At 42.0% G+C, this 57,671-nt stretch carries 45 protein-coding genes and 6 tRNA genes (1 of these 51 running past the window's edge); 16 read left to right on the plus strand and 35 right to left on the minus strand.

Annotation, left to right across the window (positions count from 1 at the left end):
- Positions 1–385: 385 nt before the first annotated feature.
- The 3 genes from R8O11_RS07065 (at position 386) to R8O11_RS07075 (ending at position 3,939) form a co-directional block, all read left to right on the plus strand.
- A complete protein-coding gene (locus tag R8O11_RS07065) occupies positions 386–1,372 on the plus strand; it encodes an ABC transporter substrate-binding protein (RefSeq protein WP_238967159.1) in 987 nt (328 codons plus the stop codon).
- Positions 1,373–1,505: 133 nt separating this feature from the next.
- Positions 1,506–2,711 (plus strand): GGDEF domain-containing protein, encoded by a 1,206-nt coding sequence (locus R8O11_RS07070; protein ID WP_318194035.1) that lies wholly within the window; start codon positions 1,506–1,508, stop codon positions 2,709–2,711.
- Between the two features lie 235 nt (positions 2,712–2,946).
- Positions 2,947–3,939 carry an LLM class flavin-dependent oxidoreductase gene (locus R8O11_RS07075; RefSeq protein WP_318194036.1) on the plus strand — a complete coding sequence of 331 codons (993 nt, stop codon included), beginning with the start codon at positions 2,947–2,949 and terminating at the stop codon, positions 3,937–3,939.
- Positions 3,940–3,944: 5 nt separating this feature from the next.
- On the opposite strand, the gene R8O11_RS07080 is transcribed toward R8O11_RS07075, so the two are convergent.
- A tRNA-Cys gene (locus R8O11_RS07080) sits at positions 3,945–4,018 on the minus strand.
- Between the two features lie 36 nt (positions 4,019–4,054).
- A tRNA-Leu gene (locus tag R8O11_RS07085) sits at positions 4,055–4,141 on the minus strand.
- A 301-nt stretch (positions 4,142–4,442) separates the two neighbouring features.
- Between R8O11_RS07085 and R8O11_RS07090 the strand changes: the two genes are divergently transcribed.
- Positions 4,443–5,372: a CHAD domain-containing protein gene (locus R8O11_RS07090; RefSeq protein WP_064376958.1), complete on the plus strand. Its 930-nt coding sequence runs from the start codon at positions 4,443–4,445 to the stop codon at positions 5,370–5,372.
- Positions 5,373–5,441: 69 nt separating this feature from the next.
- Positions 5,442–6,230, plus strand: a complete 789-nt coding sequence (locus R8O11_RS07095) for a lipase family protein (RefSeq protein WP_005375991.1) — start codon at positions 5,442–5,444, stop codon at positions 6,228–6,230.
- 74 nt (positions 6,231–6,304) lie between these two features.
- On the opposite strand, the gene R8O11_RS07100 is transcribed toward R8O11_RS07095, so the two are convergent.
- The 4 genes from R8O11_RS07100 to R8O11_RS07115 form a co-directional block, all read right to left on the minus strand.
- Positions 6,305–6,559, minus strand: a complete 255-nt coding sequence (locus R8O11_RS07100) for a hypothetical protein (protein WP_005375990.1) — start codon at positions 6,557–6,559, stop codon at positions 6,305–6,307.
- 130 nt (positions 6,560–6,689) lie between these two features.
- Entirely contained in the window at positions 6,690–8,213 is a 1,524-nt protein-coding gene (amyS, locus tag R8O11_RS07105) for an alpha-amylase (protein ID WP_115386660.1), read from the minus strand.
- 306 nt (positions 8,214–8,519) lie between these two features.
- Positions 8,520–8,593: transfer RNA gene (locus R8O11_RS07110), tRNA-Cys, on the minus strand.
- A 36-nt stretch (positions 8,594–8,629) separates the two neighbouring features.
- Positions 8,630–8,716: transfer RNA gene (locus tag R8O11_RS07115), tRNA-Leu, on the minus strand.
- Between the two features lie 550 nt (positions 8,717–9,266).
- On the opposite strand from R8O11_RS07115, the gene R8O11_RS07120 reads away from it, so the two are divergent.
- The 4 genes from R8O11_RS07120 (at position 9,267) to R8O11_RS07135 (ending at position 13,677) form a co-directional block, all read left to right on the plus strand.
- Positions 9,267–10,898: a methyl-accepting chemotaxis protein gene (locus R8O11_RS07120; protein ID WP_053303666.1), complete on the plus strand. Its 1,632-nt coding sequence runs from the start codon at positions 9,267–9,269 to the stop codon at positions 10,896–10,898.
- A 201-nt stretch (positions 10,899–11,099) separates the two neighbouring features.
- Positions 11,100–12,329: an alanine racemase gene (gene alr / locus R8O11_RS07125; protein ID WP_318194037.1), complete on the plus strand. Its 1,230-nt coding sequence runs from the start codon at positions 11,100–11,102 to the stop codon at positions 12,327–12,329.
- Between the two features lie 311 nt (positions 12,330–12,640).
- Positions 12,641–13,372 carry an AzlC family ABC transporter permease gene (locus R8O11_RS07130; protein WP_318194038.1) on the plus strand — a complete coding sequence of 244 codons (732 nt, stop codon included), beginning with the start codon at positions 12,641–12,643 and terminating at the stop codon, positions 13,370–13,372.
- Positions 13,369–13,677: an AzlD family protein gene (locus R8O11_RS07135; RefSeq protein ID WP_017820198.1), complete on the plus strand. Its 309-nt coding sequence runs from the start codon at positions 13,369–13,371 to the stop codon at positions 13,675–13,677. Before R8O11_RS07130 ends, R8O11_RS07135 begins: the two co-directional genes overlap by 4 nt.
- Before the next feature lie 142 nt (positions 13,678–13,819).
- On the opposite strand, the gene dld is transcribed toward R8O11_RS07135, so the two are convergent.
- The 6 genes from dld to R8O11_RS07165 all read right to left on the minus strand — a co-directional run bounded on the left by dld (position 13,820) and on the right by R8O11_RS07165 (position 20,568).
- Positions 13,820–15,526 carry a D-lactate dehydrogenase gene (gene dld / locus R8O11_RS07140; protein WP_054578961.1) on the minus strand — a complete coding sequence of 569 codons (1,707 nt, stop codon included), beginning with the start codon at positions 15,524–15,526 and terminating at the stop codon, positions 13,820–13,822.
- Positions 15,527–15,910: 384 nt separating this feature from the next.
- Positions 15,911–16,813 (minus strand): LysR family transcriptional regulator, encoded by a 903-nt coding sequence (locus tag R8O11_RS07145; RefSeq protein WP_318111150.1) that lies wholly within the window; start codon positions 16,811–16,813, stop codon positions 15,911–15,913.
- Positions 16,814–17,052: 239 nt separating this feature from the next.
- Positions 17,053–17,128: transfer RNA gene (locus tag R8O11_RS07150), tRNA-Gly, on the minus strand.
- Between the two features lie 37 nt (positions 17,129–17,165).
- Positions 17,166–17,239 (minus strand) — tRNA-Cys (locus R8O11_RS07155).
- 203 nt (positions 17,240–17,442) lie between these two features.
- Entirely contained in the window at positions 17,443–18,897 is a 1,455-nt protein-coding gene (gene viaA / locus R8O11_RS07160) for an ATPase RavA stimulator ViaA (protein WP_213866315.1), read from the minus strand.
- 9 nt (positions 18,898–18,906) lie between these two features.
- Positions 18,907–20,568, minus strand: a complete 1,662-nt coding sequence (locus R8O11_RS07165; RefSeq protein WP_213886024.1) for an ATPase RavA domain-containing protein — start codon at positions 20,566–20,568, stop codon at positions 18,907–18,909.
- Between the two features lie 269 nt (positions 20,569–20,837).
- Here R8O11_RS07165 and R8O11_RS07170 point away from each other — a divergent pair, with 269 nt between their 5' ends.
- From R8O11_RS07170 to R8O11_RS07190, 5 genes are all read left to right on the plus strand, one after another.
- Positions 20,838–21,353 (plus strand): NUDIX hydrolase, encoded by a 516-nt coding sequence (locus R8O11_RS07170; RefSeq protein WP_017820203.1) that lies wholly within the window; start codon positions 20,838–20,840, stop codon positions 21,351–21,353.
- A gap of 22 nt (positions 21,354–21,375) precedes the next feature.
- The gene (gene ltaE / locus R8O11_RS07175) at positions 21,376–22,380 is read left to right on the plus strand and encodes a low-specificity L-threonine aldolase (protein ID WP_318194039.1); all 1,005 of its coding nucleotides are present in this window, start codon (positions 21,376–21,378) and stop codon (positions 22,378–22,380) included.
- 78 nt (positions 22,381–22,458) lie between these two features.
- Positions 22,459–22,779, plus strand: coding sequence for a cytochrome c (locus tag R8O11_RS07180; RefSeq protein WP_318194040.1), 321 nt, complete (start codon positions 22,459–22,461; stop codon positions 22,777–22,779).
- Between the two features lie 212 nt (positions 22,780–22,991).
- A complete protein-coding gene (yfcC, locus tag R8O11_RS07185; RefSeq protein ID WP_205391155.1) occupies positions 22,992–24,524 on the plus strand; it encodes a putative basic amino acid antiporter YfcC in 1,533 nt (510 codons plus the stop codon).
- Positions 24,525–24,634: 110 nt separating this feature from the next.
- Complete coding sequence (locus R8O11_RS07190; RefSeq protein WP_053303674.1) at positions 24,635–25,630, plus strand: succinylglutamate desuccinylase/aspartoacylase family protein; 996 nt, start codon at positions 24,635–24,637, stop codon at positions 25,628–25,630.
- A 206-nt stretch (positions 25,631–25,836) separates the two neighbouring features.
- Here R8O11_RS07190 and R8O11_RS07195 read toward each other — a convergent pair whose 3' ends face one another.
- The gene (locus R8O11_RS07195; protein WP_025767720.1) at positions 25,837–26,370 is read right to left on the minus strand and encodes a lipocalin family protein; all 534 of its coding nucleotides are present in this window, start codon (positions 26,368–26,370) and stop codon (positions 25,837–25,839) included.
- A gap of 307 nt (positions 26,371–26,677) precedes the next feature.
- Between R8O11_RS07195 and R8O11_RS07200 the strand changes: the two genes are divergently transcribed.
- Positions 26,678–27,058, plus strand: a complete 381-nt coding sequence (locus tag R8O11_RS07200) for a cystatin domain-containing protein (protein ID WP_205391153.1) — start codon at positions 26,678–26,680, stop codon at positions 27,056–27,058.
- A 59-nt stretch (positions 27,059–27,117) separates the two neighbouring features.
- On the opposite strand, the gene R8O11_RS07205 is transcribed toward R8O11_RS07200, so the two are convergent.
- The 22 genes from R8O11_RS07205 to tagH form a co-directional block, all read right to left on the minus strand.
- Positions 27,118–30,174, minus strand: coding sequence for an AAA family ATPase (locus tag R8O11_RS07205; RefSeq protein ID WP_033907017.1), 3,057 nt, complete (start codon positions 30,172–30,174; stop codon positions 27,118–27,120).
- Between the two features lie 9 nt (positions 30,175–30,183).
- Positions 30,184–31,317, minus strand: coding sequence for an exonuclease SbcCD subunit D (locus R8O11_RS07210; protein WP_033907016.1), 1,134 nt, complete (start codon positions 31,315–31,317; stop codon positions 30,184–30,186).
- Positions 31,318–31,678: 361 nt separating this feature from the next.
- Positions 31,679–32,518 carry a hypothetical protein gene (locus R8O11_RS07215; protein ID WP_025767716.1) on the minus strand — a complete coding sequence of 280 codons (840 nt, stop codon included), beginning with the start codon at positions 32,516–32,518 and terminating at the stop codon, positions 31,679–31,681.
- Positions 32,519–32,809, minus strand: coding sequence for a PAAR domain-containing protein (locus R8O11_RS07220; protein WP_005375969.1), 291 nt, complete (start codon positions 32,807–32,809; stop codon positions 32,519–32,521).
- Positions 32,810–32,820: 11 nt separating this feature from the next.
- Positions 32,821–34,656 carry a type VI secretion system tip protein TssI/VgrG gene (gene tssI, locus R8O11_RS07225; protein WP_017820211.1) on the minus strand — a complete coding sequence of 612 codons (1,836 nt, stop codon included), beginning with the start codon at positions 34,654–34,656 and terminating at the stop codon, positions 32,821–32,823.
- Between the two features lie 49 nt (positions 34,657–34,705).
- A complete protein-coding gene (locus tag R8O11_RS07230; RefSeq protein ID WP_005375967.1) occupies positions 34,706–35,185 on the minus strand; it encodes an Hcp family type VI secretion system effector in 480 nt (159 codons plus the stop codon).
- A gap of 208 nt (positions 35,186–35,393) precedes the next feature.
- Complete coding sequence (tssH, locus tag R8O11_RS07235; RefSeq protein WP_017820212.1) at positions 35,394–37,961, minus strand: type VI secretion system ATPase TssH; 2,568 nt, start codon at positions 37,959–37,961, stop codon at positions 35,394–35,396.
- 10 nt (positions 37,962–37,971) lie between these two features.
- Positions 37,972–38,937: a type VI secretion system baseplate subunit TssG gene (gene tssG / locus R8O11_RS07240; protein WP_005375963.1), complete on the minus strand. Its 966-nt coding sequence runs from the start codon at positions 38,935–38,937 to the stop codon at positions 37,972–37,974.
- A complete protein-coding gene (tssF, locus tag R8O11_RS07245) occupies positions 38,934–40,757 on the minus strand; it encodes a type VI secretion system baseplate subunit TssF (RefSeq protein WP_017820213.1) in 1,824 nt (607 codons plus the stop codon). The genes tssG and tssF overlap by 4 nt, the downstream gene beginning before the upstream one ends.
- Positions 40,754–41,218: a type VI secretion system baseplate subunit TssE gene (gene tssE, locus R8O11_RS07250; RefSeq protein WP_017635621.1), complete on the minus strand. Its 465-nt coding sequence runs from the start codon at positions 41,216–41,218 to the stop codon at positions 40,754–40,756. The genes tssF and tssE overlap by 4 nt, the downstream gene beginning before the upstream one ends.
- A 7-nt stretch (positions 41,219–41,225) precedes the next feature.
- Positions 41,226–42,020 carry a type VI secretion system accessory protein TagJ gene (locus R8O11_RS07255; RefSeq protein WP_005375952.1) on the minus strand — a complete coding sequence of 265 codons (795 nt, stop codon included), beginning with the start codon at positions 42,018–42,020 and terminating at the stop codon, positions 41,226–41,228.
- A 10-nt stretch (positions 42,021–42,030) separates the two neighbouring features.
- Positions 42,031–43,542, minus strand: a complete 1,512-nt coding sequence (tssC, locus tag R8O11_RS07260; RefSeq protein ID WP_318194041.1) for a type VI secretion system contractile sheath large subunit — start codon at positions 43,540–43,542, stop codon at positions 42,031–42,033.
- A gap of 52 nt (positions 43,543–43,594) precedes the next feature.
- Positions 43,595–45,088 carry a type VI secretion system contractile sheath large subunit gene (gene tssC / locus R8O11_RS07265; protein WP_005375950.1) on the minus strand — a complete coding sequence of 498 codons (1,494 nt, stop codon included), beginning with the start codon at positions 45,086–45,088 and terminating at the stop codon, positions 43,595–43,597.
- On the minus strand, positions 45,088–45,618 hold the full coding sequence (tssB, locus tag R8O11_RS07270) for a type VI secretion system contractile sheath small subunit (protein ID WP_005387524.1): 531 nt from the start codon (positions 45,616–45,618) through the stop codon (positions 45,088–45,090). Before tssB ends, tssC (R8O11_RS07265) begins: the two co-directional genes overlap by 1 nt.
- A gap of 15 nt (positions 45,619–45,633) precedes the next feature.
- Positions 45,634–46,749, minus strand: a complete 1,116-nt coding sequence (tssA, locus tag R8O11_RS07275) for a type VI secretion system protein TssA (RefSeq protein WP_005387526.1) — start codon at positions 46,747–46,749, stop codon at positions 45,634–45,636.
- Positions 46,742–47,536, minus strand: a complete 795-nt coding sequence (locus R8O11_RS07280; RefSeq protein ID WP_033907014.1) for a PP2C family protein-serine/threonine phosphatase — start codon at positions 47,534–47,536, stop codon at positions 46,742–46,744. The genes tssA and R8O11_RS07280 overlap by 8 nt, the downstream gene beginning before the upstream one ends.
- A gap of 9 nt (positions 47,537–47,545) precedes the next feature.
- Positions 47,546–48,241: a type VI secretion system-associated protein TagF gene (gene tagF, locus R8O11_RS07285; RefSeq protein ID WP_318194042.1), complete on the minus strand. Its 696-nt coding sequence runs from the start codon at positions 48,239–48,241 to the stop codon at positions 47,546–47,548.
- On the minus strand, positions 48,223–51,741 hold the full coding sequence (tssM, locus tag R8O11_RS07290) for a type VI secretion system membrane subunit TssM (RefSeq protein ID WP_033907012.1): 3,519 nt from the start codon (positions 51,739–51,741) through the stop codon (positions 48,223–48,225). Before tssM ends, tagF begins: the two co-directional genes overlap by 19 nt.
- A 16-nt stretch (positions 51,742–51,757) precedes the next feature.
- On the minus strand, positions 51,758–53,050 hold the full coding sequence (gene tssL, locus R8O11_RS07295) for a type VI secretion system protein TssL, long form (protein WP_033907010.1): 1,293 nt from the start codon (positions 53,048–53,050) through the stop codon (positions 51,758–51,760).
- Between the two features lie 11 nt (positions 53,051–53,061).
- Positions 53,062–54,387, minus strand: coding sequence for a type VI secretion system baseplate subunit TssK (gene tssK, locus R8O11_RS07300; RefSeq protein WP_081107487.1), 1,326 nt, complete (start codon positions 54,385–54,387; stop codon positions 53,062–53,064).
- A 21-nt stretch (positions 54,388–54,408) separates the two neighbouring features.
- The gene (gene tssJ, locus R8O11_RS07305) at positions 54,409–54,864 is read right to left on the minus strand and encodes a type VI secretion system lipoprotein TssJ (protein ID WP_033907006.1); all 456 of its coding nucleotides are present in this window, start codon (positions 54,862–54,864) and stop codon (positions 54,409–54,411) included.
- Between the two features lie 11 nt (positions 54,865–54,875).
- On the minus strand, positions 54,876–56,069 hold the full coding sequence (gene tagH / locus R8O11_RS07310) for a type VI secretion system-associated FHA domain protein TagH (RefSeq protein WP_005375931.1): 1,194 nt from the start codon (positions 56,067–56,069) through the stop codon (positions 54,876–54,878).
- A gap of 312 nt (positions 56,070–56,381) precedes the next feature.
- Here tagH and R8O11_RS07315 point away from each other — a divergent pair, with 312 nt between their 5' ends.
- Positions 56,382–57,671 carry the 5' portion of a serine/threonine-protein kinase gene (locus R8O11_RS07315; RefSeq protein ID WP_033907005.1) on the plus strand. It continues 861 nt past the right edge of the window, so the window shows 1,290 of its 2,151 coding nt (coding positions 1–1,290); the start codon lies at positions 56,382–56,384; its stop codon lies off the right edge, out of view.

Here is a 57,671-nt window from a genome sequence, read left to right on the forward strand (position 1 = left end):
AACTGTGACTGAAGCATAGGAGTTCCCTCCAATCGTTGCCTACTTTAAGTATAACAACAGTTAAAGGGAACATAGCCTATCAAAAAGCCGATCACGCAATGTATGAGATAAAGAAAAATGGCAAAAATGGAGTACAATTTTTCAACTTAAAAAGTTGATATCTCTCCATAAATCATCATGTTATGAAATCAGTCATTTGCTACAACTTGAACTAACTAAAGATAAATTCTTTATATCTAAGCCAGTTACCGAAATTACCCCTAGGTACTCATAAATTTGGCACGATACAAATAAATCCCCTCCTCTCCTAGCATCAACCCAATAAGCAACTACACTCATTTAACTGATAGATTAATTACTACTATTATGAAGGGAGTTGTTTTTGATGGATACAAAACAGATTTCTACAGTTATCATAATTTTAGTTCTTTCTGCATTAGTAGTTGCTTATTTAAAGTTAACAACGGTATCAAATGCTATCCACAAACCTACAACAATCGGTATATCTAAGACGCCTCTGTCAGCCCCTTTTATCATTGCAGAGCACATAGGTGCGTTTGAAGAAAACGATTTAAACGTCGAACTTATCATGTGCTTTGGAGGGGTCGAATGTTCAAACCTACTTCTAGAAAACCATGTTAATTACGCCACTTTTTCTGAAAGCGTACTGATGTTTAAAAGCTTTGAATACAAAGATTTAGCATTAATCACTTCTTTTGCATCTTCTACGAATGATATTAAGCTGCTAACTAAAAAGCGGTCTGGCATAGAAAGTATAGATAAATTACCAGGAAAAAAGGTTGGTGTAATAAAAAAGAGCGCTAGCGAATATTACTTAGACTTGTTGCTACAGGTAAATGACATTGATTTAGAAAAAGTAGAAAAAATATCATCAACAACGCAGGTTATTATAAATCATTTAATGCAAGGAAACGTCGATGCAATATCTACTTGGGAGCCATACGGATTTATGGCCAAGAATAGAATAAATGAAGAAGTAAAGAACATAGGAATTATTGGCGTGTATAAACTTTACTTTTTGCTTGTATCAAAAGAAATACACATTGAAAAATCAGATCAAGAAGTAATGAAAATAATAAAGTCACTTCATCACTCAATTAACTGGATGGATAAAAACCCTCATTTAACAATGAAAATACTATCAAAAAAACTTAACACAACAGTTGAAGAAATATCTTGGAGTTGGGATGATTATAACTTTCGATTAAATTTAACGAATTCTTTATTATTTACATTACAATCAGAAGCTAATTGGGCATTAAAACAAAACTATGTAGAAGGACAGATTCCAAATTACAGAAAAATATTTAAAGAAAACTATATCAATTCATATTTTGATGGTCTAGATTAAAATGCATCGTTCGTTAAACCACTATTTAGCATCACTATTCAGTCTAAGCGTAATACTATGTATCAGCGTTATAGTATACATAAGCTTCATAAAAATAGAAGATTATAAAGCCAAGAAACAATTAAACCAAATAATGGACATACAAATATCATTAGAGTCATTAAGTAGTTATCTTTGGGCTTACACTCAAAATAGGGGAAAAAACAATTTCACACAATTCATGATTTCTCATAACAAATTAAACGAATTATTATCTCAAAATGAAGATGTTTTATACCTTACTAAAGACCTAAAAAAAATGAATCTCGAACTGTATTTTTTAGTTCAATACGAAAATAATCATTTACTAGACAAAGATCGCCATTATGATTCAGTCGTAAATTATAATAAATCAAATCCTGTCATACAATCCAGAATAAACATTGTATCCCAGGATATGAATAATGAAATAATATATATTTATAAAAAAATACTTAATAATAAGTCTACAAAACTACAAAATTTAAATTATTACACTCAAGCAGGTATTATTTTTATCTCTCTGGTTGTTATGCTATTATGCTTTTATATAAAAATAAAGTTCAAGAGAAGCTTTCAAAGGTTTATAAATGGAATAAAACAATTAAGCAGGTCAAATTTTGACTATAAAATCCCTTCAGAAAATCAATTCACGGAATTTGAAAATCTGTCTTGTTACTTCAATAAAATGGCGGCATTGTTAAACCACACAACAATATCAAAATCAAAACTTAAAGAAGAAGTAGAGAATCAAACTTCAGTTCTAAATCGTCAAAAAGAAAGTTTGGTATTTTTGTCTGAGCACGACTCCTTAACTAATATCTACAATCGTCGAGCAATAGAAAAACATTTGATCCAGCTTACGCGTTATTTCAGAGGCAGTGAGAATAGTTTTAGTTTGTTTTTTATAGATTTAAATTTATTTAAGGATATTAACGATAGCCATGGCCATGAGGCAGGCGATGCAGTGTTAAAATCTGTAGCTAGTAGATTATCAAGTATTATCGACGAATCAGACATGGTAGGCCGCTTTGGTGGAGATGAATTTATTATTATTCATCGTTCACACACAACAGGTACGTCTCTGTCTGCATGTGCACTACGCTATATCCAAGAAATAGAAAAAGTAATTCATTTTAAAGGTAAAGAGTTATGCGTCGGAGCTAGCATTGGTATTGCACTCTATCCTGAGCATGGGTCGAATGTACATGAATTATTAACAGCGGCAGACAAGTCTATGTATCAGTCAAAACGTTCTAAAGCTAGCTCGTTCACTATTGTCGACAACAGCAGTTCGCTGTTAAAGAGGCCTATGTTTTAATCTAAAGTAGCTGTGGAAACGTTCTACATGCGAATATTCAACGACATCGACCACTGTGGCCACTTACAGTAATAAAGCCGCTTTTATCACATAGCAAAAGCTAAACTCGTAAGCTAAACGCTCTCCAGGCATTGAAGAAAAATAATCCATTGTGAATGGTTAATCCTCCCCTTTTAAACGTCAACTTTCACCACCATATGATAGTTAAGATTCATTAACAGGCTATAACTATCCTATGTCTTTTCCTCGTTTATCTGTTCTGGATTTGGCACCCGTGTCCGACGGAACAAACTTCACCGAAACGTTCGAGCGCTCCGTTGAATTAGCTCAATCAATCGAGTCCTGGGGCTATCATCGGTTTTGGATGGCTGAACACCATAACATGCCCGACATCGCCAGTGCCGCAACCAGTGTATTACTCAGTCATATTGGAGCGCACACGAACTCGATCCGTTTAGGATCTGGTGGAATCATGTTACCTAACCATGCACCACTAGTTATTGCAGAGCAATTCGGAACGTTAGAGGCATTATACCCTGGTCGTATTGACCTCGGATTAGGACGCGCACCAGGCACCGACTACCAAACAATGCATGCATTAAGGCGGGAACCAGAGCATATGGATCCTGACTTTGAAGAGCTGTTGGAGGAACTTAATTTCTTTCTTGGTCCCGTATCTCGAAATCAACCAGTCGCGGCTTATCCAGGTAACAACACATCTCTGCCGATTTGGCTTCTGGGGTCGAGTACATACAGCGCACGTTTAGCAGCTAAGAGAGGCTTACCTTTCGCATTTGCTGCACACTTTGCTCCAGATGCAATGTCTCGTGCTCTAAACTTTTATCGAGATGAGTTTGTCCCATCCGAGCATTTAGCTCAACCCTATGTGATGATTTGTGCCAACGTTATCGTAGCGGATACTCAGTCACATGCATATTTTCTCGCGACAACAGAGAAGCAAAAATTCTTAAAAATGATTCGCGGCAATCGCGAAAAACTTCGCGCACCAGTGAAAAGTATGGCACCACTATGGTCAGCACAGGAAAAGCTTCACGTTGAAACTCAATTACGTGAATCTATCCATGGTGATCAAACATATGTAAGACAGAAAATTGAGAAACTTTTGGAACGCACTGGGGCAGATGAAATTATGGTAAACACGATGGTGTTTGAACAATCTGAGAAGTTGAGATCCTACAGGTTACTATCGGAACTCATGGACAAGTAAAAGAATGGAGGCGCCTCCCGGAGTCGAACCGAGGTCCACGGATTTGCAATCCGCTGCATAGCCACTCTGCCAAGGCGCCTTTCTGATTTTATATCTCTGTCACCAAAGATTTTGATGGTGCCCCGGGCCGGACTTGAACCGGCACAGCGCGAACGCCGAGGGATTTTAAATCCCTTGTGTCTACCAATTCCACCACCAGGGCAACGCAATCATGCGATGGGTTAGACACCATCTGTCTCTGCGGCCTTTGCCGTGAGAACGAGGCGTACTTTAACGGATTAATTTATCTGGTCAACAAAAAATTAGTCTCTTTTATTCAAATGGTTAAAAAGCCAACTCAAACGAACAAAGGGCGATCATTTTGCTCACAAGAACATCAGCATGCTTTGCTCTCGTTTACTTTGCTTCATCACTTCATGTCAATGAGGAATCGACAAGTCACACAAATTGGCAGTATGGGTATAAACTTAACTCGTACTGCAGGGGACAAATAAGCGCTCATCATGTTTCGAAAGTCATCATTTCAATTACCGCTACATACTGATTCCGAACTCGACTTCGTAGTGTCCCACTTCTTACTTACTGAATTTGATTATGCACGCTCTCTGGAACAGGGGATCGTCCATGACTTGGACCCTGAATATACACACCAGTATCGCGTCACACTAAGGCGCATACGCTCACTATGCTCACTACTTCGCGAACTGATCCCTCCTTTTGAACAGCGTATTTTGAAACCTCATTTAAGAATAATGATGAAGAAAACAAATAAGCTGCGTGATTTGGACGTATTTATCTTGGACAAAAACCAATACATTGAAATGCTCCCAAATCACAAATCGTCTCTTGAGCAGCTTTTTGGCTTTATCGAAGCCGAACGTGCTTACGAACAGGCAAGAGTTACGCGTTGGCTAGCTACAAAAGAATACACAACGCACTGCACTTTGGTCAGGAATAGTCTGCTGCGAAGTACGCAACACGAACGAGTGGATAGCAACGTACCTGCGTTACTCTTCGCAAGCCAAAAAATCTCCGATCAATTTAAAAAAGTTGATAAAGCACGACGCAAGATCTCGGACAAAAGTCGTGACAGCGTGATTCATTCGATGCGGATAAAGTGCAAAGCGCTGCGTTATCTGTTAGAAGGATTTTCCACGCTCTATCCTTCCCAACAGCACAAAAACAACGTGAAACAACTAAAACTATTGCAAGACAAGCTCGGTGACTTTAACGACACTTCAAGTCAAATTGAATTTTTCGCACAACTCAAAGAAACAGCAAATCTTGATAAACAAGATCGTAAGGCTTTGAAAAAGCTAATTAACGTGCTTAGCGAACATCATGCACTCTCTCGCCAAACCATCTTGACGCATTTAAGCCAGTTTGAGTCTTTCATTCGCGATACCAATACACAGAATCTCTACCGACCCTAAATCAAGGTTCACGTATTTTTAATATTCATTAATTACAGTCAAACGTTAGGCTCCACTAAGAAAGTTAACGTGAAACCATTAAAACGATACCAATACGAGCGCTATGCGGTGCTTTGTAATCTCGCCTACCCTCGCGTCTTCAGGCAAACTCAATACGGGTTCGATCCTAATGGGCAACGAGTCATTAGAAATGAACACGGTAAGATTATGATTCGCGTGCTCTGGAGTAAAAAACAGAGTGAAGTGGTCGTAGTGATTAAAGGCTCACACAGTATCAGTGATTGGTTGTTGAACTTCGCGATGTGGACGAGAAGCTGTCGAAGGTTGGGACTAAACTATCGCATTCACGCGGGTTTCTATCATCTGTTGTTCCAAGAAAGTTTACCGAGCCGAAATGAAGATCGGTTAGGGTTGACCGTGATCGAACGCCTCGAAGGTATCGTTGTACCACTTATTCTCAGGGGGAAAAGAATCACTATTACTGGCCACTCTTCAGGTGGCGCGATTGGCAGTGTTTTTGCTGACTATATTGAGAAAAAATACCCAAAAAGCATTAAACGCGTGGTCACTTTCGGACAGCCCGCTGTCGGGGATTGGACGTTTAAGAAACGCTACCGTTTGGGGCACAAAACATACAGGATTTGTTGCGACATCGACATCGTGACCTTTATGCCGCCCGTACCTTTTTTGTATTGGCATGTAGGCAAAATGCTATGGTTATATAACGGGAGAATATACGAGAACACCCCAACGCTCATACGGCTTGGGCGCTCCTTATTTAGTTGGCTAATGCGACCGTTCTCTTATCACTTTATGAGTAAATACATTCGCGACAAAGACTTTTTTGATGAACGCTGAGTTAAACATCCGAAAGGTATGACGTACAGACACGAAAAAGCCGGACTTCGCCGGCTTTACGATTAAGTGGTGATCTACAGAGAGGCAATTTCTTTTTCAAGTTGATATTTGTTATCTGTGACAATTCGCTCTAACACTTCAACACGTCGCTTCAAGTCACCAATTTGCTTGTTAAGGTTATCTTGTTCTTCTCGGCTCATCGTATTACGTTCAGATATCTCCAACGCTCTTACTTCTTTACGATGGTTCAAGATTAACTTTATTATCCCGCCCCCAAATATGGCACCGAACACAATAGCCACAACCAATACATCAGCAATAGATTCCATTCTTTATCTTCCTCTAGATTATGCTCAAATATAAGTTACTCATTTGTTGAATGAATATCAAATAACACATTGATTCATTGAAAAGTTTTATCAAGAATTGCCTACTCTGTATCAAAATCACAGGAATGGATTATTCAACGCCAACCCAAACCGAGACAGATCCGCCGTTTACTGGGAACTCAGCCCAACCATTCGCATCAGTCCAAACTTCTTCAGTTCGGATACCCAACTTGTCTACGTAGCGAGCACTTGGTTTACCCGTATACATCCACTTCGAGCCACCAGGTCCATCACTCATGATCACGGCCATTGAATGTGGATGATTTGCATCACCTTCTCGAGTCCAACCAATTACGTCCCAGTGGTCGAGATAAGAATGTTGTTTGCCATAGGCATAATCTTTACGCAGTGTTACTAGCTCTTTAATGTAAGGCACTTTGACCATATTGATGTCATGCCCTTTATCACTGTACTGCGCGCCGTAGTAATCTGCATAAAACACGGATGGATAACCTTCTTCACGCAATAAGATAAACGCGTAAGCGAGCGGCTTGAACCACCAATCAACGGTTGATTCCAACGCCTGCAAAGGCTGAGTGTCATGGTTTTCTACTAAGGTAACCGCTTTGACTGGATTGTCCTTCATCAGCGTACCATCCATGATTTGACGCATATCGTAGCTACCACCCGATTTAGACGCATTATAAAAGTTCATATGTAACGGTGCATCAAACAAAGACATGCTGCCAGAGGTTTTGGTGATAAAGTTATGCAGCTGATTCACATCGTAGTTCCAGTACTCTCCGACCGTGAATAGTTCTTTCCCTGTTTTCCAACGTAGGTGATCAATCCATTCTTGCAGGTATTGATATTTGATGTGCTTCACCGCGTCCATTCTAAACCCATCAACACCAGTCATGTTGATATACCACTCACCCCAGTCTTTAAGTTCTTTCTTAACTTCAGGGTGATCCATGTCTAGATCAGCGTACATAAGGTAATCGTAGTTGCCTTTTTCCGAGCTCACTTCCCAATCCCATGCCTTACCCTCACCTTTGAATTTGAAGATAGCTTTTTCTTCGCCAGCATCGTCCCAGTCCACGCCATCAAAGTGGTACCACGTCCAATGAAAGTTTGAGTACTTATCGTTGCGCCCAGGGAAATCAAACTCTACCCACGCTTCAATCCATTTATCACCAAGTTCAATATTTCGGTTGTTCCAATCGACTCGCTTGGTGTCGACCCAGGATTTACCATCCGCACCGCCGCGATGGTTGAACACCACATCGCCATAAATCTGGATATTGTTTTTATGGGCAGTATTGATGGCGCTTAGGTACTGATCTTTGGTGCCATACTTGGTGCGCACCGAACCTTTTTGATCAAACTCTCCCAAATCATACATATCATAAACGCCATAACCGACGTCGTTGCTACCACCAGCACCTTTATAGGCGGGCGGTAACCATAACGCAGTAAAGCCGTTGCCAGATAGTGCCGAAGCGTTGTTTTCAACTTGTGTCCAGAGCGCACCGTCATTTGGCACATACCAATGGAAATACTGCATCATGGTGCCATTTTGTGCCGCCATTACAGGCGAACTGAGCAGCAAAGTTAAGGGTAAAAGTGTAGGTTTAAGGTTGAATGTTTTCATTATTTTTCTCTCACGTTAAGGACTAGAATCCTCCTTTCTGCATATACGCACCAAGCGATACTAACTATGACGCTAGCTAGGTTGCTGCCTGTAATACAAAAAGTTCGGATTACAATCGAAGAGAAACTATCACCAATCACACTATACAATTATTGAGTTGTCTAACATTTATAAAGTCAATGATTAGCGCATTAAAAATATTGAATGGTGATCAAAACATGGGAGGCTTTAGGAAAGCGCGAGGGTTACGAAAAGGCGGACTAAAAACGAAAAAAGCCAGTCATTTAAGACTGGCTTTCGAAATAGTGGAGGCGCCTCCCGGAGTCGAACCGAGGTCCACGGATTTGCAATCCGCTGCATAGCCACTCTGCCAAGGCGCCTTTCTGATTTTATATCTCTGTCACCAAAGATTTTGATGGTGCCCCGGGCCGGACTTGAACCGGCACAGCGCGAACGCCGAGGGATTTTAAATCCCTTGTGTCTACCAATTCCACCACCAGGGCAACGCAATCATGCGATGGGTTAGACACCATCTGTCTCAGCGACCTTTGCCGTGAGAACGAGGCGTACTTTAACGGATTAATTTATCTGGTCAACAATAAATTTTATCTTTTTGATTTAAGTGCTTAAAAAGCGATCTGCCTAGTACATTTGGCATTCAATTAGACCAATAAGCACCCGTTCCCTTTCATTGGCTATTAAGTCATACGCATACTAGTGCCCGTAACTGCTTCGAGGTAAACACGCGACTATCACGTTATGAACGCTGATCTTTTCACCGCTGTAACATCTGTAACAATTTGATTCCCTGCTCTTGGCACGACTGCGTACAGAACATCATATTTTGTTACCGATAACTTTATATCGAATGTGGTCGTACCTTTATAAAATCATTGACTTTTTTTATTTTCAAACAAAGCTCAATTCATTATCGAAAATATCAATAAATAATGGTACGTTACACGAGTTGCAGTAATTTGATGGACATATATCACATATAAGGATGTGGTTTACTTTGGCGACACAACATAAGAAAAACAAGGTATATCACTAATGTCTATCAAGAATCTTTCTATAGCGAAAAAGATATCGCTATCGTTTTTACTCATTGCCATCGTCAACATTGCATTTGGCGTGTTTTTATCTACAGAGCTCAAAAGCATCAAATCTGAGCTTTTAAACTATACCGACGATACGCTTCCTGCAATGGAAAGGGTCGATTCGATTCGAGATCACTTGTCTCGCTGGCGCCGAGCTCAATTTGCTGCGTACACTTATGAAGACGCAGACCAAGTCAAAACTAAAATTTCTAACAATATTAGAGAACGCGAAAAGATCACTAGAGAGCTCAACGCTTACGGTGAAACTATCTGGCCTGGCGAAGAGCAGCAAACTTACCAGCGTCTTATGCGTCAGTGGAAAAAGTATTTGGATACTATGGACCAGTACAATGAAGCGATGCTAGCTAACGACAAAAGCAAGGCCCACCCTATTTTGGCGAACTCTTTGTCTGCTTTCGAAGCGGTTGACTCAGAGTTAGGCGAACTAATCCGTCTCCTTAAAGAAGCTATGGACAGCAACAAAACTCATATCCTGTCCTCTGTAAATGGATTGAGTAATTCTTCAATTGCAAGTAACGTGATTATTCTACTGATCATGGTAGGCATGACATACGTGCTGACTCGCCTAATTTGTGGCCCACTTAAACTTGTTGTTGAGCAAGCAAATGCCATCGCGACAGGTGATCTATCAAGTGACATTGACCGTAAAGCAATCGGCAATGACGAGCTTGGTGAACTGGCAGACGCGACCACTAAGATGCAAGATGACTTACGCCAAGTTATCGATAACGTGATTGCTGCAGTTACTCAGTTAAGCAGCGCTGTCGAAGAGATGAACCAAATCTCCGATATTTCTGCGTCTGGTATGAAAGATCAACAGCTGCAAATTACGCACATCGCAACAGCAATGACAGAAATGAAAGCGGCCGTAGCCGATGTTGCTCGTAACACTGAAGACTCAGCGAACCAAGCTAACGAAGCAAACCGCCGCACACAACACGGTGTTCGTGAAACCCAAGGTATGGTTGACGCGATTCAAGAAGTTTCAAACGTAATTGGCGCTGCAGGCGATACCGTAGCAGAGCTTGAACAGCAATCGAATAAAATTAACGTGATCGTGGATGTTATCCGCGACATCGCCGATCAAACCAACCTACTTGCACTTAATGCAGCCATTGAAGCGGCGCGTGCTGGTGAGTCTGGTCGTGGCTTTGCCGTCGTTGCAGACGAAGTTCGAACTCTTGCCGGCCGTACGCAAGATTCAACGAGTGAAATCACTTCGATCATTGAGCAGCTACAATCACTTGCAAAAGACGCAAAATCAGCCACTGAACTTTCTAGAACCAGTATCTCAGAATGTGCAGAACAAGGCATTCAATCAAAACAGCTGATGAGCGACATTGAGCATTCGATTTCGGACATCTCAGACATGGGTACCCAAATCGCCACGGCTTGTAACCAGCAAGACTCTGTTGCGGAAGAGCTTAACCGCAGCATTGAAAACATACATTTGGCATCTCAAGAGGTCTCGCAAGGTTCGGAGCAAACCGCACAGGCGTGCCGCGAACTAAGCCAGCTATCCATTTCTCTTAAAGATGTAATGAGCCGCTTTAAACTGAGTTAAACTCAGTGGATACCTTAGTAGATATCAAATCAATCCCGATTTGCTTAAATTGAATGTCATCACTGAGGTATATTTAGGTATATATTAAATCACTATCTTAATAAACGCTCCAAAGCACCACTTGGAGCGTTTTACTTCGTCAGGTACTTTCCCCAAGTACTCAATAACATAACCAATACAAAAAACGCGTACGGAGACTTTATGCGCTTAAATAAAACCTTACTATCACTGACTATCGCTGCTGCAATCGCGGTTCCTGTAATTCAAGCCACTGCTGCTCCTCTTCAAATTAGCAATACAGCAGCAAAAGCAGAGCAAGTTCAAGGTGCTAACGCTTGGCTAGAAATAAACTTAGGTCAGTTCCGCGATAATATTGAGCAGTTTAAATCGCACATGGATGGCAAAACGAAAATCTGCGCCGTGATGAAAGCCGACGCATACGGCAATGGTATCGCAGGCCTGATGCCGACTATTATCGAACAACAAATTCCTTGCGTTGCCGTTGCAAGTAACGCCGAAGCACAAACTGTTCGCGACAGTGGCTTTAAAGGCCAAATTATGCGTGTACGCTCAGCGGATATTGGCGAGATTGAAGCCGCAATCGACCTAAATGTCGAAGAGTTGATAGGCACAGCAGAGCAAGCTAAAGCACTGTCTAAACTAGCCGAGAAAGCTGGTAAAGAAATCAAAGTTCACCTTGCTCTGAACGACGGTGGTATGGGACGTAATGGTGTTGATATGACGACAGAAGCGGGCAAGAAAGAAGCGCTAGAAATCGCTCAACAAGCTGGCGTTAATATTGTTGGCATCATGACTCATTTCCCTAACTACAATGCAGACGACGTGCGCCAAAAGTTAGCTTCATTCAAAGACAGTTCTACATGGCTGATTAATGAGGCGAATCTAAAACGCGACAACATTTTACTGCACGTAGCAAACTCTTACACCGCGCTTAATGTTCCTGAGGCGCAGCTTGATATGGTTCGTCCTGGTGGCGTTTTATACGGAGACCTACCGACTAACCCTGAGTACCCTTCTATCGTGTCTTTCAAAACACGCGTGGCATCCGTTCACCACCTGCCAAAAAATAGCACAGTCGGTTACGACAGTAGCTACACAACAAGCAAAGAAAGCTTAATGGCGAACATTCCTGTTGGTTACTCTGATGGTTACCCACGAAAAATGGGGAATGCGGCAGAAGTTCTGATCAATGGCCAACGTGCAAAAGTTGCGGGCGTTGCTTCAATGAACACTACAATGGTAGATGTTACAGGTATCAAAGATGTTGAGCCTGGTTCTGAAGTTGTTTTGTTTGGCTCCCAACAAGGCAAAACGATTTCATCTGCTGAGATGGAAAAACACGCAGAAGTCATCTTCCCTGAACTATACACGGTTTGGGGAAGCGCGAACCCTCGTGTCTACGTAAAATAAACCTATTCAGTTATTCGTAACAGAGCGAAAAAGCGAGCCTCGTGCTCGCTTTCTTTCTTATTTACTAATCTGTACTAGCTCGTGATTCTATCACTTAAACAGAGCTTACTATTTCTGTTGTTTTAATCTCCTTTAGCACTACCAAGTGCGACTCTCTACACTCTATTTCTTAAAGCCGCTTGGATGGCTCAATTTTATATAGCACTTAGTGTTTGAAAGCCCCTCTAATTGATGTTAAACATGAAGTTTACAAAAGAATAACAAACACACTCGTATGGCACTGCCCCTTTGCCTGCTAGCTAGGTATCTCTATGACAGAAAATACTCAACATCTTCAACGCTCCTCCGCTGAGTTGCACGAATTTAATCGGCTTGACGTCTGGAACGGATTCACCCAACTTTTACCCCTCTCTATGTTCGTGGTCATATTTGGCCTCGCTTTCGGTGTTGCTGCGGTACAGACTGGACTAGATGTATTTCCCACTATGTTGATGAGCACACTGGTCTTCGCCGGTGCTTCACAATTTGCCACGTTAGAAATGTGGGGAGCAGAAGTCCCTCTCATTCCAGTTCTTATTACTGTATTTGCTATTAATGCTCGTCACCTCTTGATGGGAGCCACACTTTATCCATGGTTACGACAACTCCCACCAACAAAACGTTACGGTGTAATGCTGGTAGCATCAGACGCTAACTGGGCAATGGCACTCAATGCATTTGGTAGAAAAGAACCAGGCTTTGGCTTGCTTGTTGGTGGCGGCTTAGCGATGTGGTCTTTTTGGATTGTGGGCACCTGGATCGGCATTTATTTTGGTAGCGCAATCAAAGATCCGGTGGGCTTCGGGCTCGATATGGTTATGGGATGCTTCCTGCTGTCTATGGTGGTGGCCGGGCCGAAAGACTTAAGAATCTTTGCGATTTGGGCCATAGCAGCAGCCTCTTCTATGTTGGCGTATTGGTATTTGCCAGAGAATAGCCACGTAGTGGTTGGCGCCATTACTGGCGGAGTATTGGGTGCTTGTTGGAAGGAGAAGAAAGCATGAACATCGAAACAACCTTAGGTGGCACACTGCTTATCATCATCGCTATGGCGTTAGTCACGCTCATAACCCGCTGGGGCGGAGTGTATGTTATGTCATTCATTCCAATTAGCGAACGGGTTCAACGTTTCATTACTGCGATGTCAGGCTCTGTATTGGTTGCGCTTTTAGCTCCGCTAGCAGTAGAGGGTGATAATGGTGCTAGAGCAGCACTGTTTTCTACTGCCGTTGTCATGTTCATCGTGAAAAAGCCTCTACCCGCAATTGCAGCAGGCATCATCGCCGCCGCTGCAGTACGTGCTCTTTAGTCGCTGTTTCAACGCCGATACCAGTCGTCAATAAAAAAGACCCAAAACACAAAGCCCTGATGTCACAAGTATCATCAGGGCTTATCTTATGCTCATCATTTGAATGATGAACAACGATTATTAATCATGGTGAGACAGCACATTACGCACAGCAGTTACAATTGCGCTTATATTTGTCCATTTTACCAATACCAGGGTTAAAGGTATTGGTTGGGTCTAATTCGTGGTAAAACTTCTGCAACGAGTTTTCGGCTTCATACAAGTGACCCACGTTATGTTCTGCTGGGTATTTGGCACCACGGCTATTGAGGTGCTCTAGCATCAGCTTTTTCATCAACTTCGTGTCAGTCCCTTTTTTGAAAATGTAATCTTGATGGAAGACGTAACACATAAAGTGACCATAATAGAGCGCTTGAACAAGGTTCTTACTCACCTCTTCAGGCAAAGTTTCTAGCCACTCTTCATCATTGCGTCGCAATGCAATATCAAGTGCAACGATGTCTTCCACGTCTTTTCGATGAATCGTCTCGTACCGAATTGCTGCACCAGCGGCTGCAAAACGATGTAAATAAGCTTTTTTACCTTCTTCCGGCGTACACTCGAAGAAATCACAGTCGTCTTCAACAGCCCAAACTTCTTTGAGGTATTTTTGTGCTTCAGCAATACCACCATCACTCATTTTCAATACCAGGTGATGCTCATACTTGTCACGGAAATCCAGCATTCGCTCTGGTAAATGTTGTGGGAACAACTTGCTCGCGTAGTACAGAATGGTGTCTGGCAGATATTTACTGACAAACGGGATGCGCTCTAAGAAGTTTTCTACCTTAGCTTTAAGTGCGAACATTTTTGGCAGCTTATCTGTGCCTAACAAGTCGATTGATAAGAACACATCCTTGCCGTACTTCTCTGCCATGTTGAAGATATCTCGATGCAAGTATTCTCCCATCTCAGGCAAGTTATCAAACGTAGATAAGAAGTCTTTTCGCAACTTCGTTAGTTTCGCAGGGTCATTGGTGCCAAGGTAAAAAACCTGCTCTTTTTCGGGGACTGGGTAGCTGTCAACCCGAACGGCAAAAACCCCCAACTTACCAGCGCAGCCACTGGCTTCAAATAATCGGCGTTCATCGGCATTAAAGCGAGAAGGAATGTCAGAAGTCACGTCTCGAACACGTTCATCGTATTCTTTGTCTGATGCCATTCGCTCATCATGAATGATCTTCGCTGGGTCAAAGTTCCCTTCTTGCAGGTTTGTAAGAATTTCTTCTGGCGTTTCACCTAATCCTTCAATACCAAGGTGGTTCACCAAATGTAACTGGCCTTGCTTATCCACCTGCGCATAGATCGCCAGTTCGGTGTAAGCAGGACCACGCTTGACTAACGCACCGCCTGAGTTATTGGCGATACCACCAACCACAGTGGCACCTAATGATGAAGAACCGATGATAGAGTGCGGCGCTCGGTTCACCGCCTTCAATTCTTTTTCCAATGAGTGCAAACTTGCACCTGGCAAGCATACCGCCTGCTTACCGCCATCTAATAAGTGAATCTTCTTGATTTTGGTAATATTGATCACGACCACATCACGGTCATAATCATTACCACTTGGAGCTGAGCCTTCTGTTAAACCAGTTTTGGCAGCCTGCATAATAATAATGCAGTTTGCTTCAACGCACTGTTTAATTATCTTCCATTGTTCTACAAGAGTATTAGGAAACACGATAGCAAGCGCAGTGCCACTACCTGAGCGAAAACCTGAGCGGTAGTATTTTGTTTTAACCTCGTCGGTTAGGACATTTTCTTCCCCAACGATAGTTTTAAATTCGTCAATCAGCTGCTTTTGTTTCATATCCGTATCTCTAGTTATTGTACTTCGCTCACATCACCGTTTAGTGACGGTAATGGGCGTTTGAGCCACTATAAGCAGTCCATTTCTCGGCGTCTATGTCAGGCAGGCAAGCAACACTTAACCAATAGACAACAAACAAAATAATTCTTTTATTTTTCTGTCACTTATCTTTCACATTCGGGAAATTTAACGCAAGAAACAGACCGTTTCTTAAAAGAAACAATAGCAAAACCACTTGTTAACAGTTGTGCGCAGCATCTTGTTATCAATATTTGTGATAAAACAAGGAGAAAGCTTAAGCTTCTAAATTTATAAGAATTATTAGAAATGAAGATGGAAACATAAGCTCAACACCAATATAACGATCGGTGTTGAGTTATTGGCTTAAAATCGATGGTTTTGACTTTGAAAGCTTGAGTATAGATGATCGATAAAGATCTTAATTTTTTCTGGTTGCTGACGAGTGTAGGGATACACCGCATAAATACCCAAACATTTGGCTGTTTCGTCTTTAAATAACTGAATCAGACTGCCTTGTTTTAAGTCTTCATAAACCAATACACGCGGTACATAGATGATTCCCTGCCCTAACAGCGCCACATTTCTCAATACAGAAGAATTGTTGGTACAGAGGTTACCGTCGACGGTGATTTGATATACTTCGTCTCCATCTTTAAACGCCCACTCATGCGCTCCGGTTTCTTGGTAGGAATAGACTAAACAATTGTGTTTAGCCAAGGCTTGAGGTTGTTTAGGTATGCCATGTTTAGCTAGGTATTGGGGTGACGCGCAAATGAGCCAATTCGCATCCACCAGCTTTCTTGCAATCAGACTAGAATCTGGCAACACACCCGTTCTAATTGCCAAATCAAAACGTTCATTCACGATATCGACGAAACGATTATCTAGATCCATATCGATATTGATGTCTGGGTATTTCTGATTAAATTCATTAATCACTTGAGGAAGAATTAATTCACCAGAGATAGTAGGCACCGAAATTTTAATGTTTCCAGATAAGTTTTTACCTAAACCCACAATGGATTCTTCCGCCGTTGCCACCGCTTGATAAACCGCTTTTGCATGAGTAAAAAACGCTCGTCCTGCTTCAGTCAACGTTAGCGTTCGCGTTGTTCGGTAGAGAAGCTGTACACCAAGCTCTTGTTCAAGCTTGGCAATGCGTTTACTGACGACCGATTTAGTCAGTGACATATGTCTCGCGGCAGCACTGAATGAACCTTGCTCGATCAAGTGATAAAAAATGATGTAATCGTCGGTATTTCTCATGCGTCTTCGTCAAATCCTTTGGAAGCCCGTATTGTAAACTGAAATTGGCTGAGGTGCGAAACATCAGGTCACACTTAATATCAGAAACTCGTGACAGAGATGGGGTTGCTAAGCTCACAGGTAATGAAAAAGAGATGGTATGAATTTATCAGTCTTCAGATACAAAAAAACCAGCTGTCGCTGGTTTTAAGTTGATGCACTTGGCATCGAGATACCGCCATGGCCATATCTGAATAATTTGGAGCGACACACGAGGTTCGAACTCGTGACCTCAACCTTGGCAAGGTTGCGCTCTACCAACTGAGCTAGTGTCGCATTTATTCTCGAAAGCCATTCGCTCTCAAAAGAATAATGGAGGCGCCTCCCGGAGTCGAACCGAGGTCCACGGATTTGCAATCCGCTGCATAGCCACTCTGCCAAGGCGCCTTTTGTTACGCTTCAGGGCTCTACCCCGTTGCGTTGGTGGCTACTTTACGGATTGAGAGAAGATAGTCAAACAAAAATATTTCATTTTCTGTTCGTTTGATTTCTTTTAAGTCAATTCGACCAAAGTTCGATCTTATTGGCTTAAAACGAAGCAATATAAATCTAGCTTTCAGTTCGTTTTGTCCCATGAAACATTAAGGCGTTTAATAGTTGCTGACCCTTTTTAGCAATCTTCCCACAACATTAGGGTGATAAGACCAAGTGTGATCAAACATCGACATTAATGCAGGATTTCCGTATTTCGATAAGCTAATCGCGTGAAAACGGTTTTTCTTCGCTTTGAGCGCATCCACTTTGGCCAGTAACTCGTCTTGTTGTTTTGGCGCGATAAAGTCGGAAATGACTACCATGTCTGCGTTTTTATATTTATCACCGCTCATCAAGTCGATAGATTTAATCAAAGTTGGCTCTAAGTCTGTACCACCATGGAAGCTATAAGTTAGAAAGTCCGCCGCCTCGCGCAGACCATCTTGTTTGGTTAGTTCGTAGGTAATGTGTTCCGTAGAAAAAATAATGACATAGCAATCACGTTGCTCCGCTAGTGCGATTTGCATCAGAGCATAAGCCATGGCTTTGGCGCATTGCTCAGGAAAGCCACTCATGGAACCGGACGCGTCCACACAAACAATGAAGGGGCCTTTTTCGATATCTACCGCTTTATGGTCAGGTCGGTGAGCTTTAACTTTACGTAACGTGCGCGATTTGCCTTGTGTACGATAGTTCATGAGCCGTTTATCAACTAAGTGTTTATAGAACACAACTTCAAGTTCAGGATACGCCAAAAACATCGTTTCGTTGGGAAGTAGCTTATTTAGATCATCGCTTTCGTGAATACCGACAATATCATCCGTCGCCTCATCACTTTTCTCTTCGACCAATTGAAGTTCTTCAGTGGGCGCACGATTTAGTTCAGGATCATTTACTTGCCCCGCCATACGACCGAGTTGCTCCGCAATTTCTTGCAAGCCTTGGTGCTTCTTCAGAAACTCAGCATGGCGTTTCATCACCGTTAAGTCTGTTTTACTCAACTTGGCAGATGCCATATCCCACAGGCGCCCTACACTTTCAGCGTCACCCGACTCCGTGACTTTATCCATATTACGCATGGTTTCCATACGTTGATACAGGTCATTCAGCACCTTTTCTTTATTGGCTTCAAGCTCGCTTACTTGCGCTTGTTTTATAGCATCGGTGAGGCTTTGGTACCATTGATCACAAAAGTAATGAGGGAACATAGGGTTATTCATCCCTTTGTTCTTTTCCATCATTCGGCGAGCTTGCATGTAAAACGCAGAGTGCCATTCCAGCTTTTTAATCACATCTTCGATGTTTTCAAAAAACGTTTCTTCATCCCAATGAATAACCTCTTGATATAAAGACAGCTCTTGTTGGAAACGCTCTGTCTCACATACCTTGGTGATCCGTTTTTTGACGCTGCCTCGCCACTTTAACAAGTGACCTTTGACCGAAGATTTAACACCTCGGTTTTCTGCCATCATCATGACTTGTGAACGCGCCATCAAATCATTAACTGCGCTATCGATGATGCCGGAGTCGGCCACCATCAGCGCGAGGTTAAGTCCGTCTGCACCTAGCATGTCGTCTCCTTATGAGAAAAACTGATTTAAGTTTTTAAAGCGTTGGATAACTTTTTCACTTTCTGCTTGGATTGATTCAAGTCTCTGACTTACCTGTTGCAGACTCGACTCCATTAGGCGGGGTAGTTCAGGATCAACAAAGCTATGCGGAAGCGCATCATGAAAGTTCGCTTTCACCTTGCGCATATGGTGTTCTGCCTCACTAAGCTGATTTACGGCTTTTTCGCTCTGCGTTAACCACTTTTGGTAAAGCTCTACATCCAAGCCCTCTTGAGTCACTAGGCTAACCAAAATGCCTCGGTTCGCGATATCACGGATAACTAGGTTATTCGCCGCGTCAACATCAAATCGTAAACGGCACATGTTGGTGTTTTGATTGACGTAACCATACACATCACCGCTTCCCTCTTTAATGACTCGATCTAACTCATCTTTGGGTACATAAACCCAGCGGCTATCACCTTTTTCTGATTCTGAAACCGACATGTTGCTTTGCAAGACAACCAATTTAACTAAGTTAACGGCTGCGCCAACTTTGTACATCTTGGCTTTAGAGGTATCAAAGCGCATGGTTTCTTTACGCAAAATACCCGTTGCCGCTTCAGACGTTAACGTCATGCGGTAGGCATCTTCTAGTTCATGTTGAACATCAACCAAAGACTCTCGGCAATACTCAATTTCCTGCTCCGCGTCTTGTTGATCAAATGCATGTTTTAAGGCGAACTCTTGAACCACTTCACGTACCACATCTCGCGATTCAGGACTGTTCCATAAACAATCTTGCAGCAGTAGAAGGTCAAGCGGATTAATTTCATCGCGACCATTAAAAAACGCGCTCGCTTTTAACAACTTCACGGCTTTCTTCCAGCGGCGGTCAGAGACATACATGTCGGTATTGGCCACATCACCAAACTGAGCTTCAACTTTGGCTTCTAACATCGTTTTAAGCTGGAAAAGCTTTTCGAATGCATTGTCGGTTAACGTCAATTTGTCGAGCTGTTGTTGCCATTGATGATATTCTTCATCAGTTATCGCTAGGCCTTCTGGTACTTGTGCCTCTTGCGATGTGCCCACAGTCAACATCGACTTAAAGTTTTGTTTATTCTGAATTCGATTCACAAACACACGCACCAACATGCGGTCGTAGAGCGCATCCAATCCACTATCTTCATCGGGTAATTCATTGGAAGCCGATACCAACAAGCGCATTGGCACACGCTCGATATCGCTGCCATTTTTGAATGTTTTCTCATTAACCACTGTCAGCAATGTATTAAGAATTGCAGGGCCCGCCTTCCAGATTTCATCCAAAAATACGACTTGTGCAGTTGGCAAATACCCTTTAGTTAAGCGAACATAACGGCCGTTGTCTTTTAGCTCTTGGATACTCAGTGGCCCAAACACCTCTTCAGGGGTTGAGAAGCGCGTCATCAGGTATTCGAAGTAACTGCTGTTATCGAACGCTTGGATGAGTCGTTTGGCAATTAAGCTTTTTGCAATACCAGGGGGGCCTAAAAGAAAAACACTTTCACCAGCAAGTGCAGCAAGAAGGCAGAGCTTGATCGTATGTTCACGCTCATAAACGCCATCCGTTAACGCTTTCGCCAATTTATTGATGCGTTCTGAGAGAAGCGCTTTTTCGGCATTTGAGGCAAATAAGGTTTGTGTCATACGTTCTCCGGCTGCTGAAGTGGTATTGCGTTAACATTTTTATACACTTGTTATCACTTTGTTACAAATGTATTTTGTCGAATTCCCCTTATAGCAGATGCTTTTCCCCATCTTGACGAAGCAATCAAAGTTTCCATTTATGAGACATTGCTCACTTAAAGTGCAAACGCTTTCGTCGTGTTGCAGTATTTTTTGCTTTTGTTTCCCACCATTTGTGGTTAATGTCGAAAAACGTCAAAAATGCGGTAACAGCTAGGGTTCATAACTGCATGAGCAAGATAATTCATAAATGGAAGCAAATTTCTCTGATTGAAGAAGACGTTATGCTTCCTACAGGACAGGCAATTACGCACACCACAATCCATCATCCGGGTGCTGCGGTGATTCTCCCTATTACAGCGGAGGGTGAGATTGTCCTTGTCCACCAATTTCGGCCTTCACTTAATAAATGGCTATTGGAACTTCCTGCTGGTACCAGAGAAGGCAACGAAGAGCCACTCTGCTGCGCCAAAAGAGAGTTAGAGGAAGAAACTGGGTTTAGTGCAGAGAAATTCACGTCTCTCGGCCAAGTCACCCCTCTTGCCGGATTTTGTGATGAGATACAGTATCTATTTGTTGCCGAAAAGCTTAACAAAACGAACCGTTACGAGTGCGATGAAGACGAAGTGATTGAGGTCGTCACCTTGTCAATCAAGCAACTCGAAGAAAAGATTGTCGATGGCACGATCACCGATGCCAAAACGATCGCTTGCTTAAGCAAAGCGCGCCTTTGCGGATATATTTAGGACTTTGACCAAGGAGACATTCATGGATTTTCGATCAGATACCGTTACACAGCCCACCCAAGCCATGCGAGAAGCCATGTTTAAGGCCCCCGTTGGGGATGATGTTTATGGTGATGACCCTACGGTCAATGAGCTTGAAAAATTTGCTGCGCAGCTTGCTGGTTTCGAAGCAGCTTTGTTTACCACTTCAGGCACTCAAGCCAATCTGCTCGGTTTAATGGCGCATTGCGAGCGGGGAGATGAATATCTATGTGGGCAACAAGCACATAACTACAAATACGAAGCTGGTGGCGCGGCGGTTTTGGGATCAATTCAACCTCAACCAGTCGAAAATAACCCAGATGGCACGCTACCATTTGATAAACTGGCTGCTGCGATTAAACCAGATGATTGTCACTTTGCTCGCACTAAGCTTCTCAGCTTAGAAAACACAATTAATGGTAAAGTACTACCTCTGTCTTACTTAACAGAAGCACGTGACTTCCTGAATAAACATAACTTGCAGATGCATCTAGATGGCGCTCGCGTTTTTAACGCAGCCGTTGCACTTGATGTTCCGGTAAAAGAGATCGGTCAGTACTTTGATTCAATGACGATCTGTCTGTCGAAAGGTCTGGCTGCCCCTGTTGGCTCGCTACTGCTTGGTAGCAAAGACTACATCGCAAAAGCACGTCGCTTAAGAAAGATGGTCGGCGGTGGTATGCGTCAAGCGGGTATTCTTGCCGCAGCAGGCAAACTTGCCCTTACCGAACAAGTGGAACAGCTAAAACAAGATCACATCAACGCAAAAACCTTAGCGGAAGGTTTAGCAGAACTGCCTGGTTTTTCAGTCAACCCTGAATTTGTTCAAACGAACATCGTGTTCGCGAAGCTTGATCCCCAAGTGGACATAGTAAGTATCGCTGCGAAACTAAACGAACAAAACATCACGATAACCCCTGGAAATCCAATTCGTTTTGTAACTCATAAAGATATTTCAGCGAAAGACATCGACACTTTCTTATCAAGTATAAAATCTCTACTTTAATTTGATTTTGATCATTGAGCTTCCCCTAAGGGGAAGCTTTATTGTATCGGCATGATTTTTAGCGAATAGATAACCTCCATGCTCAGATTTGTACTTCTAATCTCTTTTATTTTCTCTTCCGCTATCCATGCCGAGCCGTTTGGTGATGCTGATAAAGGTAAAATCAAATCACCTAGCTGTGTCTATTGTCACGGTGTTACAGGCATCGCAACGAACAACACCTATCCAAGCCTTGCTGGTCAAAATACTCAGTACCTTTACAATGCAATGAAATCTTACCAAGCCGGTGAGCGTAAAGGGCCACTTGCAGAAATGATGGCAACACAGTTAAAAATGTTAAATGATGAAGACCTTCGTGATGTCGCTGCTTTTTATGCAGAACAGAAGGAAATCAAGTGATTAGATCACTTGTAGATGCACTATGAAAGCTCGTGAATCATCCAAACTCAACGCATATTGAAACATTAACCCAACATTTGACCACAAAACAATCAAATTAACTTCACTTCAAATATTTGATGAATTTATAGTTCGACATAAGCATTAATATTGACTTTTTATTCTATTTTATCGATATTTCATGCTTTATTGAATTTAACGTGAAGTAAGTTATGTCTCACACACATGCGCAACCAGCAGACTCGGTTGCTACCCCCAAGTCGTGGCAGATGCCAGATACCCTCATTTTGATCTTCATTGTTGGTATTCTTGCTGCGATTCTTACCTACTTAATTCCTGCTGGTCATTTTGATAGCCAACAGGTGACCTACATGGTCGACGGTGCAGAAAAAACTCGCACAGTTATCGATCCTTCTTCTTTCTCTTATGCAACCGACGAAAACGGTGAATTGGTTTACAACAAGGTTGGCCTGTTTGCTTCTGGTGGTGGCATTGGTTTGATGAACTTCCCTTTCGAAGGGCTAGTTTCTGGCTCTAAATGGGGCAGCGCAATCGGCGTGATTATGTTCATGTTGGTTATAGGCGGTGCTTTCGGCGTTGTAATGCGCACAGGCACAATCGATAACGGTATCCTGCGCCTTATCGATAAGACCAAAGGTAACGAAGCACTATTCATTCCAGTGCTATTTTTGCTGTTCTCGCTAGGCGGTGCGGTATTTGGTATGGGTGAAGAAGCCGTAGCATTTGCGATTATTATCGCGCCGCTTATGGTTCGCCTTGGTTATGATGGTATCACTACGGTGATGGTTACCTATGTTGCGACTCAAATTGGCTTCGCTACTTCTTGGATGAACCCTTTTTCCGTCGCTATTGCGCAAGGCATTGCGGGTGTACCTGTTTTATCCGGCATGACAGCGCGCATGGGGTTATGGGCTGGCTTTACGTTAATCGGTATCGCTTTCACAATGATCTACGCCGCTCGTGTGAAGTCAAATCCTACACTTTCTTACAGCCATCGCACAGACCAGTATTTCCGTCAGCAAGAGCTTGGCAATCAAGATTCTCGTTGGTACCTAGGTGACACACTCGTTATCCTTACGGTTATTGCGACCACGGTGTGGGTCGTTTGGGGCGTAGTCGCTAACGCATGGTACATCCCAGAAATCGCTTCTCAATTTTTCACTATGGGCTTTGTTGTCGCGATCATCGGTACGATTTTCCGCCTAAACGGTATGACGCTAAACTGCGCAGCTGATGCATTTAAAGAAGGTGCAGCTATTATGCTTGCACCTGCCCTATTAGTGGGTTGTGCAAAAGGTGTATTGTTGATCCTTGGTGGTGGTACAACTGATGAAGCGAGTGTACTGAATTCAATTCTAAACAGTGCTGGCGGCGTGATTAGCGGGCTTCCTGACGTGGCTGCGGCATGGTTAATGTATGTATTCCAATCTATCTTCAACTTCTTCGTCACTTCGGGCTCTGGACAAGCGGCACTAACGATGCCTCTACTGGCCCCTCTGGCAGACATTGCAGGAGTTACGCGCCAAGTGGCAGTTTTGTCATTCCAACTTGGCGATGGCTTTACTAACGTTATCGTCCCTACTTCGGCATCTCTCATGGCAACGCTTGGTGTCTGCCGTATCGACTGGGGTGACTGGGCAAAATTCTGCTGGCGATTTATTCTATTACTCTTTACCCTATCAAGTATCGTCGTTATCGCAGCTCATATTATGGGTTTTGCGTAAAACGAAACCAATTGGTAATTAAGGCGAGACATGTTCTCGCCTTATTAATATTCATCGTATGACGACGCTAAGGTTTTAGATTAGCTTATGGTTTTGGAGTGGTAACTTTAATGGCAACACAATTTCTCGATGACATGATTCAGGGTCATCAAGTGATTCAATCTCTCAATGTAGCAGACCTAAATTCGGGCGAGCATAAGTTTTGGTTTCGCATCGCAACGAATGCTCTCTCTCAGTGGCAACACCTACCTGTGCTAGTGTTCAAAGGTGAAAAACCTGGCAAGAAGATCATGATTACCGCAGGGGTTCATGGTGATGAGTACAATGGTGTGTTAGCAGCGCAGAAAACTGCTCGAGAGCTCATCGGGACTGAAGTCGCTGGTACTGTCACTATTGTTCCAACCATTAACATGCCAGGTATGCTAAACCACAGCCGCGATTTCTATTCCGCAGACCCTGACGCGTCTCCTGCAAACTTAAACCGCTTTTTTCCTGGTGACCAAAACGGCAATGAGGCCCAACGTTACTTATATGCATTGTGGAATGATTTGCTCAAGCCAAATGCAGATTTAGCCATTGACCTTCACACTCAAACCAGTGGTGCGGCCTATCCACTTTACGTGTTTGCAGATTTCCGAATCGAGCAATCATTAGAAATGGCTCGCCTCATTAATCCTGATGCGATTTTAAATGATCCTGGAGATGCTGGCGTCCTTGAAACGGTTTGGAATAACCATGGTGTCCCAAGTATTACTGTTGAAGTAGGTATGGGGCGATACACCGAGCAAGAACTTATCAGTCGAACTGTAACAGGCATTTTTAATGTGCTGAAAAAGCATAACATTGTTGAAGGTGATATGGACCCTATTACGTCATGCTTGGAAGGAAACGAAATCGTCAGTGTGAAAGCGACACACGGCGGCTTTGTACTGCCTCATGTCAGTTTGATGAATTTTGTCGAGCAAGGCCAACTTCTTGCGATTCAATACGACAGCTTTGGCGCTGAGATTAAACGCTACACCGCCCCAACAAGCGGCACAGTACTTAGCCACAATGTTGAATCTATTCGAGCACCAGGTTCCCTGATCGTTCGTTTGATTAAGTAAACCATAACCGTTTGTTGATAGATCAACCTTTCGACGCTCACTCAAATTTATATAAGCCCCATCACGAGTAATCACAAATGATGGGGCTATATCCATTTTGACCACATTAAGTTACGCGGTAACAAATTACTGTTAAGCGAATGACAAACTGAGCTCTTAATTAGGAAGCTTCCCCTCTGTCCGCTTTTTCAGCCACGCTAATGAACTTAAAGCTGTCTTTGTTTCTCTTGTTCAACAAAAATGAGCTCGTCGATAGCGAAACCTTTCTCTTTAGCTACGTACTTAAAGCGCTCCACTACTTTCTCATCAACATTAGGAGTTCTAGACAATAGCCACAAGTAGTCGTGGTTGTAACCTGAGACAAACGCATAGTCATAGTTTTCACCTAGCTCAAACACAATGTAAGAAGAATATATTGGCCCAAAAAAGGAAACCTTTAAGTGTCCCACCGTTTCATCTTCAACAAAATAAGCTTTGCCTTCAGCTTCTGACCACTGTCGCTCTTCTTCGGAATATCCACGGTTTATCACCTTGACCCCACCATCCTCACGAACCTGATACTCAGCGGTAACGTTGGATAAGCCTCGCTCAAATGAATGGTCTAGGCGTGCAATCTCATACCACTTACCTAGATATGGCTCTAAATCGAAATTATTCACGGGTTCCACCCCATCCGGCTTCGAGGTACAACCAAATAAAGTTGCAAGTGACAAAAGTAAAAATATTTTTATCGATTTCATACAACACCTAAATTTTAATTAGTGATTGATTTTACTCTAGAAGATAACAAATCGATCACTAAGCCGCACCATCGCCCTCATAGGTACACATCACAATTCTTCATCATCAATAGCGCGCTGAACACCGAAACCTCGTCATCTCTGCAAATCGATAACAAGATTGCTCTATTTTTGACTTACAAGCTGACCATGCTTGTACATTTTGTCAGCATTTAACCCTATGCATATAGAAACTTTGCACAACATAGACATTCGTAGGCATATCACCCTCCTATAATACGTTGCGTTATAGACAGAGGTTATTGTTATGAAATTAAAAACAGTGTCAGTTTGTGCACTTTTGGCGTTACTTGCAGGTTGTCAGCAGGAAAAGCCGAGCGAAACGACACAATTAACGACCTCGGCAGATGTATGTAATGCACAAGGAAACATGCCAGGTGGGTGGAATGAGTTTAACGCGACCCCTGATGCACAAAAGGCAATGGCCTTTGTTTTAAAGAAAATGGACACAATAGCGTCGTTTAAACGAATACTGAATGTTCACGCGCAAATCGTTAGCGGCGTCAACTATGCTATTGAGTTTGAATTGGATGATGGCTCTGTTTGGAACACGATTGTTTATCGCAACCTTGATGGCGAATATGCGATTACCCAATCACCAAAAGAAGGCCACTTTTGCGAACAGTAGCGACTTAGTCAGAAAGCCCCTAACAATAGGGGCTTTTTGATCTAACAGTAGTCACTGAATTAGACAGCGAAGCGACATTGAGATTTAATCGACACCGTTGAACCAAGTCTTGATGGTTCAACATCAATCCTCTGCGCCATTTGCTCTTTCAGCTCAGAAACGTGAGAAATAACACCGATCATGCGCCCAGTCTGTTGCAAGTCCACTAGCGTTTGAATAGCAAGATCTAAAGACTCTGGGTCTAAACTACCGAAGCCCTCATCAATAAATAAAGTGTCTAAACGAATACCGCCACTATAGGATTGCACAACATCCGACAAACCAAGTGCCAGAGCAAGCGCTGCCATAAATGATTCACCGCCGGAAAGTGTCGCAACATCACGCGTTTTTCCTGTGTAGCCATCTTCAACCATTAAATCTAAGCCGCGACCCGCTGCGCCTTTGAAGCCCTCTGTTTTTCGAGCAAGAATATAGCGCCCTTTACTCATAAGGCTTAAGCGTTGAGAGGCCTGAATCAGCACATCATCCAACAGTACACCAAGAACAAAGCGATGTAGGCTAACCCTGCTGCCTGTTTTACCGCTAGCAACGTCGTACAACGTACCAAAGACTTTGTATTCTTCTTCTAACTTACTATTTTTCTCATGCAACACGGCAATATCTTTACGAACCTTTTCAAGACGTTCAAATATTGAGCGTGTGGTATCAAGTTGATTCCTTACTTCAATATATTGCGCCTGCAGAGTGGTTAACCTGTCGTTAAACGACTCCAAATTAGGCCTTTCAAGATCTTTCAATGCATGATTTAAATCATGTAGTGTTTGCTCAAGCTTGGTTTGTGCCTGTTTGAAACTGTCTATTTCTTGCTGCCAGGCTTGAAGTTCATCATCTCCCACTCGACTACTTAGATAATGGCTTTCATCCTCAAATTTACTCGCCTGTAGCGCCTCATTCCACGCTAATTCTGCTTGGCTAAGTTTTTGCTCTGACTCAGATAACCACTGCTTGTTCGTCGCTAAGTGACTTTCCGCATTTGATTTCTCCAATATCGCTTGCTGCAAAGCGTTTTGCGCCTTTTCTAAGCCTTTGTTCAAACTCAGAATTTGCTCGTTTGTCAGCAAAATTTCACGTTCAAGCAAGTCAGCGGAACTGTATTTTGGGTCAATAGAAGCTTGTAATTGAGCCAATTGTTCTTGGTTCGCTTTAACGGTTGATTCATTTGCCGCCATTTGATTCTGCAGCTCATGAATTTTATTTTCACCCACGACGCAGCGTTGATTAAGCTGTTCAACGTTCTTTTCTAGCTTTTCAATATCAATAGCTTGTAGACGTAGGAGTTGAGCATTGATCGCTTGCAAATCATTTTGAACCGTCGAGATATCAGATGTAGCATACTCACCCAACTCCTCTTTCAACTGGTTACACTGATTCTGATACTGACTAATGACAACGTTATGTTGTTCTAGCTGATTGCTTAGTTGGTTCAACAAGGTTTGAGCTTCTCGCTCTTTCGCTCTAGCCGCCTGAACTTGCTCTTTTGTAACGGCTTCTTCAACAAACGTTGCGGGGTTAGGATGCGTTTCGCTACCACACACCGGGCATGCTTCACCTGCTTTTAGTCGCTGCGCTAATACTGCCGCTTGAGCGTTGTGCCACTTAAGCTCTATCGTATCAGCGGCTTGTTGACGCTGCATATAGCGCTGACTGGCTTCGTGTAGTGACTGCTGCTTGCCTACAGTTAGCGCATTGAGTTTAGAGAGCTCTAAAGTAAGATCATGCAGCTTTTGTAGATCCTGTAACAGCCGTTGTTTTTGTTTTATTTCCGCATCGATGCTGCCAATAAGCGCAACATCAACTCGTGCTTTCTCTAGCTCCTTCTGTCCCTGCTGGGCCTGTAACGTTAACTTATCTTTTAGTTCTATGTACTGTTTTAACGTTGCTTCAAATTGTTGTTTTTGTTGATAACCCGCCGTTATTTTACTTTCCAAATTGTCTTTCTCGACCAACTTGTTTTTCATACTTTCAAGTTGATACTGCAGTTGCGTTAACTGCGGGACCTTTGCCGCTGCCTTTTTTGCACTTTGCTGCAAGTTTTCTTGTTCTCTCGCAACGACATTAGCTTTTTCGAGACTCTCTTTCAAAGCTACGATTTTTTGCCTAAGCTCTTGCGTTTGAGCTTTTGCATTTTGTAATGAGATGTAGGGCAACTCTATCTTATTGGCATTTTTAGCGTTTTCTAATTGCTGTTGACGAGCTTTTATCGAATCTGAGTGTTCTAGATGCAGCTTGAGTGCGCTTTCTGCTTGCTCTCGTTTCGAAAACTCTCCATTCAAGGTTTCCGCTTTTTGCAATTCAGATTTAGCAGTATTGAGCTTATCTAACGCTGCTTGCTCATTCTTTTTATCAGACTCTAATTGCTTAGTTACTTGTTCCAGTTGTTGTAATAGCTCTTGTTCAGAACTCGCTTCTGCAACTTGTAAAGCACCTCGAATTTGATTATCAAATTCGCCTTTCGCTTTACTAATTGCACTCGCTTTATCTTTGAGCGCGTACTCAATTTTTTTATATATGTCAGTTTGAAAGAGCTGGCCAAAAATTTCTTCACGCTCTTTAGAGCTAGCAAGCAACAGTTCTCGGAATTTTCCTTGAGGCAACACCATAACTTGACGAAATTGAGTTTCATTCAAGCCAATAATATTGCTAACTTCAGTTTTAACCTGAGTCGTCTTGCTGGTGATAAGCGTTTCAGTCTCACCGAGTTCATAAAGAGCCGCAGTGTGCTTTTTAATCGTCATCCCTTCACCACGGGCCTTGGGCGCTTCCTGCTCAGGGGATCGAACAACTCGGTATTGTTTGCCGTGTAACGAAAATTCGAGAACTACTTCGGTTGGTAAATCTTGCGCGGATAAGTCACACCGCATCTGAATACCTTGTCGCTCATTACCTGTGGTTTCACCATAAAGGGCGAAGCAAATGGCATCTAAGATCGACGTTTTACCGGAACCTGTAGGACCATTAATCAAAAATAGAGGGTTACTGCCAAGCTTCTCAAAATCAATGATTTCAGTTTTTGCAAACGGACCAAAGGCTTGCATGGTTAGTTTAATTGGTTTCATCTTTGGTCCCTATTGCTGTGATAATTGCTTAATAATGTCAGTAACAGCTTGCTCTTGCTCTTTAGACAACTGGCTATCTTGCGCCTCAATAAAAAAATCTCGGAACATATCAATTTCGCTTCGCGCCAACTTTGCTTGCGCCATTTCCTGCTCTACCCCAATTAACATGCCAGGTTTCTCAAGGTGTAAAACGTTTGGATACACTGAACGAAGTTTTTCCATTGGGTTTAAAATCGCATGTTTATCCATCAAGCGAACTAACAAATAATCTTCATTCTTAGGGTCTGTTTTGCCTTGCTCAATAACTTTATCCAGCTCGCCCTCTACAATGCGCATTTCATGAGGAGCCGTAAGATCAATATGCTCTGCAGAAACAAATCCTTTCTTGTCCAGTTCAACTAACGTGAAACCTTTTCTCTGGTTCTGTTCACCAAAGCTATACTTCATGAGAGAGCCAGAGTAACGGATATGCTCTGCGCCTTTCTTTTGAGGCTGATGCAAATGACCAAGTGCGACGTAGTCAAAATCTAAGAAGTGTTCATGACTCACGCGATCAGAACCACCAATAGATAATGGTCGTTCAGAGTCTGACTCGATAGCCCCATCAACAAAACAGTGACTCACGAGCACGCGCTTTTGCTTAGAGATAAAGCGCTCTTTAATTTGCTCAACAAGCAATTGATGAGCCTCATCATGAGTGGATACCGAGGCTTTGTAGGCAAACCTGACCTGTTCAGGGTCGTTATAAGGCATACCATAAAACGCGACCTCGTCCGCAGAGTCCGTTTTTATGATGATGGGAGTGAGCATCTCTTCAAAGTTGCTAACAATATGGAGACCTGCATTTTTCATTTGCTCTGAGCCGAAACCTAACCTTTCTGCACCATCATGGTTGCCAGATATCAATATCATTGGTGTTTCTAACTCGGTACAAATGCGTTTCACGACTCGATTTAACAGTTCTATTGCAACCGTTGGTGGCACCGAACGGTCATAGATATCTCCCGCCACTACAACTGCATCGACGGGGTTGCGTTCAATATAGTTAATCAGTTGTTCGAGTACTGCTTGTTGATCTTCGAGTAGTGATACGTTGTGGAATTGTCGACCAAGATGCCAATCTGAGGTGTGGATAAACTTCATTCGAATTCACTTTCCGCCAATTCTATGAGTAGGCTTGCTTCTGTCAGAGTCCATGTACCGTTTATAAAAAGGAATGCGTCACGGGTGGGATCTCGAACAAGCCAAAACTCAAGTTATTTTATTTCGGTAAGGATATCTTGAGTCGAACAGCTTTTCATGTGGTTTGTGTTCTATGGCTGGCTATTTAATCAGAAAGCGAGAAGAACACTGTAAAAACGCGGTGAGCAAAGCTATTTTGAAAAGCAAGCTGCGCCTAGTCATTGTCCAAACATCATTAAAGGGCCAGTTTCGAGTCAATCCCCCATAACATTTGCATCACTAAAACCTCAGCTACTACTAGAAGGAAAAGCAATAGCCAGACCTATTCACTACGCCAATTGTATATTACTCCTACCGCATAGCCATCTGACTCGATGTCCGCTTGCAACACGTGAAAGTCTGGGCAGGGGCTGCTTCTTTGAAGCTCATCAATCACTAACGCTTTTAAAACGCCGCCACATGCACCCAATCCGCCAAGTTTGATATCAACAAATTGATACTGAGTTTGATCGGTCACCCACGGAGACAAGAATTGCATTGAGTTTAACCATTGCGGTTCTTCCTTATTAACGGATAAATACAATTGACTGAGTGGATGTTCACAACTTACTCCTAATTGCTTAAACACCTTGTCCACGGCGATGCGTTGTTGTTTGGCATCTAAATCAATTCGAACAACATCAGGCACAAGACCTGAATGTCGAAAAAAACACTTGGTTAAAATGATAGAGCTTTGAGGTTTGACATGCCCTTCTACATCACTCGTAACCTCTATAGCCAGTATCCAAGTCGCTTGCGTTTCATTAACTTCACGATTTATCCGATTTAGTGCCATCAAAAATGCAGCTTGGCCATAAGGATAAAAGTAAATTTCAGTATTGACAGTTTGGTCAACGAAAATAGAAAGCTCGCTTATCAATGCTTTAAGCAAACTTTTGTCCACCGAAGATGGTAAAAGAACACAGAGATTCCCCTTGATATCAGCTTGCTCAAGACTCTCGCGCTCAGAGCGCACGAGGCTTAATATATGCTCATCTATTGATTGAGCAAAGTCAGGGGGTCGGATTTCCTCGGACAATCTAAAAGAATCATCAGCTATCTCGCGAACGGTGTGTGAACGGCCATTAAAAGATAGAAGATGCGTTTGAAATGCGAGTGGCATCTAGCCTCCGATTAAAACCGTAGGCATACCAGATAGAATTTTGCCACCATGAGACGTTGAATCGCCGACTCTCGCGGCTGGTTTACCGTTGATTGTTACGCTAGAAGAACCTGCTGAGATACTATCCGGAGGACCGATACAAATAAGCTTGTCGCCTTGTCTTGCCGCAGGTATCCCGCCAATCGTTACGTTTGGTGAGCCAACAACGACGGGACCACCGACATGCGGTATCTTTCCTGTTTTTTTAGGGCAAAGATGAAAGCTGCCCAAAATTGCGGCTGGTTTACCCACTTTAAATCACCTTAGTTCAATGAAATTTGCCCAGCTTTAAGAGCAATAGCTGAGCCGTTAATGGATATTTTATTACCTTTGATATTGATTTCTCCAGAGCTAGACATCTGAATAGAAGCACCACCTACTTTGATCTCGACGCTCTTTCCTGCATTAAAAGACAGCACTTCACCCGTTTCATTCGAAAAGTTTTTACCTACTTTCAAGCTCGCGTTCTGACCAACCTCTTGATTAACATCATTGGTCACTTTTTCGGTTTTACTGTTTTCAACGGCGATATCAACACAGTCTTCAACTAGCATTTGGAACAGTTTTTCAGCATGAAGATAAATGTGCTCTTCACCAGGCTTATCATCGAAGCGCAACTCATTAAAATTGGATGTACCTTTTTGTACAGAGCGTGATTTATAACCACTCTGAGAACTTTGCTCTGGTAAAGCGTAAGGAGGGAGTTGACTACCGTTATATAGTGATCCCGTAACGATTGGTTGATCAGGGTCTCCGTTGACAAACTCGACGATGACCTCTTGTCCGACTCTAGGGTGAAACACCGACCCCCATCCGTTACCTGCGATATTTTGCGCAACACGAATCCAACATGAACTATTTACATCGTATTTACCAACACGGTCCCAGTGAAACTGAACTTTGATACGGCCATGTTTGTCTATGTAAATTTCACCATCTTTGTTCCCCGTAACTATTGCAGTTTGCAAACCTTTCATCTGAGGTTTCGGATAGTTAACTGAAGGACGAAGGATTGTCTTTGAGTCAACACAACTAAACGAGACTTTGACACCTTGCGCACCGGTGCCACCTTGACCAGTCTGGTTATAAACAGCAGCAGACAAAAAAACAGAAGACAGTACATATTCTTTGCCAACTCGAGATTTATCTTCATGTTTTTTAAACTTGAAGCACTTGCCTACGCTGAATGTTCTGCACGTAGCCTCGCCACGACACAAATATGCATTTTGCTGTAGTGCTTCTATTGCATGCGTGTTTCTCAGTGCGTATTGATCATTGCTCTCCATTTCACCCATGTATTCAAAATACTCGCTTTCAGGCACTGTAAAAAAATCACTTTCACCCTTTGCAGTATTTTTAGGATTCGAAGAAGGCTTGAGCATGTTATAGCCTGACTTTTGACTCGCTTTAGTAGTCAGAATTTGCGTTTCATGCCAAGAAGAAATGTGGCTAGATTTCGCCGTACCTGTATCAAAATCGACTAAAAACTCAGTACCCGGCTTATAAAAACTGATGTCATCAAAAATATTGAGCGTATGGGCAGACTTAGTATGTGTAAAACAAAATGATAGCCCCTCTTCCGATAACAGACGTCGAACAAATTCAAGATCTGATTCTTCATATTGTACTTTGTACGTGTATTTAGGATAGGACTTGGTTAGCTCAAAACTAAAGGCAACACTATGCTCCGATAGTACTTCAGAGATAATTTCCTTTATATCTTTATGCTGAAATATTCTGCAATTTTTTCGATATTCAGCGAAACGTAATTTAGGCTCTATTAATAATTCTATGTTTTTATAATTTTCGCCTTTATGTGTATTAGAAACCCTTTTCCCTTCTAATCTTGCAGCAGAAACGTAACCATGCATATAACGAGGATTTGAAGAAACATCCTCATTATTTTCAAGGGTAATGGTAACTTCCTTACCAATAATTTCGTTTAACTCACTTCGTTGATCATTAAAGTAAGCTTTAGCACGCAATGAAAAAAGTTCTGAGATCTCTTCTTTATACTCAAACGAGTTTAGTATGATGGCATCTTTACCGAATGGGGAAGAAATTCGGATGAAATTGTTATCTTGAGTTGCTCTTTTCATTAAATACTTCTTTCAAAAAAATGCGGAGGAATACTCCCCCGCATGAAAATTACATTTGTTGACCTTTAACACCGCTGTAGCCGTATACCAATGGAGCAGAAGTGTTGTTCTTATCGTCAGTAGGAGTCACTGTCATCATCATTTCTGTGTAAGAAATTGTGATAGTTTCAACTGGACGATCGTCTTGGATAGAAACTGAGTAGTTAGAAATCATCGCATCAGTCAGTTCGATCTTCATGATCTCTTCAACCTTCTCACCCTGCTTAGTAATATGGAAAACCGCTGGTTTACCTTTACCAATCGTCGCTTCTTTAAATAAGTCAGGAGAAGAACGGTCTTGAAGTTTAGTGATAGTCAAATCATATAGACGAGTAGCGCTCGCTTCACGGTCCATCGCTGTACCAGTGTATGATGAGATCTCACGACCTACACTCCAATCTACAGATAGTAGTGTAATCAAATCTTTGTATTGCTCGGCTGTTGCCTCACCCTTAATATCTGCGTATTTAAGATACGTATTAGACTGCATGCTAATCTCCTATAGCATTATTAATTGACATATATCGTAGTAATTTAATTATCTGACGTTTGGTGATAATTAGTGATTAATGTATCAAAAACTTCATTTTAAATACGCCCTGTTATATCTTTAAATAAGATTTAATTTAAGCGTTTTTTATAAAAAATAATAGTTAATATGAACCAACTCCCAATTATTATTGAGAGTGTAAAGGATGTTAAACTATTGAGACATCAAGTCCACTAGTTGTACCTTTAACAATAATTTCATCAAACGTCTTATCATTAAGAATTGCATGCAATATTTCATGAGAAATCTTCGGAAGCAATGTATTTTCTATGGTTGTTTGTACCACACGCGCACCACTGCCAGACTCATTGCTATTGTCTACAATATCATTAATTAGTTCCTCATCAAAAAACAGGTCAGCGTTATAGTGCTTACGAATACGAGTCGTAATTTTATCCAACTTTAATTTTGTTATTTCTATCAATACTTTTCTTGATAGAGGCAAATAAGGTAATACGTTCACACGCCCTAAAAATGCAGGTTTAAAGTCGACCAACAAATCATCGCGTAAAGCATCTTTTAGTGCTGACGGCTCAGGAGATAAATCAGGATCAGAATACAAAGACATCGTCGTTTCGGTCCCTGTGTTCGCGGTCATAATAATAATAGTGTTTTTAAAGTCTATATCTCGACCTTCACCGTCTTTAATTGAGCCTTTATCAAACACCTGATAAAAAATATCTTGAACACCAGGGTGCGCTTTTTCCATTTCATCGAGGAGAATTACACTATAAGGTTTACGTCTAACAGCTTCAGTCAGTACACCTCCTTCTCCATAACCGACATAACCAGGAGGAGAACCTAATAGCAATGAGACTTTATGCTCTTCCTTAAATTCCGACATATTGATAGTCGTGACATTTTCTTCACTACCATAGACTTTCTCTGCAATCGCCAAAGCCGATTCGGTTTTACCCACTCCGCTTGGTCCGGTTAGGAGAAATACACCATTTGGTCGTGTCTCATCCGTGAGCTGCGCACTCGCGGTTTTTATCACTTCAGACATGAGCTCTAAAGCGTGATCCTGCCCGACAACTCGCTTACACAAACTTTCTTTCAAACCCAATACTGCTTGGATTTCATCATCCTGAAGTTTACCTAGCGGTATACCGGTCCAATCCGAAATAACTTCTGCGATTAGCGCTTCATTTACATGCGAAAAAACTAAGGGCTGTGAGTTAGCGGAAAGGTTATTTTCAAGCTCTTGTAACTTGTCTCTAGCAGTTTCAGAACCCTCCTGGATTATTTGGGTTCTAAGTGACTTAGCTTCATTTACCCATTCTTTTTCTTTTTCCCAAAGTACTTCTAATTCAATAATGTCATTAGATAGCGCATCAATCTCTTTTCGGACACCTTGCAGCTGCACATCAAGAGATGCTCCTAGCCGACTCTCTTGGCTAAGATGCTCATACTCAGCTTGCTTTGCTTTAAGTTTGTTTCTTTTCGCATCTAGGCCTCCCGGTGTAGATGACTGACTTAACGCAACTCGAGAACAGGCCGTATCCAAAACAGAAACCGCTTTATCTGGCAGTTGACGACCATTAATGTATCGAGCTGACAGTTGGACCGCTGCATTGAGAGCTTGGTTAGTGATATGAACATCGTGGTGTTGTGCCATTACATCAAGTAAGCCTCGTAACATTTCGATCGCGAGTTCAGGGGCTGGCTCATCAACCTTTACGACTTGAAAACGCCTAGTTAAAGCTGCATCTTTTTCAAAATACTTTTTATACTCTGCCCACGTTGTTGCTGCGATCGTTCTGAGTTCACCTCTCGCTAATGCTGGCTTCAGAATATTCGCCGCATCACCTTGGCCCGCTTGCCCACCACCGCCAATTAGGCCATGAGCTTCATCAATGAACAATATAATAGGCTGTGGAGCGTCGTTTACTTCCTTAACAAGGTTCTTAAGCCTGTTTTCAAACTCACCTTTCATGCCTGCGCCGGCTTGCAGTAACGCCAAATCCAGAGACTTAATTGCCACATTTTGCAGAGCGGGAGGTACATCGCCATCAATGATCTTTTGCGCCAAACCTTCAACAACGGCTGTTTTTCCAACACCGGCTTCTCCCGTAAGAATCGGGTTGTTTTGTCGGCGTCTTAATAAAATATCGATCATTAGGCGAATTTCATTATCTCTACCAATCACCGGATCTATTTTACCTTCCCTAGCTTGCTCAGTAAGGTCTGTTGTAAATTGATTCAAGGCGGAATTCGCGTTTGACTGCGCTAAGTCATTCGATCTTGATTGAGGCGCATTACTTTCTTTAAAGTTCAATAAGCGAGATGGTTCTATCTTGTTTAGTTCAGGACTAATCGAACCAGCCATGTTGACTAACGTATCATCAGACAAGTAGGCAAATAAAAGATGGATGCACCCCAACTGTTCTTGATTGAATTCAATGGTTGCAGACAACAAGGCATTTTGCATAACAGTCACCGTATGAGCTGATAGCCCAGGCACCGACTGGCATCCTGTTTTGTATTTTTCTAATGCCTTTTGAATATCGGTTTCAACCTTGATTTTATCGACATCAAATTCGTCAAAAACTTCAGAGTAAATATCGTCAGGATGGCGGATAATCATCATTAACCAGTGAGACATTTCAATACTGTGATGAGTTCGGGAGCTTGCCATCGCAGCTGCCTGTTCAAGTGTTTCCTTAGCCTGAGGAGACAATCTTTCGACCAACGCTGAAAGTGAGAGTGAAGCCATTACATTTCCTTTAAATAGTAATTGTTATAGTTCGATCTTTTGTACGTTCGTGTTTTTTAAGCACAGAACCAATACCTAACTGCCCCTGCTGTTTCGATAAACAAGCTTGTGGTAGCAAACTATGTTTGGTGGTGAGCTGCCACTTCAGTTGTTTATGTTTTCCAATCAACTCATAAGCAGCGTTCTTAATGATTGCTATATTGGGTTGGTTAGGAAGCAATTTACTAACTAGCTGTTTATCTTTTGGCAGAAATTCTATTGTTGTCCCCGCGTTGATGTTCCATGCTTTCGAACCCAAAGACGCTCCTAAACCAAGTTGAGCAAACTGCCCTTCAGGCATAGTTCGGGATGCAAGGCGTGTTTGCTCTTCTTTCGTAAGGTGTAACCATTGTCCTTGAAATTCATGAACTTTTACTTGGCATCCAGATAAACATTCAAGAATACTTTTCAGTCCACCTTTACTTCTCACTGGTGAAGCAAACACACCACCATAGTGCCGGGACAGTGAACTCCCTTTCCCAGTTAATGCCGATTTACAGCTTTCTAACGGCGAACGCGCGCCCTGCGCATGCGCACGAGACTGAACAGTCAGCTGACTCAGTTGCCAACATCGATAATAAAGAGATAATAAGCGATGATTGAAAATATCGTAGAAGTCCACCATAGCCGTATCGCCTTCTTTTTGGCGATGTAAAGCTAATTCACTATAGTGCTGGGGAAGCACACCTTGCTCACCCGTTAGGCCTATTAAATTGGTCTCAATCTCTAACTTGCTGTCATCTATATTTTTCAGTTCACAAAGCTGAGCATTTTCAAAACCTAATGATGGATTAACCTTTAAGTTTAGCTTTTCATGCTTCGGTAACGCATCTGTTCCTATTTGCGCCTCTGCTTGCAGAACTTCGTGTTCAATAAGATGAATCGCTTCAAACAATGGATGTTGCTTTAATTCTCGATAAAATTGTTCCGCGCTCATAGCAACACCTTATCGCCAGTTAATGCGGGCCATAGGTGGAAAGACTTTCCCGTGGACTTAATTCTTATTTCTAACTGCGTAAAAATGTTAATTTCAGCATATTGCGAGAAGTAAACAGATAAAACACTACCTAAGAGAAAGATCTGCTCTTTAGGTAAAATTTGATCAGAAACCGTCAAAATAATTTTTATACCGTGCGCAAATCCAACTTTGCCTTTCTGACTAATTCTTCCTGTAGTAGGCTCAAACTCTAACTTAGTTAAAGCATCGATTACCGCTTTCGTTTCTGCTGTCCCAGAAAATGCATAGAGATTAAGGGTCTGCTTCAAAGTTGCTAAACCATCTTCCTCGGTAAAATGGTTTAAAGTTAAAAGCTTAGTTAACTGCCATCGTGTGCTTTCATCCATTTCTGGCCGAATAGTTTCTGATAAAGAAACTAAACAACGAACAGATTCGAAATTGTCATTTACCTCCGGTAAAGATACTTGCGGCAGCCCACCTCCAAATGGAAGTTTCTGCGCTAAGTTGCGGTTACAGCACTCAGCTTCCACGTACATTAACCAGTTTTCCCGGCTATCCGGGCTGAACAATTGATGTTTTTTATCAACAAAAGAAATGTAAGTTTCTCTACCTGGCTCATCATACCCACCAGCCCAGTTCTTATCCTCACGTCTCATCAACCAATAAATCTCACTAGTGTTTGTATAATGCGTGTGCTCACCAGCGTGATAACATGGCAAATTGTGGTACGTTTTGTTCCAGTTTCTCAACGTTACGTCAGAAATTGAGACAACCTCATTACTTTCAGATTCTTGGTATTGCGGAGACAAGTGGTAATCGTATTCAGTTGGTAGAATACGCTTAGGCTCCATAATACTTTTAAATAAGTTGATTACAGGCACACAACCTACCATTAAGCTTTCTTCGTCCACTTGCTTTGGAAGCCAGTCATCGTTGGTATCAAAGTAAAAATACAGTTCGACTTGCTCTCCAAGATCTAGCTCAGATAATCCAAGTTCGGTGATATCAAAGAACATAAACTTCTCAGGAAAGTGCAAATACTCAACAAGTAATCTTGCTCCTGAAAAGCTTCTTTTACTGTATGGCACAACTTTCTCATCTTCTGAAAATCCTACTTCAGAAAGATGTCTTTTGGTTAAAGGACGAACTTCTTTGCCATCCACAACAACAGATAAACCAATTAGGTTTTGAAACAGCATTTGGTAGAGCTTAAAAGTCAATTGAGATTGACCGTTTAAATAGAAGCGCAGCCGTTCTATCCCCATTTCACCAAGAGGAGTCTCTTCATCTTGAGCCGTGAGCTGTACTTTCAAAACTGAATGAGCATTGCTTTCCCATCGTGAGCCAACTGGCTTGAAAGGCGCATTTTTAAAAACGCCAGAGGTCACATCAACAGGATACATTCTGACCGGATAACAAGTTCTAAACTCGCATTCATGATATCCAGTAGCACCGATAACAACTCGCTCGCCTTCTTCTACATCAAAATAAGAGGAAGTGGAGTTAGAACAGCTCATTTTAATGACTGACATTGACGGGATTGGGGCGTGAAAATCCGGATATAACTGTCCCATCAAAGACTCTGTAAACTGAGGGTAACTATTGTCTAAGCTTTGTCTAATCCTTGCTGTTAGAAATGCGCAGCCTTCTAACAATCTTTCTACGTGTGGATCGTCAACCTGTTCCTCACTAATACGAAGTCTCGCGGCAATCTTGGGATACTGCTCACCAAACTCTTGCCCTTTGTGACGCAAATAAGCTAACTCGCGATTATAGTACTTGAGAAACTCTTCACTCATTTTGCTCTACTCAGTTTCATACCTAAATTTACCGGCTCTACTTCAGAATTGAATCGCACTTCATGAATACTGTTATCAATTAAGCAAGTGGCATTTATCTGTAACCTCAATACTCTATCAATAGCGTTTTTCTCGTCCGAAATCTGGACATGAGGGTTCCTTAACCTCGGCTCAAACTCTTTAATTGCATCATGAACGATGTCGCAAAGCTGATTCTGCCCTTCTTGGCTGCTATAGGGCATTGAGGAAAAATCTGGCAGCCCATAGTTCAATATTGAATAACGAACCTCTAGAAGATCATCAGGAATATTTTTCCATCCAATACGACTATTCAGCATCGACTCTAGATCTCTAAGTAAGCTGCTCAACATCTGTTGCTGGCTTGCAGGGAAGTCTTTCTCATCTCGAGTGAGAGGATCACTATCTATCAATTTGTCGAGCAGAGAAACGGTTAACGACATGATATTTCTACGCTATTTGTTTCTGTTCTAATAATGTAGTCAAATCACAGATTGGAAGCGCTGAGTCACCGACTAACCAACATTTTTGACCCAAGCCAACAAAAGATTCTTGCTCACCAATCTGCTTCCAATCCGTTTCTCGACCTAACTTTTGCGCATCGGTCTCTGAGTCAACATATGTCAACGGCATATGGCCTTCGCCTTCACCAAGTCCATCGATATCAAACTCGACAGGTCGCCAAATACTCTCTAACAAAGAAGTAGGTGCTTTAACTTCTAGCGTATGGATGCTCGATATGGGTACAAGAAAATAGTTACCTGCTGTAGAAAACAGTTCAATGTAACCACCTAAACGATCATCAATATCTCTAGCATCTTCGTAGTTTGTACCGTTTACGTTAAACCCTTTAATAGTACGATGCTCTTCAATGCGATGCGATAGACGTGACGCTTCTTCGTACTCTTGATTTCCGAGAGCAAGATTAAATCGAACAAGCTCTTTAGTTAATTCCTCATCACCTATTACTTTGGCACTAGCCGCACCATTGATAAAATCCTTTCTAGCTTGAGCTGCTTTCACTAAATGTCGTAGCTGACTTGCACCAGGCAGATACTCAGGAAACAATTTAATCGATTGCATGAGCTGAGCGTCCGCACGCTCGAAGTCCCCATCAATGCAAAGAAGCTCAATGAAGGAACTTCTCAAGCTCGCATCTTTAGGTGTTGCTTTAATTTCATCAGTTAACTGCTCTAGAGCGTGTTGCAATAGGCCTTGGGACAAAGCATTTTTCCATTGAGTCATTGTTATTTCCTTACACCATGTGCTCTGGTGATAATTCGGTAATTAATTTAATGCTAGATACCATTTGATCGAGTTGAAAATGCGGTCGCAAATGGATAACTGAGTAATAATGTCCAGGAGTTTCTCTTTTCTCTCGAACTGTAATTTTTGCTTCATTTAGGGGGTATTTAGCTCGAAGCTCATCAGACGCTTCATCTGATGCGGTAGTGTACTGATGTAACCAGCGTTGAAAGTCACGCTCTAGGCTTTCTGCGTCTTGATACCCACCAATTTTGTCACGCCCCATAACCTTGAGATAATGTGCGACTCGCGATACACACAATGTGTATTGCAACATCGATGTCAGTTTTGCATTCGTTGAAATATGCTTTTCTGCGTATTGTTTGGGCTTGTAGAGAGATACATTCGAGGTCATCCCTACCATATCAGTCTCAGGTATTGGAGAAATAGAAATAAAACCGCACTCAGACAATTCTTGTTCTTTTCTCTCAGAGATTTTCAAGTTTAACGGACATCTTTCACGATCATTCTTGCCGTTAACACGCATCTTGCTCCTTGTAGGAGCGACGATAATGCCCTGACTGTAATCGCCTTGTTTAATCCCTCGCATATGCGTGAACCAACCATGTTCCTGAAATGCTCTAATTGATACGGCAGCAAAACAGTACGCACTACTCCCCCATAGCAAATCTCGGTTGGAGTCGTAGATGTGTTCTTGAAAATTGAATTTATCATTCCGCGAGCCATCACTTTTGTATGGCTGACGGAACAAGACGTTAGGTGCAGTCAAACCAATAAATTTAGCGTCATCGTTGTCTCTAAAACTACGCCACTTTGCATAATCTTCCTGTTCAAATTGGGCCGCTATATCTCTTATCGCAGAGAGTTGAGCGAAACTATCAACACCAAACATCTCTGGCGATGCAGACATGATAAATGGGCTGAATGCTGCAGCTGCAGACTGAGAGATCTTACTCAACACAGACAGATCTCTATCAAAATAATTTTTACTAGGATCACAGCGAAGCTGATAATCTCCAACCACCACACCAAAGGGTTCTCCCCCTGCCATGCCATATTCATTTTGATAGAGCAACTTAAATAGTGCTGATTGGTCAAACTCGATGGCTTTTAAAGCATCTTTACTGATTTCATTCCATGTCGCCGTTAAAACCTTAACTTTTACAGAATCCGATGAACGAGAATCAACCTGTTCACATAAATACCTAACTCCAACCCACCCCCTTTCGAGCTGTTGAAACTCAGGATGATGTAATATTTCATTTAGTTGAGATTCTAATAGCTCATCAATGCGGTTAATTGTGTTCATCACACTATGACGAAAGCTGTCCAAATCTCTTGAACGTGTACCTTCTATCCAAATTCGCGCTGACGCTACAAGATCAGAAGATTCATTGAATCGAGTCAACCACGGGCTATCAAGTTCAGCATAGCCTCCGGTACTGAACTCATGTTTTAGCTTGCTAGGGTCGCGAAAGTTAAGTGACACTGCTAATTCCATCTAGAACATAAAGATTGGTCATGGCTGGCCTTTCGACCAGCCAATTCATTTCTTATCCACCTGACTGAGGGATCTTTGCCACAAGTCGCAAAGATGTGGTCAGTTCTTCCATTTGTAACCAAGGCTTCAGCCATGCTACGGCATTGTAAGAACCAGGTGCGCCAGGAATTTCCTTAACCTGAACACGAGCGTCTGCTAGAGGGTATTTCGCTCTGATCTCTTGACCACCGCCTTCAGAAGCATTGACGTAACCTAGGATCCAGCGGTTCAGCCAAGACTCAACGTCTTCTGCTTCCATAAAGCTACCAATTTTATCTCGAGCCATTACTTTCAAATAATGCGCAAAACGAGATGTTGCCATCATATAAGGTAGGCGGGCAGAAATGGCCGCATTGGCCGTTGCTTCAGGGGATTCATGGTTCGCTGGTTTTTGACAGGTTTGCGCACCAAAGAACACTGCATAGTTGGTGTTTTTGTAGTGACAAAGTGGTAAGAAACCAAGCTTACCAAGCTCCGCCTCACGTCTGTCGGTAATACCAATCTCTGTTGGGCACTTCATATCAGGGTCGCCATCATCACTCATGAAGAAATGCGTTGGCAAGTTATCCACTCGACCGCCGCCTTCTGCACCACGGATGGCAGTACAAAATCCATATTTTGAAAATGCGTCGGTTAACTTAACACCAAGAACATACGAAGAGTTCATCCAACAGTAGTCGTTATGTTCAGCGTTAACAGCAATACCTGAAACAGGATCTACTTCGAACTCTTCAAACCCAAACTCTTCGACTGGAGCGGTAGCTTGTCCGTATGGCAAACGAGCAAGGACTTTTGGCATCGTCAGACTAACGAAGCGCGAATCGGCACTCTCGCGGAACGAACGCCATTGGGCGTATTCTAGTGATTCAAATACCTTATCTAGGTCGCGTGGTTTTGACAACTCAGTCCACTCATCAAAGCCGAATAGTGCTGGTGAAGCTGCGGACAAGAATGGAGAGAAGCCAGAAGCCGCTACATTTGACATTAGGCGTAACGACTCAATATCTTCTGGGTGGTTGGTAAACTCATAGTCTCCAATCAATGCACCATACGGTTCACCACCAGCACTACCAAACTCAGACTCGTAAACCTTTTTAAAGATCTGGCTTTGATCAAACTCAACAGCTTTGCTCAAGTCTTTATGTAGCTCTTTCTTGGTCATGCTCATCATGCGAACTTTCAAAGTAGAGCTGGTCTCTGAATTCATCACTAGATAATTTAAGCCGCGCCAAGAACCTTCGAGTTTCTGTAATTCTGGGTGATGCATTACTTCAGACAACTGATCAGAAATCTGCCTATCGAGCAAATTAATCGCTTCACGAAAAGTTACTGTTAGGTTTTTGTTCCAAGTAACTGTCCCTTTCATTGCTTCTTCAGCGAGCGTTTTAATCAGCTCCTCAGCACGAGAAGCTTCGGTCTGCTTAGTCGCACCAATAGCTTGATCTAAGAATGAAGTTGTCTGTTCATTAACTGTTGGATCTAACTGTTTTTCAGCTTCAGTCGTCATTATTCCGCTCCTTCAGTACTGTCTGACTTCGCTTTCTTGTCAAGATCTAACTCGCCTGCAAGTCTTGCCAGATTGTCCGTATTGTTCAAAACATCCTCTAGGATATTTTCAAGCTCTTCTGAGCGGTCAACTTTTGTCATCAAATCACGCAGTTTATTACGCGTTTCCATCAATTGGCGTAGTGGATCAACTTGATTTACGATCGCAGCAGGCTCAAAGTCTTGCATTGATTTAAAGTTTAAATCGACCTCAAACTGTGAATCGTCATTCGCAAGCTTATTCGCAACTTTAAACTTCACCGATGGATTCATTTTTTTGAGTACATCGTCAAAGTTATCTCGATCGATCTGAATAAAACGGCGGTCTTTTAATGGCTTCAACGCTTCTGTGTTTTGACCAGCGAAATCACCCATTACACCTACAACAAAAGGCAGTTCTTTCTTAAGAGTTGTACCTTCAGTTTCAACATCATAGGTAATGTGGACACGAGGCTTCCGTACTCGTGATAGTTTCGAGTGGATACTCGTCATACCATTCTCCCTTTATTAATTTTCATTTTGTTCTGCTATGCCAACCAAACGGAAGTAGCTTTTCTTTGCATCCCCGTCGGAGATAAGTTCCGCCAGTAACTCCGGCAGAGGCATCCCACACCAACGAATGATCTGTTCGATGGAGTAAGAAACTGGTGAGTGAGGTTCACTCTCTCGGAAGAAATCAGCTACTTGCTGCAATTGTCTAATTGCCTGCTCTCGTGATTTCATGTTTGTCGCTAATAATGCATCACAACTTTGTGAACTTAACGGTTGTTCAGAAGAAGATTCATCAAGATCCTCTAGCTCTTCAAACACCGCTTGTGGTTGATTAAAACGATCTCCAAGAAGGTGCTTTAATGCCGAGTGTATTGATTCAAGTCTTTTTGATATATAAGAACTAGGAGTCACATCACCGACCGCTTCATCTAATCGCTGACTGAATTCATTAAATGATTCCTTAGCGAACTCCAAATCCGTGATTAATTCTCGATAAAACGTATCAGAAGTCGACTTAACCGTAGTTGTAATTTCAGATAGCTCAACAGCCCCAAGCTCGACTCGATTTCGGCGCTTATCTTCGTCTAAGCGCTCAAGCTCTATAGCTTGCTGATATTCCCAATAGGCATAAGCTTGCTCCACGCCTAAGTCAGTCAATGGTATACAAGCAATTGGAAAAATAAGTGTTCCTTCACTATCGATACCATTGAGGCCAATAATCGCCGATATTCTTGTCTCAATACCATCTTCATCAGGCATTGGGTACAGATCATCCCAAAAGTTCTCAATTAAACTGGTTGCGAGTTTGTAGCCAACGCCCATACCACGAAAACCATACAATCGAGTTAGGGCTTCTATAAGCCAGGCAACAAATTCCAAATCTTTAGACTGATTCGTGAGTATTTCTGGGACATCTTCAATAAATACTCGCCATAAATTACTGTGGGTATAGATACTTTCTTCTTCTATAAGAGCATTACGTTCAGCGTTGCGGGCGGCCATACGCTGATCTTTCAACCGATAGTAAGCAGACTGTGGTGATACATCCTCTCTAGGATCAACACCTGTAGGATTTTCTTGAGATATAGGGGCCAACGCTTGTTCATACCAATCAAACATTTCATTACTCATAAGCTCTCCCTCTTAGAAAGACAGGTATTGTCGCGTCTTCTCTAGTTACTGTTTCGCACTCCGTTTGCGCTTGGCGAACTTTGATCAAAGCACAAGTTACGTTATCACTTGCGCCCCGAACCAAAGCCGAATGCATGAGCGCTAATCCAGCTTGGTTGACTGAGTCTGCATACAATGTCCGATGAATTTCCTCACTCGTAAGTTCCTTAGAGAGTCCATCGCTACAGAGTAGAAACTGATCGCCGTCAGCCAACTGCCCTGAAACTTGATCAATAGTGACACTTTCGTCGACCCCAACAGCTCTGGTAATAACATTTGCAAGAGGGTGAGATTCGGCATCTTCAAATGCCAATAAGCCCTGATCCACTAAGTCCATGACTTGACTATGATCACGTGTTTTTTGGACAAAATTACCACTTCTAAGCTGGTAAATTCGGCTATCACCCACCCAAAGACAGTGGTAATACCCATCCTGAATAAACAACAAAACAAGTGTTGTTCCCATCGTTTTACCGTCTAAGTGATTTTGTGCGTATTGGTAAATTTCTAAGTTCGCTTCTTGAACCACTCTTCGGATATCATCGATATTAGTATTGGAGACATCCTGCATGTGGCGCGCGACTCTATCCACTAGCATCTGGCTTGCTATATCGCCAGCACTGTGTCCACCCATTCCATCAGCAACCACCCAAATATGCTGCTCTGTCATATCCAACAGAGCATCCTCGTTATAAGGGCGTACTTTTCCTGCGTGCGATTTAGCAAAGGTAAAATAGTTCCAATTCATTCTTCTATCCTACCAATTCCACTTTTTCCAGCCGCCATCAAGCATGGCTGAAAACTGACCAATTGAAGGAAATCCACTCGTAATGAACATGCATGGTTCAACCTTCGTTGAACCTTCAGTCCACCAAAAACATGGTTTACTCAATTTCTCTTTAATGAGGAAATTCAAAAGCGTGTTTTGATCAGTATTGCCGTGATCATGAAAAACTGTAGATATTTGGCTTTGATAAAGAAACTCCAGAGGCCTCACTTCACTTGTCACATTCGCAACGAGGTCATTTTTTTCTTGAGTACTCTTATGCCAAACATCAAAGACAAAGTCGTCCTCAAGTACTGAAAGAGCAAGAGCGGCACTGTCCTCGGTCCAAGCTCTGTCACCCCAATATTGCGCAGCTTCACCTTTTACGGCACGAGCTATAGTAAAGAAAAAGTATCTACCGCATGCATCAACACTAGGAATCATGCTACCAATGTAGGTTGAGTCTTCTAAATAGCTAATATCCAAAGCAAAGTGCCACACAGGAGCCGTTAAAAAGTGCTCATTCCAGCTTTCGCCCAGTTGTTCCCTGCTGACTGTAATAACCGCCTGTTGCCAATCATGCCAACGCTCCGAGAAATCTTGTGATAAACCATCTTTCACAAAGTCCCCTTTTGCAGGCATTTTACCGATATAGCCCCAGCCTGATGTTATAAGGTTCGTGGACATCTGAACCTCTCCATTTCATTTGACCAAAACGGATTAATGGCACTAGAAGGAATAAGCTCTAGTTGCACCTTGTTTCCCTTTAAATCAATCATAACTATATTGTCTTTACGCGATTCTGGCCTTGCTTTAAGTGATTGATCCAAAAGCTTGAATATGCCCCACTCACCTTCATAGGTATGCGCAATTTCGCGTTTAGATTCAGGTGGTGTGAACACAATTCGAGTCTGATCTTGACCGGCAGGCCAACTCAACGATTTAGCTCTTGCTGGTCCATGCTTATAAACCAAATCTTGTCCACCCAACTCTAAGACAAATCGAGTAATGTGCTGGTCTAGATAAACAGGCTTCATACCAAACTCTACGCGTAATGAATTATCAGATTCAAAGAAAGACTGCCTGATACGTTGCGCTCTTTGAAAGACCATTAGTGTTTCTGGACGAACTCCAATTTCCTTTTCTAATCGCCAACGACTTTTCGAAGTATCCACAAACGGTTCGAGGTATTCTTGGAAGAATGCGTCAAGCGTGCCCCCATAACCAAAGAATCGCTTAAAGTCTTTCAATCTGACTTCTCTGCTCGCATTGGGCTCGAATGGATATCTGCCAGCAATAGTCCGCTGATAAGGGCGCACCACTTGTGTTACCCAAAGTTGATTTAGATGATCCTTCGAACCGCTCTCCGCAAACTTGACCGACTCTTGAGAAAGCTCACCTAGCCATTGATTAAATGGTCTCGGCAAAAGTTCTTTAGCACGAGCAAAGGAAGCTGCGACATCTTGTGTAACGGTTCCATCTAAAATACTTTTGTAGGCAATTTTCTGATTGTTACCAGAGCTTGATAAGTCACTTAAATACGAACGCAAGTTAATCATTGCTTGTTGAATATCATCAAAGTCTTGCTCACCAAGGCGTAAAATCTCTGAGAAATGTGATTCGACTTCTTTACCTGGCAGAGCAACATTGAAACCGTTTTCTTCAGGTAAATACATGTCTAGTCTATCTGCCGTATTTGAAAACTTAACTTTGGCAACTTTACCAGCAACTTCAGAAGCGGCTTTTTGATTTTCTGACAATGATACTTTTGATAGAGCAACCTCTTTTTGGATTGCTCTCAACAAAGATTCGATTGGTCTTTCAACTCCAGATAAAACCCTCGCTTGCTCTGTCGCAAGTTCTAGGCTCGGAGCCTGCTTCAATTGAATATCTTCGATCAACGTTTTCCATTCATTAACATAATCTTGATAGTATCGAGACTGAACGCCTTGGATGGCACTATCTTGATCAATTTCATGAGCCTTAAGATCGTCACCATAAACCCAGTTCTCTTCCATTAGGCTTTTTACTGTACGGTTGATCTGAATCTGAAAAATGCTATGAAAACCATTGTACGTGTAGAAACCCGAAATGCCTTGTGATAGCGGTTTTCCACTAGCTCGCTCGAACTGCTCAAGCCCTTTAGGTCCCAATACATCAGTCAAGCGAAATGAAGGTACATGACTCTTAGAAAATTGTATTTTCATTCGCTGATAAGCACGTTCAGGTAGAGACATTTGAGTCAACACTTCTCGAGCACTCGTCACGGCAGCAGTGTTGTAAGTAAAGCCTTGTCCATCGTTGCCTAATAAATATTGAGTGTGCTGTAGCAAGCGTCTTCTTAAGTCTGCGTTTAGCTCACCCGGATATTGACGTTCGAAATAAAAGTTAAACCAAGCCAACACTTCATCTTGTTGATATTTGTCTGGATTGAATAACATCAAATACGTTTTTAACGTTTCGTACAAATACTCACGATGCTGTTGATTGCTCTCCATTTCTGACACCAGGCTATCAAGAAGCAAAGGGGCGAAATATTGGGTCAAAGCATCAGAATATGCATTGTTTGCCGCCTGAGATACTTTGTCTCCTTGATAGAGACCAAACCTCTTTACAGAGTCGGCATCACCGTAGTTGCTTTGCTTTCCGAGAGGAAGCGTCATCAACCTATCTAATGTTTCTACAGCTGAAACAATATCCGCTTCAAAATCTAAACTTTGAGCGCCAATCAGTGCATCAATATGGCTAGCTTGTTCATTGGTATCGACAATTAACTGTGAGTTCCACTTATAACTCATAAACCAAAGCGCAGAAGCTCCTAGCAGTAGCGTTGTACATCCAATGTAAACACCTCGACGCATCCAACCTGACTGCTTTTGATAGTGACGATTAACTGTTCCTAACAGTTGCTCTTTGAAAATAACCTTGTCAAAAAGATTCTTTACGAAATAACTATGAGAACCAGTCTGACTCTTTGCTAGAGCTAAACGATTTAACCCAAGTCCATTGGTTGATTCATTCATCAGCTTATCGACTGGTAAGCCTTCTTGAACCGAACTCAACATAAACACACCACGAATCAAGGCAGGCTCTTCAAAACTGTTTTGTGCAAAAATTTCAGCTAAAAACTCGTCAAGATTAGCTTGTAGCACTCTTAATTGCTTTGGAAATTCAAAGATAAGCGCGCGTTTATCTAAATCGTCCTCAGTTTCAAGTATTCTAAGCATACGGGCATCAAGGCGCTCCAACATGCCATGAAATTCTTTGTTGAATAGAGAAATAACGCCTCTTTCATCATCCACTTCACGAGGGAACATGAAACCAAATAAATCATCTCGTTCTTCCTTACTTAAATCGGCAAAGAATTCATTGAAACCGGCAACTAAATCCATTTTGGTGAGCAATACGTAAATCGGAAACTGCATGCCTAACTGGTTTTTCAGTTCTTGAAGTCTCGACTTAATTGCTCGAGCATGAAGACTTCGCTCGGTTCGAGTCTGAGACATCACGCTGGCTAAACTTATCGTAACAATCGCACCATTAATTGGTCTTTGCGTTCTATACTTTTTCAACAATCCTAAGAAACCATGCCACGCTTTAGAGTCGACCTTTTCTTGACTGTCTTGTGTCGTATACCGGCCAGCCGTATCTATAAGAACTGCTTTATTTGCAAACCACCAATCACAGTGGCGAGTGCCACCTACACCGGCAATAGAGTCAGAGCCAAGGCTGTCTCCTAATGGAAACTCTAACCCCGACTGCTTTAATACGGTTGTTTTCCCCGTTCCAGGAGGGCCAATCAACACATACCACGGTAAGTCATACAAGCTTCTCTTGCCTTTGTGTGTTTTCGTCACTACTTTGACAGCTTGCTCAATACGCTCGCGCATTAAGTCAATTTCACTTGCTGCTTCTTTATCTGATTGGCTATCAACCTCAAGCAACGTTTGAATACTTTCGTCTTCTTTCACCTTTTGCTTATGCTGCTTGGTAACGTTAAATATCGCCCAAAGCAACACCAACACTAGAATAGTGACTAGCCGTTGAAAGTCACTCTTTAGGGGCTCATATCCCGCTATCGCAATAAGTGGACCAACAACCCAAATGAAAATAGAACAAGCAGCGACACCGATAAGACCGAGAAACCATCTTTGAGTAAATATTCTGCCAATTTCTTTAATACGCATCTCTATCTACCTATTATTAATTCGCGACAAGAAGGTCGATTTCAATCCGGCGGTTAATAGCTCGGTTTTCATCACTACTGTTTTCAACTAATGGTCTTGCATCCCCCAATCCCTCGGGTATCACTCGCCCTTCTAATGCACTATTCGAGATCAGTTGTTCAGACATAGCAGTGGCTCGAGCTAATGATAGGTGCCAGTTCGAGGGATATTTACTCGTGAAAATAGGCCTATCGTCGGTGTGACCAGTAACAATGATCTTGCCTTGGGTCGACTCCAATGTTCTCGCAAGCTTAGAAATAACGGGTTGGATGTAAGCGACAACATCAGCACTACCTGATTCAAATAGATCTTGAGACTTTAACGAAATTCTTACCCTGTCTTGCAGCGGCTCAACATTGATTAGCCCCTTACCGATCTCAGTTGCTAGATACATTGAAATCTTTTCTGCAATTGGCGCTGATTTTGATTCTGACGTTGCATCTTGGTTAAGTTGTTGCGGTTGAATCAAATTGACTAATTGAGAAAAGGTGCGATTGGATGCCTTATTTAGCTCATAGCTAAAATACATATATATGCAGACCAATAATGCCGCCGTTACAGAACATACAACCCAAAGAGGGGCTCTATCAGAAGCCTTTGAGCCATTCAAAATGTGTTGGTCGATACTATTACTTAGCTCCTGAGGGACTCCTCTCCCATAAGACTTAAGAGTAGCAATAACCTGTCTTCTCAATTTCCGGTGCGATTCCAGTCCATTTTTTTCTAAACGGTATTGACCCAGAAACCCGAGAGATAAGCACACATACATTAGTTCAAGCAAATCTAAGTTCGCATCTGGTTTCGCCATGCACTTATCAAGATGCTTAAAAAACGCTTCCCCACCTTGACTGCTAGCATAGAAGGAGCTAAGTAATGAATCGTGACTCCAGAATGAATGCCCACCCCAATTGGTGTTAAGGACAACTTCATCTAGTGAACAGCATAAACAATAACGAGCTGTATCAATGGTATCCAAATCAACGTCATGCTGACGTAATCGGTTCTCATAATCTCTAAGCTTTTGTGCCAATGTCTCTTTTAGAAACAACGGATCGGAATGAGTCGCTGTCGACCGAATTTGACCGATAATAGATAACAGGCCATTCGCCTCTGCTAGTAGAGAGTTATTCCCATAAGCGACCACTGAATCATTGTTCACCAATTCAGGGCTTTTTGAGATAACTACGGTATTATCCACAGACTTTTCTGATTGTGGTTTCGATGCGGGAGCTCTTCCACCCGGTGTTGGTTTTACTATCGTTTGTTCCATACAGAGCGCGCCTATTTATTAATACTCCAAAGCTCAAGTTCAGCATTCGGAAAATGCCCTGATAGGTGAAGCGCAATACCGCCACTATCTTTTAGCCTCATCCAAAATGGCCCTTTCTTGACAACTTCGAAATAGACATAACCCGTTTGGTAAGGAATCTGTCTCGGGACGACACTCAGCGGCACTACGTTTATACCGTTGATCTGATTATTAATTAGATCGCGAATCTGTTCTGCGGGGCCAAACTTGAGTTGCGCTGGGACCAGGCGTCTTATTTCATCTGTTGTGGTATCTGCTTTAATTGCTAGCACAAATTGGCATGACTCAAGCAAGCGTTTATCTGGAAGTGGCGTCACTTGAATACCGTACTGGCGAGGCTCCAACGGAAGTTTGGTCGCAGTTTGGTCAAGAACAACACTGAGGTACTGACTGAGTATCTGATTCAACTCGCTATAGACACTTGATACATCTAAGTGATCATACGCAAGCAAACTTGGGACTCTTTTAGTTTTATTAGAAAAAGTGGCTAACTCACCAATGTAACCTTTAAGTGTCGTCGCTAATTCCAGTGGATGTAACCTATCTAACTCACTGAAATGCTTTAACTTCGCCTCATATCGGTTCAGCATTTGGAGCATGATGAAATCAACAGCAGAAGCCGATGCAGATTTACCCTTAATCAAGCGCTGTGCAATAACGTCAGCACGCATCTTTGTCATCGCGATAACGTTACGTAGATAAGCTGACATAACTTTGTCGCTAAGGAGATTGATAAGCGGAGGAACGTACTCATCGTCTAGTATAACTTCCCCTTCAGGAGTTACCTCTTTGATCCTTAAGATAGGTAACTCCACATAACCCGCTAATTTGTCATTACTCGCTTTCAACTCTAGATTAAGGGCTGCAACTTGGATGGTTTCCTCATCTTGTCCTGTAAGGTTATCTATCACGGCGATATCTTGAAGTACATAACGAGAGACGATCGATTCGCTTACATCCGAAACGTTTTTACCTGTAACACTTGAAAGAGGGAGAGTTATTTTTACTAACGTATTTTCAGTGTTTTTATCAATAAGTAGAGGCGAAACTGAATCGTTGGATATTAACGTATTAACCAACGTCATATCTGGCAAAACAGCTTCAAGATGCTCAAGTTCAATAAGACCATCTTTTAGCGCGTGTTTTTTTACTCGACATTTCCAAACTCCCCAATTGTAAGCCCCACCTAACTGATGTAAGCCCTTGAATTCTTGAGAGGTTGCGCGTTCTTGTTGTTGGAAGTGCTGGGGACGTAAAAACATTCCTTCGCACCAAGCCGTCTTGGAGTATTGCGTCATTTATAATTAGCCAACTAAACGTTATTTAACGACCAAAGACAGATCTTCTAACAATACTTGATATGTGTTGTAACCGGTCTTATCCACTTTAATGACTTGTCGCCAATTTGAGTTTTCAATATCTCGAAACGCTACGACAATGCCTAAATATTCTGTCTTTGGAGACATACTTGCTTGATATGTTTCTTTCTGACCTGGAGTTAATGAAATTTCATATTTATTCACTAAATCAGGTCCTAAGACTTTTTCACTTTCTTCATAAATAGAAAAAAAGTCCTGGCTTTCAAAAATGGTATTTGACGTTAATTCAAATACATACACCACTACAGGAGAAGGCCTGCCGTTTGAATCAGGATTAATGTTATGACTTGCTGCTATTTCTAAATCTGAGTATGGATCAACAACTAGGTTCGCTGCTGAGCACCCAAATAAAGCCATTGAAATTAATAACAAAATATATTGGTAAAACTTTTTCATCACCCTAATTCCTAGCCTTTGTTTTTTAATGCTAATTCATAGTGCTTAGCGAAGTCTTCTAAATAGAACGGAGACTCTTTATTGATAATATCATCGGATAACTTTTCATGAATATCCTCAAACCTCTTCCAACTTTGAGCATATTTTCTAGCTGGAATAACCTTATTAATAACCGTGTCTTTCGCTAAAGCATCTGAGTATATAGAAGTAGGTTCAACAAGTGACATAACACTCGAAACCGTACCTTCAACACCTTTCATTAAGGCTTGCTCATGACTTTCGATGTCATTAAATGCTTCTTTAATGGCTGCATTTGGCTTTAAGAAGCTAGCGGTTTGACGGTTATATAAGTTATGAATCGCATCTTCTAAGTTTGCAGAAAACTTTAAAGGGTTATTTTCTGACTTACGAAATGCGGTATGACTAAGTCGATTTGTTTGTTTAAACACTGCTCTGTTATGCAGTGTTTCCATTAAACCAACTAGCATCAAAGAAAATGACTCCCCCAGTTGTTCGAACCATTCCTCTCGGTTATCGCTGGGAATCATCATTGGATCTATACCCACCCCTCTAACAAAAGCCGCAAGTTCACCCCCATTGGTATCAAAGTTGGGAGTCGATAGGTGTTCTGATTGTCGGTTAACTTTCGGTAAAGTTTCAGATACGGTGCTCTGTTTTTCGGGCTTTGGGATATCAATAAAATCATCGACTAAACCAATATCTAGCTGAAAGTCAGAAGGAACACTTTCGTTTAAGAGTTCACTAGCACTAAGGCCTAGGTCAACAAATTCTGCTTCCGATGGACTTGAGACTACTTCAGGGGGTGCGCTAGAAAGACTTTTACTTGTCTCAAGACTGAATACATCTGTATCTGTTTGAATAGAAACTGAAATTTGATAATCCCCTAAGCTAACCATATCGTCATCGCTTAGTGCTATTTCATTTCCTTGACCCACAGGAGTTACAGCATTATTTACAAAAGTACCATTAGTTGAGAGGTCTTTTATCAAGTATTTGTCACCAAACTTAATCAGTTCTCCGTGGGTTCCGGATACCACTCTTTCAGGATCTGGTAGTGTCCAATCACATTGTTCAGACCTACCAAATGTAACCTTGGCATGTTCATCACTTGATTCAAACACGAACTCACTCTCAATCTCTGGAGTAAATTTGTGAAAACTTGTTATGGTTAAAACCAACTTCATGTAAACCTCGCCAAAGACCTGCTAGATATTATTTTTAATTTTATTATTAACTGCTTTCTTATTAACAGTAAGATTAATAAAAACCTTAATACTGCCATTGAAAATCATGCACGGAATAATGAATCATTTTTTTATCAAAGCAATCACGTATTGTTCAACAATTTTAATTATCCAACCAAGTTCAAATTTTTGACACTTAGACTTTCATCAATAAAAAAACGAATGTTAGTTTGGCCGAGAAATTCTAACATAATGACTTTTCATTGAGCAGAAAGGTATATATTCCCCCATCATTTATACGGAGTTCTTGTGATGGAAGACAGTAATAAAAACAATTCTATAAATAACGAAGAAAGCGGAGATAAAACTAAAATTGTAAAGACTCAAAAACGAGACAATGCAATTAAATCAACCAAACTCACTAATAATGAAACCTCCGTTAAAAATAAAAATGAAACAAATACAAAACTGTCTCAAAAAGAAAACACTCCGTTAGTTAATAAGAAAAAAAACAATAAAGATGACTCATTAAATAATAACAAAGATGTTATTAACGAAAGCTTAATAGGAACGACCGTTAAAAATCGGTATGAAATTGAGTCGGTTATTGGGCATGGTGGGCTTTGCGATGTTTACTTAGCTAAAGATAAGATTCTTGAATCTTCAGGTTCAGAAACACCCTACGTTGCGTTAAAAATATTACAGAAAGAGTTTGCTTCTCAACCAGAGACTGCACGCATGTTAATACGTGAAGCTCAACAAACTCAAAGGTTAAGCCACCCTAATATCATTAGGGTTTTTGATTTTGGTGTTGATGGCGAAATATACTTTTTAGTTATGGAGTATATTAACGGAGAAACATTAGAGAGTTTAATACAGCGTTCTAGGCCCCATGGGCTGAAGTTTAATGCAACTTTATCAATCCTAAATCAGGTACTCGATGCACTCTCATATGCTCACTCTCTTGGTGTAGTGCACGCCGACCTAAAGCCCGCTAATGTGATTTTAACGTCTGAGGGTAACGTTAAGTTGCTTGATTTTGGTGTATCTAAAACTCATCAATTAAAGCAGGATCAATATGCTGCTAAACGTAAATCCGAAAATGTTGAAACGCTTGGTTATACTCCCAACTATGCATCACTCAACCTGTTATCCGGTAAGGAACCGAACTTAAGCGACGATATGTTTGCTCTATTTTGTATTGCTTACGAGCTATTGAGTTGCAAACACCCTTACGCAAGAACTCCAGTTAATGAAGCTCTCAAAAAGAAGATCAAGGTCTCTAAACCAACTAACATGCCTGCATCTAAGTGGCCAATATTTTCAAGCGTATTTTCAACTGGCATCATTCCGAACGAGCTGACCCCTGAGCAGTTGAAACGCAAATTGAATATGCGCTATTGGCCTATCGCTAGCGGCGCGGCAGCGAGTATATTATTAGTTAGCGGCATTGTATTTGGTTATCAGCAGCAACAAGAAACCATCGCCAATTTGGAAACCGTTATTAGCAAGCAAAATGATCAAATTGCCGGACAAGAGTGGCAGCTTGATACGCCAGCAGAAAAAAGTTTGGCACTGATTGATAGTGAAAAAAGCTTACAT

Source organism: Vibrio sp. 1288, assembly GCF_033344475.1.

Bases quoted from the DNA above. Each gene is read 5' to 3' on its own strand.
- R8O11_RS07065 (WP_238967159.1), top strand. From the start codon at position 386: ATGGATACAAAACAGATTTCTACAGTTATCATAATTTTAGTTCTTTCT.
- R8O11_RS07070 (WP_318194035.1), top strand. From the start codon at position 1,506: ATGGACATACAAATATCATTAGAGTCATTAAGTAGTTATCTTTGGGCT.
- R8O11_RS07075 (WP_318194036.1), top strand. From the start codon at position 2,947: ATGTCTTTTCCTCGTTTATCTGTTCTGGATTTGGCACCCGTGTCCGAC.
- R8O11_RS07090 (WP_064376958.1), top strand. From the start codon at position 4,443: ATGTTTCGAAAGTCATCATTTCAATTACCGCTACATACTGATTCCGAA.
- R8O11_RS07100 (WP_005375990.1), bottom strand. From the start codon at position 6,559: ATGGAATCTATTGCTGATGTATTGGTTGTGGCTATTGTGTTCGGTGCC.
- amyS (WP_115386660.1), bottom strand. From the start codon at position 8,213: ATGAAAACATTCAACCTTAAACCTACACTTTTACCCTTAACTTTGCTG.
- R8O11_RS07120 (WP_053303666.1), top strand. From the start codon at position 9,267: ATGTCTATCAAGAATCTTTCTATAGCGAAAAAGATATCGCTATCGTTT.
- alr (WP_318194037.1), top strand. From the start codon at position 11,100: ATGCGCTTAAATAAAACCTTACTATCACTGACTATCGCTGCTGCAATC.
- R8O11_RS07130 (WP_318194038.1), top strand. From the start codon at position 12,641: ATGACAGAAAATACTCAACATCTTCAACGCTCCTCCGCTGAGTTGCAC.
- R8O11_RS07135 (WP_017820198.1), top strand. From the start codon at position 13,369: ATGAACATCGAAACAACCTTAGGTGGCACACTGCTTATCATCATCGCT.
- dld (WP_054578961.1), bottom strand. From the start codon at position 15,526: ATGAAACAAAAGCAGCTGATTGACGAATTTAAAACTATCGTTGGGGAA.
- R8O11_RS07145 (WP_318111150.1), bottom strand. From the start codon at position 16,813: ATGAGAAATACCGACGATTACATCATTTTTTATCACTTGATCGAGCAA.
- viaA (WP_213866315.1), bottom strand. From the start codon at position 18,897: ATGCTAGGTGCAGACGGACTTAACCTCGCGCTGATGGTGGCCGACTCC.
- R8O11_RS07165 (WP_213886024.1), bottom strand. From the start codon at position 20,568: ATGACACAAACCTTATTTGCCTCAAATGCCGAAAAAGCGCTTCTCTCA.
- R8O11_RS07170 (WP_017820203.1), top strand. From the start codon at position 20,838: ATGAGCAAGATAATTCATAAATGGAAGCAAATTTCTCTGATTGAAGAA.
- ltaE (WP_318194039.1), top strand. From the start codon at position 21,376: ATGGATTTTCGATCAGATACCGTTACACAGCCCACCCAAGCCATGCGA.
- R8O11_RS07180 (WP_318194040.1), top strand. From the start codon at position 22,459: ATGCTCAGATTTGTACTTCTAATCTCTTTTATTTTCTCTTCCGCTATC.
- yfcC (WP_205391155.1), top strand. From the start codon at position 22,992: ATGTCTCACACACATGCGCAACCAGCAGACTCGGTTGCTACCCCCAAG.
- R8O11_RS07190 (WP_053303674.1), top strand. From the start codon at position 24,635: ATGGCAACACAATTTCTCGATGACATGATTCAGGGTCATCAAGTGATT.
- R8O11_RS07195 (WP_025767720.1), bottom strand. From the start codon at position 26,370: ATGAAATCGATAAAAATATTTTTACTTTTGTCACTTGCAACTTTATTT.
- R8O11_RS07200 (WP_205391153.1), top strand. From the start codon at position 26,678: ATGAAATTAAAAACAGTGTCAGTTTGTGCACTTTTGGCGTTACTTGCA.
- R8O11_RS07205 (WP_033907017.1), bottom strand. From the start codon at position 30,174: ATGAAACCAATTAAACTAACCATGCAAGCCTTTGGTCCGTTTGCAAAA.
- R8O11_RS07210 (WP_033907016.1), bottom strand. From the start codon at position 31,317: ATGAAGTTTATCCACACCTCAGATTGGCATCTTGGTCGACAATTCCAC.
- R8O11_RS07215 (WP_025767716.1), bottom strand. From the start codon at position 32,518: ATGCCACTCGCATTTCAAACGCATCTTCTATCTTTTAATGGCCGTTCA.
- tssI (WP_017820211.1), bottom strand. From the start codon at position 34,656: ATGAAAAGAGCAACTCAAGATAACAATTTCATCCGAATTTCTTCCCCA.
- R8O11_RS07230 (WP_005375967.1), bottom strand. From the start codon at position 35,185: ATGCAGTCTAATACGTATCTTAAATACGCAGATATTAAGGGTGAGGCA.
- tssH (WP_017820212.1), bottom strand. From the start codon at position 37,961: ATGGCTTCACTCTCACTTTCAGCGTTGGTCGAAAGATTGTCTCCTCAG.
- tssG (WP_005375963.1), bottom strand. From the start codon at position 38,937: ATGAGCGCGGAACAATTTTATCGAGAATTAAAGCAACATCCATTGTTT.
- tssF (WP_017820213.1), bottom strand. From the start codon at position 40,757: ATGAGTGAAGAGTTTCTCAAGTACTATAATCGCGAGTTAGCTTATTTG.
- tssE (WP_017635621.1), bottom strand. From the start codon at position 41,218: ATGTCGTTAACCGTTTCTCTGCTCGACAAATTGATAGATAGTGATCCT.
- R8O11_RS07255 (WP_005375952.1), bottom strand. From the start codon at position 42,020: ATGACTCAATGGAAAAATGCTTTGTCCCAAGGCCTATTGCAACACGCT.
- tssC (WP_318194041.1), bottom strand. From the start codon at position 43,542: ATGGAATTAGCAGTGTCACTTAACTTTCGCGACCCTAGCAAGCTAAAA.
- tssC (WP_005375950.1), bottom strand. From the start codon at position 45,088: ATGACGACTGAAGCTGAAAAACAGTTAGATCCAACAGTTAATGAACAG.
- tssB (WP_005387524.1), bottom strand. From the start codon at position 45,618: ATGACGAGTATCCACTCGAAACTATCACGAGTACGGAAGCCTCGTGTC.
- tssA (WP_005387526.1), bottom strand. From the start codon at position 46,749: ATGAGTAATGAAATGTTTGATTGGTATGAACAAGCGTTGGCCCCTATA.
- R8O11_RS07280 (WP_033907014.1), bottom strand. From the start codon at position 47,536: ATGAATTGGAACTATTTTACCTTTGCTAAATCGCACGCAGGAAAAGTA.
- tagF (WP_318194042.1), bottom strand. From the start codon at position 48,241: ATGTCCACGAACCTTATAACATCAGGCTGGGGCTATATCGGTAAAATG.
- tssM (WP_033907012.1), bottom strand. From the start codon at position 51,741: ATGCGTATTAAAGAAATTGGCAGAATATTTACTCAAAGATGGTTTCTC.
- tssL (WP_033907010.1), bottom strand. From the start codon at position 53,050: ATGGAACAAACGATAGTAAAACCAACACCGGGTGGAAGAGCTCCCGCA.
- tssK (WP_081107487.1), bottom strand. From the start codon at position 54,387: ATGACGCAATACTCCAAGACGGCTTGGTGCGAAGGAATGTTTTTACGT.
- tssJ (WP_033907006.1), bottom strand. From the start codon at position 54,864: ATGAAAAAGTTTTACCAATATATTTTGTTATTAATTTCAATGGCTTTA.
- tagH (WP_005375931.1), bottom strand. From the start codon at position 56,069: ATGAAGTTGGTTTTAACCATAACAAGTTTTCACAAATTTACTCCAGAG.